The sequence below is a fragment of the Aquabacterium sp. genome (genome assembly GCF_014378415.1).
Lineage (GTDB): Bacteria > Pseudomonadota > Gammaproteobacteria > Burkholderiales > Burkholderiaceae_C > Aquabacterium.
Genome location: NZ_JACMNS010000004.1, coordinates 1 through 41,161 on the forward strand (window position 1 = coordinate 1; position 41,161 = coordinate 41,161).

The 41,161-nt window shown below is 65.0% G+C and carries 27 protein-coding genes and 1 pseudogene; 15 read left to right on the forward strand and 13 right to left on the reverse strand.

Features of this window, described 5'->3' with window-relative positions:
• Positions 1-237, forward strand: a pseudogene (locus tag H7225_RS00580) (hypothetical protein); the annotation flags it as partial.
• A 27-nt stretch (positions 238-264) separates the two neighbouring features.
• Positions 265-1,224 carry a tRNA (adenosine(37)-N6)-dimethylallyltransferase MiaA gene (gene miaA / locus H7225_RS00585; protein WP_290658556.1) on the forward strand — a complete coding sequence of 320 codons (960 nt, stop codon included), beginning with the start codon at positions 265-267 and terminating at the stop codon, positions 1,222-1,224.
• A gap of 4 nt (positions 1,225-1,228) precedes the next feature.
• Here miaA and H7225_RS00590 read toward each other — a convergent pair whose 3' ends face one another.
• Positions 1,229-1,765: a MarR family transcriptional regulator gene (locus tag H7225_RS00590; protein ID WP_290658557.1), complete on the reverse strand. Its 537-nt coding sequence runs from the start codon at positions 1,763-1,765 to the stop codon at positions 1,229-1,231.
• Between the two features lie 76 nt (positions 1,766-1,841).
• On the opposite strand from H7225_RS00590, the gene H7225_RS00595 reads away from it, so the two are divergent.
• Genes H7225_RS00595 through H7225_RS00605 form a run of 3 tightly spaced genes read left to right on the forward strand, consistent with a single transcriptional unit; the run spans position 1,842 to position 4,993 of the window.
• Positions 1,842-3,638 (forward strand): ABC transporter transmembrane domain-containing protein, encoded by a 1,797-nt coding sequence (locus H7225_RS00595; RefSeq protein WP_290658558.1) that lies wholly within the window; start codon positions 1,842-1,844, stop codon positions 3,636-3,638.
• A gap of 15 nt (positions 3,639-3,653) precedes the next feature.
• Positions 3,654-4,505: a thymidylate synthase gene (locus tag H7225_RS00600; RefSeq protein ID WP_290658559.1), complete on the forward strand. Its 852-nt coding sequence runs from the start codon at positions 3,654-3,656 to the stop codon at positions 4,503-4,505.
• Positions 4,502-4,993: a dihydrofolate reductase gene (locus H7225_RS00605; protein ID WP_290658560.1), complete on the forward strand. Its 492-nt coding sequence runs from the start codon at positions 4,502-4,504 to the stop codon at positions 4,991-4,993. The genes H7225_RS00600 and H7225_RS00605 overlap by 4 nt, the downstream gene beginning before the upstream one ends.
• Here the strand turns inward: H7225_RS00605 and H7225_RS00610 are convergent.
• Complete coding sequence (locus H7225_RS00610) at positions 4,987-6,186, reverse strand: hypothetical protein (RefSeq protein WP_290658563.1); 1,200 nt, start codon at positions 6,184-6,186, stop codon at positions 4,987-4,989. The genes H7225_RS00605 and H7225_RS00610 overlap by 7 nt on opposite strands.
• Before the next feature lie 109 nt (positions 6,187-6,295).
• Between H7225_RS00610 and H7225_RS00615 the strand changes: the two genes are divergently transcribed.
• On the forward strand, positions 6,296-6,865 hold the full coding sequence (locus tag H7225_RS00615) for a hypothetical protein (protein WP_290658566.1): 570 nt from the start codon (positions 6,296-6,298) through the stop codon (positions 6,863-6,865).
• On the opposite strand, the gene H7225_RS00620 is transcribed toward H7225_RS00615, so the two are convergent.
• Positions 6,846-7,952: an MBL fold metallo-hydrolase gene (locus H7225_RS00620; protein ID WP_290658568.1), complete on the reverse strand. Its 1,107-nt coding sequence runs from the start codon at positions 7,950-7,952 to the stop codon at positions 6,846-6,848. The two genes, H7225_RS00615 and H7225_RS00620, sit on opposite strands and share 20 nt — an antisense overlap.
• 20 nt (positions 7,953-7,972) lie before the next feature.
• Positions 7,973-8,848: a fumarylacetoacetate hydrolase family protein gene (locus H7225_RS00625; RefSeq protein ID WP_290658570.1), complete on the reverse strand. Its 876-nt coding sequence runs from the start codon at positions 8,846-8,848 to the stop codon at positions 7,973-7,975.
• Positions 8,849-8,950: 102 nt separating this feature from the next.
• Between H7225_RS00625 and H7225_RS00630 the strand changes: the two genes are divergently transcribed.
• Positions 8,951-9,577, forward strand: coding sequence for a TetR family transcriptional regulator (locus tag H7225_RS00630; RefSeq protein ID WP_290658572.1), 627 nt, complete (start codon positions 8,951-8,953; stop codon positions 9,575-9,577).
• Positions 9,578-9,605: 28 nt separating this feature from the next.
• On the opposite strand, the gene H7225_RS00635 is transcribed toward H7225_RS00630, so the two are convergent.
• Positions 9,606-10,226, reverse strand: coding sequence for a TetR/AcrR family transcriptional regulator (locus tag H7225_RS00635; RefSeq protein ID WP_290658575.1), 621 nt, complete (start codon positions 10,224-10,226; stop codon positions 9,606-9,608).
• A 34-nt stretch (positions 10,227-10,260) separates the two neighbouring features.
• Here H7225_RS00635 and H7225_RS00640 point away from each other — a divergent pair, with 34 nt between their 5' ends.
• Positions 10,261-11,904 carry a choline dehydrogenase gene (locus tag H7225_RS00640; RefSeq protein ID WP_290658577.1) on the forward strand — a complete coding sequence of 548 codons (1,644 nt, stop codon included), beginning with the start codon at positions 10,261-10,263 and terminating at the stop codon, positions 11,902-11,904.
• Positions 11,905-12,061: 157 nt separating this feature from the next.
• On the opposite strand, the gene H7225_RS00645 is transcribed toward H7225_RS00640, so the two are convergent.
• The 6 genes from H7225_RS00645 to H7225_RS00670 form a co-directional block, all read right to left on the reverse strand.
• Positions 12,062-13,351, reverse strand: a complete 1,290-nt coding sequence (locus tag H7225_RS00645; protein WP_290658578.1) for a nitrate- and nitrite sensing domain-containing protein — start codon at positions 13,349-13,351, stop codon at positions 12,062-12,064.
• A 75-nt stretch (positions 13,352-13,426) separates the two neighbouring features.
• Positions 13,427-13,765, reverse strand: coding sequence for a nitrite reductase small subunit NirD (gene nirD, locus H7225_RS00650; RefSeq protein ID WP_290658580.1), 339 nt, complete (start codon positions 13,763-13,765; stop codon positions 13,427-13,429).
• Positions 13,766-13,788: 23 nt separating this feature from the next.
• Positions 13,789-16,317, reverse strand: a complete 2,529-nt coding sequence (gene nirB / locus H7225_RS00655) for a nitrite reductase large subunit NirB (RefSeq protein ID WP_290658582.1) — start codon at positions 16,315-16,317, stop codon at positions 13,789-13,791.
• A 375-nt stretch (positions 16,318-16,692) separates the two neighbouring features.
• Positions 16,693-19,791, reverse strand: coding sequence for an efflux RND transporter permease subunit (locus tag H7225_RS00660; protein WP_290658584.1), 3,099 nt, complete (start codon positions 19,789-19,791; stop codon positions 16,693-16,695).
• Positions 19,788-20,915, reverse strand: a complete 1,128-nt coding sequence (locus H7225_RS00665; protein WP_290658586.1) for an efflux RND transporter periplasmic adaptor subunit — start codon at positions 20,913-20,915, stop codon at positions 19,788-19,790. The genes H7225_RS00660 and H7225_RS00665 overlap by 4 nt, the downstream gene beginning before the upstream one ends.
• A 22-nt stretch (positions 20,916-20,937) precedes the next feature.
• Positions 20,938-21,627, reverse strand: a complete 690-nt coding sequence (locus H7225_RS00670) for a CerR family C-terminal domain-containing protein (RefSeq protein WP_290658588.1) — start codon at positions 21,625-21,627, stop codon at positions 20,938-20,940.
• Between the two features lie 46 nt (positions 21,628-21,673).
• On the opposite strand from H7225_RS00670, the gene H7225_RS00675 reads away from it, so the two are divergent.
• The 4 genes from H7225_RS00675 to H7225_RS00690 all read left to right on the forward strand — a co-directional run bounded on the left by H7225_RS00675 (position 21,674) and on the right by H7225_RS00690 (position 36,754).
• Positions 21,674-22,567 (forward strand): alpha/beta hydrolase, encoded by an 894-nt coding sequence (locus H7225_RS00675; protein WP_290658590.1) that lies wholly within the window; start codon positions 21,674-21,676, stop codon positions 22,565-22,567.
• 127 nt (positions 22,568-22,694) lie between these two features.
• Positions 22,695-35,057, forward strand: coding sequence for a non-ribosomal peptide synthetase/type I polyketide synthase (locus H7225_RS00680; protein WP_290658592.1), 12,363 nt, complete (start codon positions 22,695-22,697; stop codon positions 35,055-35,057).
• Positions 35,054-35,875, forward strand: a complete 822-nt coding sequence (locus H7225_RS00685) for an alpha/beta hydrolase (RefSeq protein WP_290658594.1) — start codon at positions 35,054-35,056, stop codon at positions 35,873-35,875. The genes H7225_RS00680 and H7225_RS00685 overlap by 4 nt, the downstream gene beginning before the upstream one ends.
• A gap of 3 nt (positions 35,876-35,878) precedes the next feature.
• On the forward strand, positions 35,879-36,754 hold the full coding sequence (locus H7225_RS00690; protein ID WP_290658595.1) for an alpha/beta hydrolase: 876 nt from the start codon (positions 35,879-35,881) through the stop codon (positions 36,752-36,754).
• Here the strand turns inward: H7225_RS00690 and H7225_RS00695 are convergent.
• Together H7225_RS00695 and H7225_RS00700 are read right to left on the reverse strand one after the other, a co-directional pair.
• Positions 36,751-37,836: an acyltransferase family protein gene (locus H7225_RS00695; RefSeq protein WP_290658596.1), complete on the reverse strand. Its 1,086-nt coding sequence runs from the start codon at positions 37,834-37,836 to the stop codon at positions 36,751-36,753. The genes H7225_RS00690 and H7225_RS00695 overlap by 4 nt on opposite strands.
• Before the next feature lie 10 nt (positions 37,837-37,846).
• Positions 37,847-38,674, reverse strand: a complete 828-nt coding sequence (locus H7225_RS00700; RefSeq protein WP_290658610.1) for a cupin-like domain-containing protein — start codon at positions 38,672-38,674, stop codon at positions 37,847-37,849.
• Between the two features lie 179 nt (positions 38,675-38,853).
• Between H7225_RS00700 and H7225_RS00705 the strand changes: the two genes are divergently transcribed.
• From H7225_RS00705 to H7225_RS00715, 3 genes are all read left to right on the forward strand, one after another.
• The gene (locus tag H7225_RS00705; protein WP_290658611.1) at positions 38,854-39,555 is read left to right on the forward strand and encodes a 4'-phosphopantetheinyl transferase superfamily protein; all 702 of its coding nucleotides are present in this window, start codon (positions 38,854-38,856) and stop codon (positions 39,553-39,555) included.
• A gap of 127 nt (positions 39,556-39,682) precedes the next feature.
• Positions 39,683-40,753 carry a flavodoxin family protein gene (locus tag H7225_RS00710; protein ID WP_290658612.1) on the forward strand — a complete coding sequence of 357 codons (1,071 nt, stop codon included), beginning with the start codon at positions 39,683-39,685 and terminating at the stop codon, positions 40,751-40,753.
• A 43-nt stretch (positions 40,754-40,796) separates the two neighbouring features.
• Positions 40,797-41,161, forward strand: a 365-nt coding sequence (locus H7225_RS00715) for an OsmC family peroxiredoxin (protein ID WP_290658614.1), incomplete at its 3' end; no start/stop codon positions are given.

Below are 41,161 nucleotides of genomic sequence, written 5' to 3' on the forward strand. Positions count from 1 at the left end.
CTGCGCCACGGCCTGATGCTGGACGGGCGCGAGCTCAAGCCCGCCAAGGTGTCGTGGCAGAACGAGCAGCAACTGCGCTTCGTGTTGGGTGAGTGCAGCAAGCGACAGGTCCGCCGCATGTGCGAACAGGTCGGGCTGAAGGTGGTGGGCCTCAAGCGCGTGCGCATCGGCAGCGTCGTGCTGGGCAACCTGCCGCTGGGCCAATGGCGCTTCCTGCAGCCTGATGAGCGATTCTGAGTCGATGGCCCACGTGCCTGCCCATGCATGAGCACCGACACGCCCACCACCCTGATCCTGGCCGGCCCCACCGCCAGCGGCAAGACGGCCATCGCTCTGGGCCTGGCCGCGCACGCCCCCATCGAGATCATCAGCGTGGACTCGGCCCTGGTCTACCGGGGCATGGACATCGGCACCGCCAAGCCCACGCCGGATGAGCTGGCCGCCGTGCCGCACCACCTGATCGACATCATTGATCCGCTGGAAAGCTACAACGCCGCGCGCTTCGTGCGCGACACGCAGTGCCTGATGGCTGAGATCCGCGCGCGGGGCCACCACCCTGTGCTGGTGGGCGGGACCATGCTTTACATCAAGTCCCTGCTGGATGGGCTGGACGACATGCCACCGGCCGACCCAGACGTGCGCACCATGCTGGATGCCCGCGCTCAAGCCGAGGGCTGGCCCGCGCTGCATGCTGAGCTGGCCCAGGTCGATCCAGTGACCGCCGCGCGCTTACCGCCTGGCGACACCCAACGCATCCAGCGCGCGCTCGAGGTCTGGCACAGCACGGGCAAGCCGCTGTCCAGCTTCCACCTGCGCGCGCCATCGCATGGAGCGCAAGGCCCGGCCAACACGGTGCTGGTCTCATTGGAACCTACTGAGCGCCCCTGGCTGCACCAACGCATCGCCCTGCGTTTTGAACAGATGATGCAAGCGGGCTTCGTCGACGAGGTGCAGGCCCTGCGCCAGCGCGGCGACCTGCACCTGGACCTGTCCTCCATGCGCTGTGTGGGCTACCGACAGGTGTGGGAAGCGCTGGACGAAGGCCTGGACCTGGGCGATGCCAAACACTTGGCCGCCGTGACCGAACGTGGCACCGCCGCCACCCGGCAATTGGCCAAGCGCCAGTTGACCTGGTTGCGCGGCATGCCTTGGCGACAAGTGGTCGCGGCCGATGCGCCGGATGCCATCGAACAAGCACAGGCTTTGCTGAAGCCGCACTGCTGACGGCTCAATTTTGAGGATGGTGGATGTCGTTGACGCCGCCACTGGCCTCGCGGACCAGTTCGGCGTTGTGGGCCATGCGGCGCAAAAAATCGAGCAAGGTCTGCCACTCGTCGTGGCTGAAGCCGCCCAGGAAGGCGTTGAGCGTTTCGCACAGCACCTTGGGCACGTGGGCCGAGGCGGCCAGGCCTTCGTCAGTCAGCGCCAGGTGCACCACTCGCCGGTCTTGCGTTGAGCGTTCGCGCGTGCACAGGCCTTTGGCCTCCAGGCGGTCCAGCGTGCGCGTCAGGGCGCCCGCGTCAAGCTGCAGCTCGCGGGACAGTTCTGCCAGGGTGTTGACGCGCCCTTGCCGCAGCAGGAACAAAGGCGCCCACTGTGCGTGCGTCAGGCCAGGGGCCTCCAACTGGCGATCGACATCGGTCACCAAGGCCAGCATGACGCGCTTCATCAGGAAACCCACGCTGTCGTTGCTGGGAAATTGCTCCGGCTTGTAAAAATCCGGGCCCTGGATGGCAGACACCGGCTCGGGTTTCTTATTCGTCATGGGAAGAATTTAGTTGCCTGAGCAAATATTGTCAAGGCACCATAATCACACCCTCCCTGTCCATGCTTCGCACTCCATGCCCGATTCAGCATCACCTCTGGCCGCACCCAGCGCATCGCCCCAGTCCTTGAAAGGGCTGGCGCCGTTCCTGCGTCCGCACCGAGGCCGCATCTTCCTGGCGATGCTGTTCCTGACGCTGGCCGCGGTCACCACGCTGGTGCTGCCCCTCGCTTTGCGCGCGCTGATCGACAACGGCTTCATGCCCGGCGACCCGGATCAGCGCGTGATGGCGCTGCGTGGCCATTTCCTGGCCTTGTTTGGCGTGGGCCTGGCGCTGGGGGTGTTTTCGGCCTTGCGCTATTACTCGGTGACCTGGCTGGGCGAGCGCATCACCACCGACCTCAAACGCGCGGTCTACAGCCACGTGCTGCGCCAAAGCCCTGAATTCTTTGAACGCACGCAAACGGGCGAGGTGCTGTCCCGCCTGACCGGCGACACCACCCTGATCCAGACCGTGGTGGGCTCCAGCCTGTCGATGGGCCTGCGCAACGTGATCATGGGCCTGGGCGCCCTGGTGATGCTGGTCATCACCAATCCTTATGTGATGGCGCAGGTGCTGGGCATCCTGGTGCTGGTGGTGCTGCCGGCCACCGTCTACGGGCGCCGGGTGCGCAAGCTGTCGCGCAACAGCCAGGACCGCCTGGCCGACGCCAGCGCCATCGCCGCTGAAGTGCTCAATGCCATCCCCGTGGTGCAAAGCCACACCGCCGAAGGCCGCGAAGCCACGCGTTTTGGCAACTCGGCCGAAGACGCGTTCAGCACCGGCGTGCGCCGCATCCGCGCCCGCGCCGTGCTGGTCGCCTTCATCATCAGCGCCACGGCGGGCGCCCTGCTGTTTGGCCTGTACCAAGGCACCCAATCGGTCATTGAAGGCCGCATCACCGCCGGTCACATGAGCCAGACCGTCGTCTACGTGATCCTGCTGATCACCTCGGTCGCAGCCTTGTCCGAGGTCTATGGCGAGGTGCTGCGCGCCGCCGGGGCCACCGAACGCCTGATGGAGCTGCTGTCCACCAAATCTGTCATCCAGGCCCCAGCCATTGCCCGCACCCTGCCCGCCCGCCAAGGCGGCGCCAGCGTCAAGCTGGACCACATTGGCTTCAACTACCCATCGCGCCCCAACCAGGCCGCGCTGCGAGATGTGAGCCTCACCGTCAACCCCGGCGAGACCGTGGCCCTGGTCGGCCCCAGCGGCGCTGGCAAAACCACCGTCTTCCAATTGCTGCTGCGCTTTTACGACGTGCAATCAGGCCGCATCGAGCTGGATGGCGTCTCCATCCAGGACCTGAGCCTGGACAGCTTGCGCGACCGCATCGGCATCGTCCCGCAGGACAGCACGGTGTTCTCGTCCAGCGCCATGGACAACATCCGCTACGGCCGCCCCGAGGCCACCGACGACGAGGTGATGGCCGCCGCCAAGGCCGCCCACGCCCACGACTTCATCAGCCAATTGCCCGAGGGCTACCAGACCTTCTTGGGCGAACGCGGCGTGCGCCTGTCTGGCGGCCAACGCCAGCGCATCAGCATTGCCCGTGCCATCCTGAAAGATGCGCCTTTGCTGCTGCTGGACGAGGCCACCAGCGCCCTGGACACCGAGAGCGAACGCGCCGTGCAGGCCGCCCTGCAAGCCGCCATGCAGCACCGCACCACCCTGGTCATCGCCCACAGGCTGAGCACGGTCATCAACGCCGACCGCATCGCCGTCATGGACAAGGGCCATTTGATCGACGTGGGCACGCACGCTCAGTTGATGGCACGCTGTGCTCTTTATGCTCGACTTGCTTCGGCCCAGTTCGACGACCAGGCCGCCTGAAATAAAATCTCTGCCATGAGCACGACGCACACGCCCCACAGCCGCCCCATACGCAGTCAGTACGAAGACTTCATGCGCCACGTCTTTACACAAGGCGTGAGCAAGACCGACCGCACCGGCACCGGCACGCGCAGCGTGTTTGGCCACCAAATGCGCTTTGATTTGAGCGAAGGCTTCCCGCTGGTCACCACCAAGAAGGTGCACCTCAAATCCATCATCGTTGAGCTGCTGTGGTTTCTGCGGGGCGACGACAACGTCAAGTACCTCAAGGACCACGGCGTCACCATCTGGGACGAGTGGGCGCGCGAAGACGGCTCGCTGGGCCCGGTCTATGGCGTGCAATGGCGCAACTGGCCCAAGCCCGATGGCGGCCATGTTGACCAGATCAGTGAAGTGGTCAAGCAGCTCAAGACCAGCCCCGATTCGCGCCGCATCATCGTCAGCGCCTGGAACGTGGGCCTGATCGAGCAGATGGCCTTGCCACCTTGCCATGCCTTCTTCCAGTTCTACGTGGCGCCGCCCACGGTGGCCGGCGCCAAGGGCAAACTCAGCTGCCAGCTGTACCAGCGCAGTGCCGACATCTTTTTGGGCGTGCCCTTCAACATCGCCAGCTACGCGCTGCTGACCCACATGCTGGCCCAGCAATGCGACCTGGACGTGGGTGATTTTGTGTGGACCGGCGGCGATTGCCACATCTACAGCAACCACACCGAACAGGTCGAGCTGCAACTGAGCCGCCTGCCGCATCCCTATCCGCTGCTCAACATCAAGCGCAAGCCGGCGTCGATTTTCGACTACGAGTACGAGGATTTTGAAGTGCTGGAGTACCAGCATCACCCGGCCATCAAAGGCGCCGTGGCTGTATGAAGCTCTCATTGATCGCTGCCGTGGCCCGCAATGGCGCCATCGGCCGGGACAACGCCCTGCTGTGGCACCTGCCCGGCGACCTGCCCCGCTTCAAGCAGCTCACCATGGGCTCGCCGCTCATCATGGGCCGCAAGACCTACGACTCGATCGGACGGCCCTTGCCGGGTCGGCGCAACATCGTCATCACCCGCAACGCGGATTGGTCGGTGCCCGGCGTGGAGGTGGCGCGTTCACTGGACGAGGCCCTGGCCCTGGTGGCCGAAGCACCCCAGGCCTTCGTGATGGGCGGTGGCCAGATCTACGCGCAAGCCCTGCCACACGCCCATGAACTGGTGCTGACCGAAGTGGACCAGGACGTGCCGGACGCCGACACCTTCTTCCCCGACTGGCCCCGCGCGGACTTTGAAGAGACCGCGCGCGAGGCTCGCCAGGTGAGCGAGCCCCAGCCCCTGGCGTTTGCCTACGTCACCTACCAGCGCCGTCACTGATTCAGGTACTCGCGCTTGTAAAGGCGCGGCAAGAAGTACGGCAGCATCTGGAACTCGCGCAGTGCGTGCGAGCCCAGGTCGTCAAAGAAGGTCGCATTGAGCACGCGGGCCAGCACGGTGTTCACAAAGGTGCTGGTCAGGATCACGCCATCGCCGCTGGCATTGGGGCGCCACTGGTGCGTCAGCGAATTGCTGGGCAAGATGCCCGCCAACAAGGTCAGGTCGGTCTTGGCGTAGAAGAAGCCGGGATCGGTCAAAGGCACGGGTGGCGGCAGCACATGGGGGTCGGCACCGGTGATGTTGAGCGTCAAGGCCGTCTTGCCGATGTACTCCTTGGCCTTTTGCACCGCGCCCACGTCGTACTGCAGATCCGGGCTGTTGGGCGGCACCGTCCACTCGAAGGACACGTGATCGATCGGCTGCCACAGGCGGTAGCGCTCGGTCGAACCAATGTGGTCCCACCACCAGGCCAGCATCTCGGGCGTGATGCCTTTGATCTCCTGCACGATGGTCAGCGTCACGTTCCAGTTCTTGTCCACCGGGCCAAAAGCGTAGTGACCACGCGTCTTGAGCACGGCGTTGAAGTAGCGCTCATTGAGCGCGTCCGTCAGGGCGGGCTTGAGCCCGCACAAGGTTTTGCGCAGGTGGTCCACATAAGCCTGGGCCAGGCGTGGATCGGCGGCCAGCGTGGCCTGGATGCGGAACTGGCTGTCGCTGAAAGTGCTGCCCGTGGGCGTGTATTGGATCAGCACCGTGAAAGGCGGCTTGCCATCCACCGACACGCTCTGCGCCACGAAGCTGTAGGGCTTGCTGCCCAGGAAATTGTCGGAGGCCACGAGGCCATGCATGGTGGCCGGGTCCAGGTAGCTGACGTCCACGGTGTGCCTGGCGCCGCCAAAGGTGCTGGTGGCCTGGTAGCGGGCCCCGGCCGAGTAGCCCAGGTGCTGCGGGCTGGTCGGCGCCTGCGTCCAGCGGAAGGCGGTGTTGTCTCGGTTGGCCCCGGTGAACAGGCCTTGGTCCACGTTGTCCCAATACCAGCTGAAGGCTTCGGGGCGCGTATCTGCCACCACGAACTGCGCCGAGGCGCTGACCACCTGGGCCTGGGCGGCACCGGGCAAGCCCTGCCCGAAGTAGGCCGGTTGAATCAGGCTGATGGCGCACGCTAAGATGAATGAACGCAGGGGTTGTGACACGATCGACCTCCAATGGATTATCTACAGATGTAAAGAATACCTCAAACTCTACTGATGTAGAGTTGATACCGACCTGCCGTCATCCCTCAGCCTGTTTGTCATTGCCCCGATGGAAAAAGAAGACCGCAAAACCTTGATCGCCGATGCCGCCATTGAACTGCTGGGCACGGTGGGCGCGCGTGGCTTGACCCACCGCGCGGTGGACACGCAGGCCGAGATGCCCGCCGGGTCCACCTCGTTTTACTGCCGCACCCGGCTTGATCTGCTGACCCTGACCTTGCGGCGGCATGCCGCGCTGGACCTGGCCGACCTGGAGGTCGATGCGCAGCGCATGGGCGCCAAAACCTCGCTGTCGGTGGATGGCCTGGTCGACCTGCTGGTCGCGCGGGTGGCGGATTGGCTGTCGGCGCCCAAGCGCGCTCGCCTGGTGGCCCGCTTCGAGCTGTTCCTGATGGCCTCCCGAGAGCCTGACCTGGCCGAGATCATCACGCAGCAACGCGAGTATTTTCTGGAAGCCACCGAAGCCGCCTTGGCGCACGCCGGGGTGTCTAAGCCCCGCATGCTGGCCCCTGTGCTGGTGGTGCTGGTGGATGGCATGCTGCTGGACCAGGTGCGCGCCAATGGGCCGGTGACCACGGTGGCGCAGCAAAAGGCGGCGTTCAAGAAGCTGTTGGGGTGATCCGGAATCGGTGCATGACCTGGGGTGTGGCCTGCGGTAATTCGAATGCCAGCATGGCTTGCTGGCGCAACTGATCCATCACGCCCAGTTTGCCTGGCAGTCGTCCAGGCCGGGCGCCCCAACCGCGGTACAGGGTGCAAGCGCTGGTCAGCAATCGCTCGGGCGAGTCCCACTGCAAAAAGCCCTGCGCCGCGAAGGCCGGGCTGAACATCAGGTCCCTGGCCGCCTGGAAAGCCGACATGCCTTGGCGAAAACGCAGGTGCACGCCTTCCTGCACCTGCTCCCAATAGTCGATCAGCCGCTGCACATCGTGCGGCGAAGCCAGCGGCCCATGGCCCGGCACGATCACGTCTGCCTTCAACGCCAGCAAACGCCTGAGCGCCGCCACGATGTTGTCCACCGGCCCCGACCAGGCCACCGGCGTCACGCCCACGAACACGATGTCGCCGGCATAGGCCACCCGCTGGTCGGGCACGTGCACGATGCAATCGCCATCGGTGTGTCCAGGGCCCACCTCGGTGATCACGATGTCCAGGCCATTGACCGTCAGCGTGCGCTGCACCGAGAAGCCTTCGGTGGGATCGGTGATCACCACTTGGTCAAAGCCATAAGGCTTGAACATGTGGTGCATGTAGTGCCCGAACTGGTCGATGCCCGCCCAAGGCACGTGGCGCAGCCACTGCCCACCCACCTTCAAAGCCTGCAACTGCCGAGGATGCTGGTGGTGCATCTGGTGCATGCAGGCGTGCGTGGCGATGATGGGTTTGTCTCGGAACAGCTGATTGCCCCAGCAATGATCACCATCGGCATGCGTGTTGATGACGTGCTCGATGGGCGACCGCTTCAAGATGTCGGCGGCAAAATCCAAGGCCTCTTGCGTGAAGCGTACATCCCAGCAGGTGTCCACCAGCACGCTTTGGCCGCCACAGTCGATCAGGCCAAGGTTGGTCTCGCCCCACGAGCCATTGGGCACCATCCAGGCATGGGTGCGCGTGCCCAAGCGGTACAGCCCCTCCTTGAAGCGAGCGGGCTCGCCAAAGCGCGTGAAGGTGCGCTGAGGCCCACCCAGCCAGGTCGCGTTCATCATGGTGATCAATGGCTTTCGAGTCAGCGGATCGGGTGGACGATGTCGCCCACGAGATCAATGCCCACACGCAGCACATCGCCAGGCTTGACCCAATGGCCGTTTTCCATGCCGCAGCCACTGGGCAGGGTGCCGGTGGCGATCAACTCGCCGGGGTGAAGGTGTTCGTCTTTCGACAAGTGCGCGAGCAAATCGCCCAGGCTGAACAGCATGTCTTGCGTGGACGTGCGCGACACCACCTGGCCATTGATTTCAACGAATGCCGACAGGGCATCAATGTGCGGCAAGACCTCGTCGGCGGTGACCAAGGTCTGAGACATCGAGCTGAGGAAGTGTTTGGATTTCTGCGGCCCCATGCCGCTTTGCATCTCGGGCCGCTGCACATCCCTGGCCGTCCAATCGTTGACCACGACGAAACCGCCAATGGCACCCAAGGCCTCGCCGGGTGTGGCGTTGAACAGGGGCTTTGACAACACCAGGCCCAACTCCAGCTCATAGTCCAGCGCCTTGGAGTAGGACGGCGCACTCACCGGTGTGCCGCTGGGCACAAAGGTCAAATGGTTGCCAAAGTAGTAGATGGGCTGGCGGCGTGCCAAGGCATGCGGCCGAAATGCCGGAAACGGGCGGCCCGTCAACACCTCGCACCCACGTGCCAGGCGGTAAGCCATGGGCATGAAGCGGCGGGCATAGCCCCGCGACGATTGGATCCAGTGCCGCTCGAACAGCATGCAATCCCTGAAAGAGCGGGGGCTCACTGGCAAAGGCTCAGCACCTGCATCGGGCCCCAGCGGCAACAGCCAGGCCAGGGAAGCCCGCCCCGGGTCGGGCATCTCGCTCAGTGCCCGCCATTGGCCGCCCTGCTCCACCTCCAGCCCAGCCGCGCAACGACGTACTTTCATGCCAGCCCTTCCAAATAAAAGTATCCAACCGGCTGCAATGTATCCATATGGATACTTTGTGTCAACACCACACGGTCAAAAATCTGGGCCATGATCGAGGCCATGAGCAAGACCGCCCCCTCCGCCCCATCTCAACCGCGCATGGCGCAGGGCAAACGCCTGCTGATGGACACCGCCACCAGGTTGCTTGCGCGGCAATCCTTGCAGAGCACACTGGCCTTGCGTGAACTGGCAAGAGAAGCCGGCCTCAACCACAACACCTTCTACCGGCACTTCAGCAGCCTGGAAGAGATGCAGGCAGCCATCATTGAAGAGTTCGTTTCGAGCCTGCGCTCCGGCCTGACCGAGGCCCGCCAGCAAATTCCACCCGGGCAGTCGGTTTCGCACATGGTGATTGGCTCGGTCTTTGACTTCGCCCGGCAGAACAGCGATCCCTTCATCCTGGCTTACCGCGTCTGGCACGGCCCGCCTTCTGAAAGCCGCGATCTCGTCCAGAAGGCGATGGACCAGTTGTGCGACGACATGTTCCGAGACCTGCAAGCGCTGGGCATCCTTCCCAAGCTGGATGAAGCCCGGCTGCGGCGGCTGCTGGCCATCGACATCCAGCAGGTCTTCAGGCTGTGCATCGCCTTCCTGGAATCGCCACGGTCGCGCGCGCGCTTACTTGATGCCGGGGACGAGTTGCTCAAAACACTCATCGCCGGGGCCGCGGTACTTCAAAGCCCATAGCCACCCGCCAAGGACAGCACACGCCCGCTCAGGAGCCGCGCGATTCCTGCGGCACCGACAGCGCCACGATCATGCGGTTCAGCACCTGCTTGATTCCAACCATCGTCGCCTCAGGCTCGGGCGAGGACGCGATGATTTGCGCCGACTCCACGAACACGGCCAGCAGCATCTTGGACAAGGCATCAATGCCCGTGCTGGCCAGCAAATCAGGCGCCACCTGGCTCTCGATCAGGCGGTTCAGCAAACCCAGCGAATAGCGCGTGTCGATGGCGCGGCATTCGGCCGCGCCCAACACCATCGGCCCATCGGTGAACAAGACCCGCAGGCAAGCTGGTTGGCCCGCGTGAACCAGGAAAGCATGCAAAGCCACCTCGCCAGGTGATCCCGCCAAGCCCGGAGAGGCCGCGATGGCTGCGATTAACTCCTGCGAGACCTCTTCGTAGACCGCGCGGAACAGGGCCTTCTTGTCCTTGAAGTGGTGGTAGACGGCGCCCTTGGTGGTGCCTGCGTCGCCCGCCACGTCGTCCAGGCTGGTGCCCGCGAAACCCATCTGCGAAAAGCGCTGACGCGCCGCGGCCAACAGCGCGGCGCGTGTGGCCTCGGCATGGACATCCCGCAGCCGTTTGACAGCATTCTTTGGAATTGACATACTCACAGTGTATTAAATTTCATTGGTATGTAAAATGGCGCGACAGCCCGAGACAAAGTGGGTTGACTACATCGTGGTGGGCGGGGGATCCGCCGGCTGCGTGCTGGCCAACCGCCTCAGCGAAGACGCCAGGGTGACAGTTTGCCTGCTAGAAGCGGGGCCACCCGACACCAACCCCACCATCCACGTGCCCGCGGGCATGTTGTGGCTGATGCACAGCAAAGTGCTGAACTGGCAGTTCAACACCGAAGCCGAACCGCAATTGGCCGGGCGGCAGCTGTTCTGGCCGCGCGGCCGCATGCTGGGCGGCAGCAGTTCGATGAACGCCATGTGTTACACCCGCGGCCACCCGAACGACTATGACGGCTGGGCTGCCCAAGGCAATGATGGCTGGGGCTTTGACGACGTGCTGCCTTATTTCAAGCGGTCCGAAGACCAAGCCCGCGGCGCCTCGACCTACCACGGTGCAGGCGGCCCGCTGCACGTGTCGGACTTCCGGGCACCCTCGCCTCTGACACGCACCTACGTCGAAGCGGGCGTGCAAGCCGGCTTTCCGCAGAACGATGACTTCAATGATGGCGTGAACCAGGAGGGTGTCGGCTACTTCCAGGTCACGCAAAAGAATGGTCTGCGCTGGAGCACCGCCAAAGGCTACCTCGATCCCGTCCGCCACCGCCCCAACCTGCACATCATCACTGCCGCGATGGCGCACCGCGTTCTGCTCGAACCCCATGGTGATGGGCCCCGCGCCGTCGGCATCGAATACCAACACAAAGGCAAGCTGCACACGGTCAAGGCACGCCTCGAAGTCATCCTGTCGGCTGGGGCGCTGCAAAGCCCGCAGTTGCTGATGCTGTCGGGCATCGGCCCCGGCCAGCACCTGCAATCGCGCGGCATCGCCACGCAGGTCGATCTGCCCGGCGTAGGCCAAAACCTGCAGGACCACCTGGACGTGATGGTGATCCACCAAGGCAAACGCGCGCTGTCGCGGGGCCTCACACCGCGCAACATCGCGGGCGGCCCGTGGGCCTTCTACCAGTTGATGGCTCACGGGCAGGGCATGTTCACCAGCAATGGCGCCGAAGGCTGCGGCTTCATCAAGAGCAGCCCGTCCGAGCCCATCCCCGACCTGCAACTGCACTTCATGCCGGCGCGCATGCGCAACCACGGCCGCGACCTGCGCTTCCTGATGGGCCAGGGTTTCTCAATGCACGTCTGCGACCTGCACCCCAAGAGCCGGGGCCAAATCACCCTGACAGACCAGAACCCCGCCAGCCGCCCGATCATCCAGGCCAACTACCTGTCGCACCCTGATGATCTGGCCAAGATGGTGCTGGGCATCAAGCAAGTGCGCCGAATCTTTGCCGCCCCCGCCTTCAACGACGACCGGGGCGATGAACTGGCGCCTGGCCAGGCCGTGTCGACCGATGAGCAACTGGCCGACTACATCCGCCAGCACGCCGAGACCATCTACCACCCGGTGGGCACCTGCAAAATGGGCAGCTTCGCGAAAGACCGGATGGCCGTGGTGGACGACCAGCTGCGGGTGCGTGGCGTTCAGGGCCTGCGCGTGGTCGATGCGTCCATCATGCCTTCCTTGGTCGGCGGCAACACGAATGCGCCCACCGTCATGATTGCCGAGAAAGCCTCGGACCTGATCAAAGCGGCCAGAACCTGACCGAAGGCTGTGCCCTTCATGCCAGTGCTCAATGTCCAGTGAGCCTCCTGGCGTTTGCCAGCCTGAGGGTGCAATGCACGGCGCAGCACGGCATCAGGCCACGGCGGCAGATCAGCGGGCCGCATTTTTCACGTCCGAAATTTGGGCTGCTTTTCCTTCAGGGCTTGGCGGCAAAGGCCAGGTCGGGCAAGGTCAGCGTGGCTTCGGCCACATCCAGCAGCTTGCGGTTGTGGTCCATGGACGCCTTCTGCAAGGCGCGGAAAGCGGCCTCCTCGGTGATCCCCAGGCGAGACATCAAGGCGCCCTTGGCCCGCTCGATGACCTTGCGCTCGTGCAGGGTCCGGCGCGCCGTGTCCAGCTCGACTTCCATGCTCGCAAGGCGCGCGGACTGGGTCTTCAGCAGCTCGACCAGCTCGGGCGACTTGGCGCCGTGGCTCGGGCCGTCCGACATCGCGGGCAGGATGGGGGCCGCCTCGGGCTGCTCGGCGGCGTTGTTGAAGAAGCGGCCCACCGCGTGGGTGTGCGGCGGCGGGTTGTCGCGCAATTGCTGGAGCAAGCCTTGCGAGTCCTGCAGGTCTTGCTGCATGGCCTGGCGCTGCGCCTCGCAGACCTGGCGCAGGCACTGCACCAGCTCGACCTGCACTTGCCACATCTCGGTGATGCGCTCGCTGGACACATTGAACCAGCGGTCGCTCAGGCCCGTGTCCAGGGCCGCGCCGGGCCGGGCTGTGCACAAGGTGCGGCGCAAGCGCTCCAGGAGGGCCACATTGGGGGTCAACTGGTGCTGCTGCCAGCGCGCGCGCAAAGCGGGCTCGGCAAACTCTTCGAACACGCGCAGGCTGCGCTCCTGGGCATCGATGAGGTGGATGATGCGTTGCTGCTCCGCGTCGTCGCTGGCACCAGAGGCAAAAAGCTGCGCACCCACCGCACGCTCCTGGCCCGCCGCCTCCTTGCCCTGCACCAGGTGAAGCAGGGCCACCAGCAGGCGCGAGATGCCCGGGTGCAAGGCCGCATCGGCCACATGGAAAATCAGCTCGACCAGGCCGGCGATCAGGCGGCTGAATGCGGCCACAGAATCATGCGCGGTCGGGGTGCGCTGCTCGATCTGCACGCGAAAATCAGCCAGGGTGTCCAGGTCGAGCAGCACCCACGCCATCAGCGACAGCATGCGCGCCGTGGCGCCTTGTGCGGGCTCCAACTGCACGGCAAAAAGCGCGCGCAATGCCGCCTCGATGGGACGGGCATCTTCCAGGGCGGACTGGCGCTCGGCCAGAAAACGCTGCCCGCTGGAGGCCAGGTAAATGCTGGTCGCGCCCCGCTCACGCTGCAGGGCGTGGATCAGTTGGCCGATGACGTCCGCGAATTCGACGCGGGCGGCAAGGTGCCGCACGGCGTCGATCTCCAGTTGCTTGGCACGCAGGACGAGCTGAGAGACGGACAGTGGCATGGGATGGCGGAGGGTTCACGGGCAACGACGGCCTCGATTGTCCGCGATCTCACCGCCATTTGCTGCCCTGACTGACTAGGCCGCGGCCACCAGAACCCGCCCGCTGTCGATGCGCACCTCGTGAGCACGCACCGACAGCTCGGGGGATTCAATGCATTCGCCATTTCGCAGGTCGAAATGATTTTTGTACAGCGGTGAAGCCACCACGGTGCGCTCGCCCAAGTTGCCCACCAGTCCGCGCGACAACACGCTGGCGTTCGACTTGGGATCAACGTTGTCGATGGCAAAAAACTGGTCCTGCCCCACGCGGAAGATGGCCACGTGCTGGCCCGCGACGAGGGCGCACACGCCCGTGTTGGGCAGGATGTCATCGGCCGCGCACACAGCGGTCCAGTTCAGGGTATCGGTGGTCATGGTGAATTACTCCTGATGCAGGGTCAGACCAAGGAATCGGACGAGGCGGTGGCGCGTTCTTCAGGTCGGGCGGGGCGGATCTGGCCACGCTCTTCTACGAAGATGATGTGCTCGTCCTTCTTGTCGCTGTTGACGAAAGAGCGGAAGCGCTGACGCACCTCAGGCGTGGTGACGGCGGTCTTCCACTCGCACTGGTAGGTGTCGGCCACATGCTGCATCTGGGCTTCCAGCTCGGCGTTCAGGCCCAGGCTGTCGTTCAGAATCACGTTCTTCAGGTAATCCAGCCCGCCTTCCATGTTGTCACGCCAGGTGCTGGTGCGTTGCAGGCGGTCGGCCGTGCGCACGTAGAACATCAGCACGCGGTCGATCAGGCGGATCAACTCTGCCTTGCTCAGATCAGAGGCGAAGAGTTCGGCATGGCGGGGCTTCATGCCGCCGTTGCCGCACACGTACAGGTTCCAGCCCTTCTCGGTGGCGATGATGCCGATGTCCTTGCCTTGGGCCTCGGCGCATTCACGCGTGCAGCCCGACACACCGAACTTGATCTTGTGCGGCGCGCGCAGGCCCTTGTAGCGGTTCTCCAGCTCAACGGCCAGGCCGACGCTGTCGTCCACACCGTAGCGGCACCAGGTGGAGCCCACGCAGCTCTTGACGGTGCGCAGCGACTTGCCGTAGGCGTGGCCGGACTCGAAGCCGGCGGCAATCAGCTCTTCCCAGATCAAGGGCAACTGCTCAACGCGCGCGCCGAACATGTCGACCCGGGCGCCGCCCGTCACCTTGGTGTACAGGCCATACTTCTTGGCCACGGTGCCCACGGCGATCAGGCCGTCGGGCGTGACCTCGCCACCGGGCATGCGGGGCACGACCGAGTAGCTGCCGTCTTTCTGGATGTTGCCCAGGTAGTAGTCATTGCTGTCTTGCAGGCTGGCCAGCTCCTTCTTGAGGACGAAGTCGTTCCACACCGAAGCGAGGATCGACGCGGCGGTGGGCTTGCAGATGTCGCAGCCCAAGCCCTTGCCGTGCTTGGCCAGCAGTTCGTCAAAAGTCTTGATCTGGCCAACGCGGATCAGGTGGTACATCTCCTGGCGCGAGTAGGCGAAGTGTTCGCAGAGGTGGTTGTTGACCTCCATGCCCTGCTTCTTCATCTCGAACTTCATGACCTGTGTGACCAGGGGCACGCAGCCGCCGCAGGTGGCACCGGCCTTGGTGCAGGCCTTGAGCTTGCCGATGTCGGTGGCGCCATCGCACACGGCAGCGCAAATCTGCCCCTTGGTAACGCTATTGCACGAGCAGATCTGGGCGCTGTCAGGCAGGGCATCGACGCCCAGGCCGGGCTTGGCCTGGCCATCGCTGGAGGGCAGGATCAGGAACTCGGGCGACTCGGGCAGCTCGATGCCATTGAGGGCCATCTGCAGCAGCGTGCCGTATTCATCGGCATTGCCCACCAGCACGGCGCCCAGCAAACGCTTGCGGTCTGCGCTGACCACGATCTTCTTGTAGGTCTGTTTGAGCTCGTCGGTGTACTGGAAGGAGCAGCTGCCCGGCGTGTTGCCATGGGCATCGCCGATGCTGGCCACGTCCACGCCCATCAGCTTGAGCTTGGTGCTCATGTCGGCGCCCACGAAAGCCATGTCATCAACACCGCTCAAGTGGCGCGCGGCCACACGGGCCATGTCGTAGCCCGGGGCCACCAGGCCAAAAGTCTGGTCGTTCCAGGCGGCGCATTCACCGATCGCATAAATGTTGTGATCACTGGTGCGGCATGAACTGTCGATGGCAATGCCACCGCGCGAACCGATGGCCAGGCCATGGTTGCGGGCCAGCTCGTCGCGGGGGCGGATGCCGGCCGAGAACACGATCATGTCGGCTTCAAGGTGGGTGCCGTCGGTGAACACCATGCGGTGGCGGCCGGTAGCCCCATCGGTGATCTCGACAGTGTTGCGCTGAGTGTGCACCTGCACGCCCAAGGCCTCGATCTTGTGACGCAGCACGCGGCCGCCGCCTTCGTCCACCTGGACGGCCATCAACCGAGGCGCGAACTCCACCACGTGAGTCTGCAGGCCCATGTCGAGCAGGGCCTTGCCACACTCCAGGCCCAGCAGGCCACCGCCGACCACCACGCCGCTCTTGGAGCGGGCACCACTGGCCTTCATCGCCTCCAGGTCTTCAATGGTCCGGTAGACAAAGCAGTCGGGACGGTCGCGCCCGGGCACTGGGGGCACAAAGGGGTAAGAGCCGGTGGCCAGCACCAGCTTGTCGTAGGGGATGACCTCGCCACTGGTGGTGGTGACGGTGTGGCCCGAGCGGTCGATCGACCTGGCACGCGAAGCCAGGCGCAGAGTGAAGCCCGTGCGCTCGAAGAAGCCGGGCTCAACCACGGAGAGCTCATCGGCGGACTTGCCGGCGAAGAACTCGGACAGGTGCACGCGGTCATAGGCGGCGCGCGGTTCCTCGCACAGCACGGTCACTTCGGCTTGCTGCAAGCCGGCTTCGGCCAGGCTTTCCAGAAATTTGTGACCCACCATGCCATGGCCAACGACGACGATCTTCATGTTTGCGTACTCCTGCGACGGTCAGAATGGGCAAGCCGCAGCGGACGAGCAAAGGCGCTCGAATCCGGTCGGATTGCCAGAATCAATGGGGAATGAGCAGCGTGCGATGCCAACAGGAAGCGATGGCATGCAGCTGATTTCCGCCGTCGTTAGCGGAGAGCTTTGCATGTGCGCTGAGGCGACGATACCTGCGGGCACGTCGATGGATACGCAATATGCATGCCCGGCCCAAAAGCCGTCAAAACGGGCCTAACCGGTCCATGGTGATGCGGTAAGCGCACCAGATCAGGGGGCGCTCACCTGCAACGCACCAATGTGGCGCATGGCTTGAACTCACCAAGCAGGCAAGCCCAAGCGATGACCGACATCAATCAATCAGGCTTCGGCCTCGGCCGGGTTGGTGGCCTTGGCAGCGCCCCTGCGCCGGTGCAGCCACTCCTTGCTGCGCCGGATCAAGCCATCCACCAGCGTGAACACCACCGGGATCACCAGCAGGCTCAAGAAGGTGGATGTGATCAAGCCACCAATCACCACGATGGCCATCGGCGCCCGAAAGCTCGGGTCCACGCCAATGCCCAAGGCAATCGGCAACATGCCCGCCCCCATCGCGATCGTGGTCATGATGATGGGCTGGGCCCGCTTGCGGCACGCGTCCACCACCGCCTCCCAGCGCGACAAGCCATGCTCGTTGCGCGCGATCAGCACGTAGTCCACCAGCAGGATCGAGTTCTTGGTGGCAATGCCCATCAGCATGATCAAGCCGATCATGGAGGGCATCGACAAGGCCGTCTGCGTGATGTACAGGGCCACAAAAGCACCCGGGATGGACAGCACCAGCGCCATCAGGATGGTGACCGGCTGCACAAAGTCCTTGAACAATAGCACCAGCACCACGTAGATGCACAGCACGCCCGTGAGCATGGCCAGGCCAAAGCTGGCGAACAACTCGGCCATGGCTTCGGCATCGCCCACCGTGGTCTGCGTGATGCCGGGCGGCAGGTTCTGCAGGCTGGGCAAGGCCAGCGCTTTCTTCTCGACATCACCCAGCGGTTGCTGGTTCAGCTCGATCTCGAAGTTGATGTTGCGCTGGCGGTCGTAGCGGTCGATCTGGGCGGGGCCGCTGGCCATGGTCAGCGTGGCCACATTGCCCAAGGGCACGGGGCCACGCGCACCGGGCACGGGCAAGCGTGAGATCAGGTCCAGGTTGGTCTTGGCCTCGTCCGGCAGGCGCACCACCACGGGCACTTGCCGTTGCGACAGGTTCAGTTTGGGCAGGCCCTGCTCATAGTCGCCCAGGGTGGCAATGCGCAAGGTGTCGGCGATGGCGGTGGTGCTCACGCCCAGGTCGGCGGCCTTGGCGGCGTCGGGCCGCACGATCAACTCAGGCCGCACCAGGCTGGAAGTGGATGTGACATTGCCGATGCCGGGGATGGTGCGCAACTGGCGCTCGACCAGCGACGCATGCTCGGACAAGGCGCGGCCATCTTCACCGGCCAGCACCAGCACGTACTTCTCGGCCGAACCACCAAAGCCCACGTTCACACGCGCGCCCGGCAAAGCTTCCAGAGACGCGCGCAGTTGCTGCTCGATGTCCTGCTTGCTGATGCCGGGCCGATCCTGGCGGCGCGTCATGTTGATGGTGAGCGTGGCCTTGCGCACCTCGGCCGCGCCTTGCGGTGCGAAGGGATCACTGCCCGACGCGCCGCCACCAATGGCCGTGTAGACCAGCTTGACGTGCTCGTTCTTGATCACGATTTTGCGCGCCTCTTCGGCCAGCTTGTAGGTCTGCTCGAAGTTGCTGCCCGGCGGCAACGACAGCGACACCTGCGTTTGAGACAGGTCATCGGGCGGGATGAAGCCGGTGGGCAAACGCCCTGCCAGCATGAACGATCCCACCATGAAAACGGCCACCACCAGCAAGGTCAGGACGCGGTGCTTCAGGCACCAGCGCGCCCAGCCCAGGTACATGGTCATCCACTTGGGTTCGTGGTGATCGCCTTTGGGCGCCTTCAAAAAGTAGGCGGCCATCATGGGGGTCAGCATGCGCGCCACCACCAATGAGAAGAACACGGCAATCGCCGCCGTCCAGCCAAACTGCACGAAGAACTTGCCGGGCACGCCGCCCATGAAGGCCGTGGGCAGGAACACCGCGATCAGCGTGAAGGTGGTGGCGATCACGGCCATGCCGATCTCATCGGCGGCTTCGGTGGCCGCCTGCAAAGGCGTCTTGCCCATGCGCAGGTGGCGCATGATGTTCTCGATCTCGACGATGGCGTCGTCCACCAGGATGCCCACCACCAGCGACAGCGACAGCAGCGACACGGTGTTGACGCTGAAGCCCAGCAAGTTCATCACGCCGAAGGCCGGGATCACCGACAGAGGCAAGGCGGTGGCGGCCACCAAGGTGGCACGCCAATCGCGCAAAAACAGGAACACCACGATCACGGCCAGGATGGCGCCTTCGTACAGCAGCAGCATCGAGCCGTGGTAGTTCTCTTCCACCGGATCGACAAAGTTGAAGGCTTCGGTGATGACGATGTCGGGGTGCTTGGCTTTGACTTCTTCCAGCGCCGCACGGATGCCTTGCGCCACCTCCACTTCGCCCGCCTTGAGCGCACGCGTGAGCTCGAAGCCCACCACACGCTCGCCATTGAGCAGGGCCGCCGAGCGTTGCTCGGCCGTGGTATCGCTCACCTTGGCAATCTGGTCCAGGCGCACACGGCGGCCATCGGACAAGCTGATGTCCATGGCGGCCAGCTCGGTCGCCGATTGCACCGTGGCCACGGTGCGCACCGATTGCTCGGCGCCGCCCACGTCCACGCGACCGCCCGAGGCTTCTTGCTGGATGCTGCGCAACTGGCGCGACACATCGGCGGCGGACACGTTCAAAGCCAGCAGGCGAGCCGGGTCCAGCTCAACGCGCACCTCGCGGGTCACGCCGCCCACGCGCGCCACCGCGCCCACGCCCTTGACGGCCAGCATGCGTTTGGTCACGTCGTTGTCCACGAACCAGGACAGGGCCTCGTCGTCCATGCGCTTGGAGGCGACGGTGTAGGTCAGGATCGGCGCGCCCGACAGGTTCATCTTGGAGATGACCGGGTCGCGCAGATCACCGGGCAGGTCGGAGCGCACGCGCGAGACGGCATCGCGCACATCGTCCACGGCTTCCTGCGTGGGTTTTTCAAGGCGGAACTCGACCGTGATGATCACGCTGCCGTCTTGCACCTTGGTGTAGATGTGCTTGATGCCTTGCAAGGTGGCAATCGAATTCTCAAGCTTGCGCGCGACCTCGGTTTCCAACTGCGCAGGCGCCGCGCCCGGCAGGGACGCCGTCACCGTGACGGTGGGCAGGTCGATGTCGGGAAAGCTCTGAATCTTCATCCCCGAAAAGCCCATCAGGCCCACCACGGTGAGCATGATGAACAGCAGGATCGCGGGGATGGGGTTGCGGATCGACCAAGTTGAAACGTTCATGGCTGGCCTTTCACGACGCGCACGGTGTCACCGTCGGTCAGGAAACCCACGCCAGAGGCCACGACTTGCGTGTCGGCCTTCAGGCCTTGCGTGATCTCGATGCGGTCGGCCTGGCGGCGGCCCACGCTGACCTTGACCTGGCTGACCACGCCCTGCGCGTTCACCGTGAAAACGTAGCTGAAGCCATCGCGCAGCAAGACAGCGCTTTGCGGCAGCGACAAGCCGGTGGCCTGGCCGGTTTCAAAGCGCCCATTGGCGAACATGCCGGCGCGCGCGCCAGCGTTGACGGCGCTGGCAGGCAGGTCCACATAGACCAGGCCGTTGCGGGTGTTCGCATCCACGGTGGGCGCGACCATGCGCACCACGCCTTGCACGGTCGAGCCACCAGGTGGCGTGGCCCAGGCCGGCATGCCGGGCTTGATCTGCGACAGATCAGCCGAAGGCAGTTCAGCGCGCCACTCCAGGCGGCCTTGGCGAATCAGGCGGAACAGTTCAGCACCGGGTTGGGCCACCGAACCCACGGAGGCCACACGGGCCGAGATCACGCCGTCGTCGGGCGCCACCACATTGGTCTGGCGCAGGCGCAGCTCATCGGCGGCCAGGCGGGCTTTGAGTGATTCCATGCGGGCTTGCGCGGTGGCTTCGGCGGTGAGGTCGCGCTGCGCTTCTTGCGCACTGATGGCGCCGCTGCCACGCAGTGACCGCGAGCGGTCGGCGTTGCTCTTGGCCTCGGCCAGCAAGGCTTGCGCCTCGGCCAGGTTGGCGCGCGCCGTGTTGGCATCGGCCACCATCGCTTCACTTTGCAAGGTGGCCAGGCTCTGACCACGCTTGACGCGGTCGCCCACATTGACCAATACCGTGGCCACGCGCAGGCCCGACAGCTCGGCGCCGATGATGGCTTCCTGCCAGGCTGCGATCGAGCCATTGGCCGTGAGGGTGGAAGGCCATTGCGCCGATAGAGGCGAGACCACTTGCACGCTCAGGGCCGGCTTGACATGCTTGGACGCGGCCTTGTTGGCCTCGCCAGCAGGTGCATCAGCCTTGAAATGCCACCAAAGCCCGCCCGCCACCACCACGGCCGCAACCGCCACCCACTTGCCGTTATTTGCCAACCAGTTCGACATGCTTTTTCCTCTATTTTTTTAATCAGCTGGCCGCGGCGCGCACACCACGCTCGTGACCAACCAGGGCAACACCATAGCCCACCAGACGGCTCAAGACTTGGCGCACCGCCTCGTCACCATCCAGAAGGGCGGGCGCCAACACATTCATGAATTCACGCGACAAGCTGTAGTCGTGCACCATGGCCAACAATGCAAAGGCCAGGTGATGCAAGGCATCGTCGGGCCCGGTGGCCCCCACGTGCCGTGCCAGCAGCATCACCACCCGCTGGTGGTGCGGCTGGATGTACTGCGCAATGACTTCCTTGTAGGCCGCGCTGGGCTCCACCATCTCGCGCAGGTGCAACTTCATGCCGCGTTCGGCATGTTCATCAGCCACGCCATCCACCTTCATCGGGCACAAAAATGCCGTCATCAGTCGGCGCAAGGCTTCTTCCAAAGGCAAAGCCGGATCGTCGAAATGGGTCAACTCCGACGTCAAGGCCTCAATGGGGCGCAGCAGTACCGCCCGGTACAAACCGGCCTTGCCGCCAAAGTAATAGTGGATGGAGGCCACGTTGGCACCCGCCGCCTGGCAGATCTCACGGGTGGAGGCCTTGGCAAAACCTTTGTCGGCAAAGATGCGCAGGGCCTCCTGCAACAGGCGTTCGCGGGCCGGGGCACCGCGTTCCGGCACCCCCAGTTCACCAGAATCAAGCGCTTGATTGATTTTCATGCGAGCATGCTAACCCATCACGCTCACTCCAATTTCTCAGGTCCACATGCAGTTGATTCCTTGGGTTTACACCGGTCGGGAAGGGTTTGCTTTGCGAGGGTGGCACACGCCCCCCACGGGCAAACCGCTGTTGCACTTCATCCACGGCAACGGTTTTTGCGGCAGGGTGTACGAGCCCCTGCTGACCCTGCTGGCGCCCGAATTCGACCTGTGGCTGAGCGATGCGCAAGGCCACGGCGACAGCGACCCAGGCGGGCGCTTCGTGGGCTGGAACCGCAGTGCGGAGCTGGCCGTCGAGGCCTTCAAAGCACATCTATCCTTGTTCGAAGGCGTGCCCCGCCATGCGGTGGGCCACAGTTTTGGCGGCGTGCTGACCAGCCTGGCGGTGGCACAGCATCCTGGCTTGTTTGACCGCGCGGTGCTGTTGGACCCGGTGATCCTGCATCCCCAAGTGCTGTGGGCCGCGCAGATGGCCCAATGGACCGGGCTGGCCGGCCACAACGAGCTGGCACGCAAGGCCAGGGCCCGGAGAAGCCACTGGCCAGACCGCGACACCGCGCGCGAAGCGCTGGAAGGCCGGGGCGTGTATAAAAACTGGGCGGCGCCCGCCCTGCAGGCCTTCGTCGACCATGCCTTGCGCCCCTCGGCCGATGGCGGCGTTGAACTGAAATGCTCACCCGACCGGGAATCCGAGGTTTTCAGCTCGGTGGCTCATGGCCTGTGGACAGCCCTTAACCGGATCGAAACCCCGGTTCAGGTGATTCATGCCGAGCAAACGTTCCCATTCATCGCGGCGTCCGTGCAACAGTGGAAATCCATCAATCCACATGTCAGCGACATTCAAACGCCGGGCGGGCACTGCTTCATGCAGGAAACACCGGTTCAAACCGCCCAAATGTTGAAAAGATACTTGATCACACAGTTTCAGGGGATGGCCTGAATAATCCCGACTGTCGTATCATTTTCAAGATACGCCCCCCCCCTCGCGCCCATTGGGTCGAATGACGACGGTGCCCATGGCCACACAAGAAATACCCAGCAGCAGGAATGTCACGACCCCACCGGCCTTGAGCCACTGGTTGCGCGCCGCCTCTGACAAAAACCCCGACGGCATCGCCCTGGAGTATTCGGAAACTCGGCTGAGTTACGCGGTCTTGTCAAACAAGGTTCATCAGCAGGCTCAATTACTGCTCGCAGCCGGGCTGGTGCCCGGTGACCGCATCGCCATCGCCGCCACCCGGTCCGCCGACACCGTGATCGCCATCCTGGCCGCCGTTGAGGCGGGCGTGGCCTATGTGCCTTTGGACCTGAGCTACCCGGCCGACCGCTTGCAGGCCATGTTGACGGATGCGCAACCCCGGGTGGTGGTAGGTGAACCTGGCGCCTTGTCAGCCCTGCAAGCATTGGTCGGCCCCATGCCCAGCCTGCATGCAGTCGCGGCCCCACAGGGCATGCCCTACGCCGCCGCCAGTGACCTGGCTTACGTGCTGTTCACCTCGGGTTCCACCGGTCGGCCCAAAGGCGTGGCCATGGGCGACCTGCCCTTGCGCCACTTGATCCAGTGGCATGCGCAGCATCCCCGCCTGGGTCAAACAGCTCGCACCCTGCAGTTCGCGCCCTTGTCCTTCGATGTGCATTTTCAGGAGATCTTCTCGACCCTGGCGTGCGGCGGCACGCTGGTCTTGATACCCGACAGCCACCGGCGTGATCCGGCCTTGTTGCGCCAGGCCCTGCAAACGCAAGGCGTTGAGCGCATCTTTTTGCCCTATGTGGCCTTGCAGATGCTGGCCCAGGCCGATGAAGAGGCCCACGCAGAAGGCAAGCCACCGTTGGTCCTGCGCGAGGTGGTGAGTGCGGGCGAGCAATTGCAAGTCACCCCCACCATCCGAGCCCTGTTCGAGCGCCTGCCACAGGCGGCACTGCACAACCACTATGGCCCGACCGAAAGCCATGTGGTCACCGCCTTCGAGTTGACCGGCCCGCCGGCCTCCTGGCCCGGCATCCCGCCCATCGGCACGGCCTTGCCGCATGTCTTGGTGGCCTTGCGCGATCCCGAGACCGGCCTGCTCAGCGTGGGCGACACCGGCGAACTGCTGCTGGGTGGCGAAACATTGGCCCACGGCTATTTGGGCCAGGCCCAATTGAGTGCCGACCGCTTTCTGGACGGCCCCGCCGATCTGCCCGGCCGCTGGTACGCCACGGGCGACCTGGTCAGCCGCCATGGCGAGGGTGTGCTGACCTACCAAGGCCGCATTGACCAACAGCTCAAGGTGGACGGCTTCCGCATCGAACCCGGCGACATCGAGTTGGCCCTGATGGCCCACGAGTCCGTTCAAGACGCCGCCGTGACCGCACCCAACGTGCCCGGCTCGGGCCGCCAGTTGGTGGCCCACGTGGTGTTGCGCCCTGGCAGCCCGGCGCTGGCGCACATGCTGGGGCCGTGGCGGCAATGGCTGCGCGAGCGCCTGCCGGACTACATGATCCCCGTGCGCTTCATCGCGCTGGACAAGCTGCCCACCACGCCCAGCGGCAAGATCGACCGGCGCAGCCTGCCCTTGCCCGCCATCGAGCCGTCAGCCAGCGCTGACTTGTCCAGCTTGCCCGTGATCGACCGGCTGCGCAGCGTCTGGCAAGAACTGCTGGGCTTGAGCGACCTGGCCGACGACGCCAATGTGTTCGATGCTGGCGCCCGGTCGCTGCTGGTGATGCGCTTCGTGGGCCGCCTCAAGCAACTCGGTTTGAACCTGTCGGTGGCCGAGGTGTACGACCGACCCACCATCGCCGGCATGCGCGACAGCCTCGAAGGCGCGGCCGCACCGGTTCGGCGCCATGGGCCCACCAGCCCGCAAGACCACGACGGCATCGCCATCATCGGCATGTCGGTGCGGGCTGACAACGCCCATGACCTGGACACCTTCTGGGACAACCTGCTGGCCGACCGAGAAGGCATCCGCCGTTTCGCGCCGCACGAGTTGGACCCGTCGGTGCCGCAAGATCTGCGCAATCGCCCCAACTTCGTGGCCGCTCGTGGTGTGCTGGAAGACGCCGACCGCTTTGACGCGGCCTTCTTCGGCATCTCGGCGCGCGAAGCCACCGTGCTCGACCCCCAGCAGCGCCTGTTCCTGGAGCTGTGCTGGTCCGCACTTGAAAACGCCGCCATCGACCCGAGCCGAGGTCAGGACCGCATTGGCGTGTACGCGGGCAGTGCCAACAACACCTACCTGCCCGCCATGCGGCAGGAAGACCCCGAGCTGATCCAGCGCCACGGCGAGTTCGCCACCATGCTGGCCAGCGAGAAGGACTACGTGGCCACCCGCGCGGCCAACCGCCTCAACCTGCGCGGCCCGGCGGTGTCCATCCACACGGCGTGCTCGACATCGCTGGTGGCCATCACACAGGCCTGGCATGCCTTGGCGCAAGGCCAATGCGATGTGGCGCTGGCCGGTGGCGTGACCCTGGTCGTGCCGCAGATCAGCGGCTACCTGCACGTCGAAGGCAGCATGGAATCGGCCGATGGCCGCTGCCGCCCTTTCGATGCCGAAGCTTCGGGCACCGTGTTCGCCAGTGGCGGCGGCGTGGTCGTGCTCAAACGCCTGAAGCAGGCCCTGGCCGATGGCGACACGGTCTATGGCGTGATCAAGGGCGTCGGCCTGAACAACGATGGCGGCGACAAGGCCAGCTTCACCGCGCCCAGCGTCAGCGGTCAGGCCGAGGCCATCGCCATGGCGCTGGACCACGCGGGCGTCAATGCCCGCAGCATCGGCTACGTCGAGGCGCATGGCACCGGCACCTCGCTGGGCGACCCCATCGAGATCGCCGCCCTGAGCCGGGCCTGGTCCCGCGATACCGCTGACAAGCAGTTCTGCCAGCTCGGTTCCATCAAAGGCCACTTGGGCCACACGGTGGCGGCCGCTGGTGTGTTGGGCCTGATCAAGGCCACACTGTCGATGCACCGCGAAATCATCCCGGGCACGCTGCACTACCGCCAGCCCAACCCGCAGCTCGACCTGGCCAACACGCCCTTCAAGGTCCAGGCCGAGGCACGTGCCTGGCCGCGTGGCCCGCAGGTGCGTCGCGCGGCGGTCAGCTCGTTTGGCGTGGGCGGCACCAATGCCCACGTGGTGCTGGAAGAAGCGCCCGTGCAGGCGGTGACCGAAGACGAAGTGGCTGGCCGCTTGCACCTGCTGCCCTTGTCGGCCCGATCACCCCAGGCCGCGCTGCAGCGGGCCCAAGACCTGGCCAGCCACCTGGAGCGCCACCCGACCACACCCCTGTCCAGCCTGGTCGCCACCTTGACTCGTGGTCGCCAGCCCATGGCCCACCGCGTGGCCGTGGTGGCCAGCGATGCCGCCTCGGCCGTGGCCGCCCTGCGCGACCTGAAAGCCGCCAGCGCCGTCCCCAAGGCCAAACCCCGGGTGGTCTTCCTGTTCCCGGGCCAGGGCTCGCAGCATCCGGGCATGGCCCGTCAGTTGATGGATCAGGCCCCGGCCTTCCGCGAAGCCTTTGAACAATGCCTGGCCGTGGCACCAGCCGATCTGGCCGCCCAGCTGCGCACCTGGCTGGTCGAGGCCGAACCCAGTGATGCCGTGGCCGCCGCCAGCCTGGCCGAAACCCGGCACGCCCAGCCTGCGCTGTTCGCGGTGTCGTACTCATTGGCCGTTTGGCTGGACAGCTTGGGGATCAAGCCGCAGGCCATGATTGGCCACAGCATTGGCGAATACGCAGCGGCTTGCCATGCTGGCGTTTTGTCGCTGGCCGATGCCATGCGCGCCGTCATCGCCCGTGGCCAAGCCATGTTCGAGCAGCCGCCGGGCGCGATGCTGGCCGTGCGTGCCAGTGGCGATGTGGTCGGCCGCTTGCTGCCGGCGGGGGTCGAGCTGGCCGCCGCCAATGCCTCAACCTTGACGGTGGTGGCCGGTGGCTTTGATGACATCACCGCCTTCGCCACCCAGCTGGAAGCCCAGGACATCGGCACCACGCGCTTGAAGGTCTCGCACGCCTTCCACAGCGCCAGCATGGACGGCGCCTTGCCGCAGGTGGCGCAAGCGCTGGCCCGTGCCACCCTGAGCGCGCCCAGCATCCCGGTGTATTCGTGCATCAGCGGCGCGCCCGTGCTGGCCAGTGAAGCCACCGACCCGGCCTATTGGGCCCGGCAGGTGCGCGCCACCGTGCAGTTCAGCCGCGCGGTGCAAGCCGAGCTTGCCCAAGGTGACACGGTGTTTGTCGAGGTCGGCCCCAGTCAGGCCTTGACCGCTTTGCTGCGCCAACACCGCACGGCCGACAACACCGTGCCCCGCATCGTGGCCTTGCTGGGCCCCGCGCAAGACCCGGGCGCGCCCGCCACGCGTGCCTTGCAAGGCATCGGTGCCTTGTGGTGCGCGGGCGTCGACGTGGCCTGGCCCGTCTCTCGCCACGCCCGCCGGTGGCCCTTGCCCGCCTACCCCTTCCGGGGCGAGGTGCATTGGTTCAAACGCCGCACCGTGGCGCCTGTGGTGGCCACCGACACCCCCGTTCTTCTTCCTGCTTCGCCCGTTCCAGAGGATGTCCCGCCCATGAGCCGCCTACCCCGCCTTGAACAGGAACTCACCCGCATCCTCATGGAGGTCTCGGGCATCCCCGCCGAGTCCGTGCACCGCGACGCCACCTTTGTCGACCAGGGGCTGGATTCGCTGTCACTGACCCAGGCCACGCTGGAACTGGAGCGCGTGTTCGGCGTCAAGCTGCGCTTTCGCCGCCTGCTGGAAGACCTGGACACCGTGGCCAAGCTGGGCGAGTTTCTCGATGCCCAACTGCCTGCCGACAAATTTGCGTCGGCGCCCGTGGCCGCGCCGGTGGCGGCCGCGCAGCCCATGGTCCAGGCGGTGTTCGCCAACACCTTCGCGCCAGTCCAGGGCGATGCCGTCCATCAACTGATCCAGCAGCAGATGCAGTTGATGGCCCAGCAACTGGCCCTGCTGTCTGGTCAAGGCGTGATGAGCGCGCCTGTGCTGGTTCAGACCAGTGCACCTGCACCGGCGGCCGCTTTGACCGCGCTGGACCAGCCCTCCAAAACATCCCTGCTTGAAAAGCCCTTTGGCGCCTCGGCCCGCATCACGCTGAACGCGCAGACCGACTTCACGCCCGCCCAGCGCCAATGGCTGGACGACTTCATCACACGCTACAACGCCCGCACTGGCCAGTCCAAGGCCTTCAGCCAGAAGCACCGCAAGGTCATGGCCGACCCGCGCGTGGTCACCGGCTTCAACACGCTGTGGAAAGACCTGGTCTACCCCATCGTGGCCGACCGCTCCAAGGGCGCTCGCGTGTGGGACATCGATGGCAACGAGTACATCGACCTGCTGTCTTGCTTTGGCGCCAACCTGCTGGGCTACCAACCCGACAGCGTGATTCAGGCCATGAAAGACCAGTTGGACCTGGGCATCGAAGTCGGGCCGCAACACCCCATGGCGGCCGAGGTGGCCGAGCTGATCTCCGAGTTCACGGGCATGGAGCGGGTGGCCTTTTGCAATACCGGCTCGGAAGCCGTGATGGGCGCCATGCGCATCGCACGCACGGTGACGGGCCGCAAGACGATCGCCATCTTCACCAACTCGTACCACGGCATCTTTGACGAAGTCATCGTGCGCGGCACCAAGCAACTGCGTTCGCTGTCGGCCGCGCCGGGCATCCTGGCCAACGCTGTCGAAAACATCCTGGTGCTGGACTACGACAGTGAAGACTCGCTGAAAGTTTTGCGCGATCGCGGCCATGAACTGGCCGCGATCATGATCGAGCCCATCCAGAACAAGTACCCCACCTTGCAACCGCGCGCCTTCGTGCAATCGCTGCGACAGATCGCCGACAAGGCCGGTTGCGCGCTGATCTTCGACGAGGTCGTCACCGGCTTCAGGCTGGCCCCCGGCGGCGCACAAGAGTTCTACGGCGTGCGCTCCGACATCTCCACCTACGGCAAGATCATCGGCGGCGGCCTGCCCTTTGCCGCCATCGCGGGCGGGTCGGCCTGGCTGGACGCGCTGGACGGTGGCCACTGGCAATACGGCGATGACTCCTACCCCGAAGCGGGCGTCACCTACTTCGCAGGCACCTTTGTGCGCCACCCGCTGGCCCTGGCCGCCGCGCGCGCTTCACTGCTGCACCTCAAGCAGGGCGGACGCCAGCTGTACGCCACGCTCAACGGCCGCACGCAGAGTTTGGTCGATCGATTGAACAGCGCGTTTGCGTCTCGCGGCGCGCCGGTCAAGGCCGTGCACTGCGCCTCGCTGTGGCGCCTGACCTGGGACGACAACCAGAAGTACGTCAGCCTGTTTTACTACCTGCTGCGCTTTCATGGCCTGCACCTGTACGAGCAGTTCGGCCACTTCGTCACCGAGGCCATGGGCGATGCCGAGCTGGACCGCATCTTCACCGTGTTCACCCAATCGCTTGATGAGTTGATGGCCCTGGGCTTCATCGCGCCGCGCGAGGGCAGCACGCCACCGCCCGAGCGCGCAGCCCTGCCCAACCCCGCCCCCTTGACGCCCGGCCAGACCGAGCGTTGGCTGGCCGCCAGCTTCGACGCCAACGCGCGCATCGCGCTCAACGAATCCTTCTGCCTGAGCCTGCAAGGCGATGTCCACGAAACCGCGCTGGAAGCCGCCTTGCAAGACGTGCTGCAACGCCACGAAGCCTTCCGCATCCACTTCGATGCGACCGAGCCGCTGCAGATCCTGGACGAACGCCACCAGCCCAGCATTGCCCGCGTCGACCTGCGCGGCCAAGCCGATGCGGCCCAAGCGCTGGACGCTTTCTGCGAGCAAGCCAGCCGCCAGGATCTCGCCCTGAGCGAAGCGCCTTTGGCCCGCGTGAGCCTGCTGCACTTGAGCGATGGCCGCGTGGTCGTGCACCTCGTGGCCAGCCACCTGGTGTTTGACGGCTGGGCCTCCAGCGTGATGCTGGCCGACCTGGCCACCGCCTACCGCGCCCGCAGCCTGGGCCTGAGCCCCACCTGGCCCGTCGCCGCCGAATCGCCGCGCCGCTTTGCCATCGACGAGCAAGCCCGTTGGGAGGGCCCCCAAGGTCAGGAAGATCTGGCCTTCTGGCGCCAGGCTTTGAGCCACGCCCCCCAGCCCATGAGCCTGGGCGACCGCACACCCCCAACGCCACGCCGCTTTGACGGCGACACCCTCCGGGCTCAAATCGATGGCCCGGTGTTGGCCGCGCTGCAAGCCAAGGCCCGCCATAACAAAGCCACCTTGTTCCAGGTCATGCTGGCCGCCGTGAGCATGCTGATCCAGCGGCGCAGCGGGCAAGATGACTTCGTGGTGTCCATCCCCTATGCCAGCCAAAGCCTGGCACGCCACGCGCCCCTGATCGCCGACGGCGTGCTCGACCTGCCCTTGCGTTTGCAATGCCAGGCGGGCCAAAGCTTCGAGGCCGTTCTCGGCCACGCCCGCAACAGTTTGATGGACGCGCTGGAACACCCCTTGGCCACCCAAGGCAGCGTGGCCCGCGCCATTGGCCGGCCCAGCATTGGCAGCCGCCCACCGCTGACCGGCGTGTTCTTCAACCTGAACCCGCGCGTGGACCTGAGCGGCTTTGCGCCTTTGCAAGCGCAGATGCACGAAGGGCGCAAGCTGGGCCTGCTCAGCGAAGTCATCTTCAACTTCTATGAGACACCGCAGGCCCTGACGCTGGACCTGCACCACAGCACCGAGTTCTTCAGCCCGCAACGGGCCGCCGAACTTGTCGCCGACCTGCAAGCACTGTTGAGCGAGATCACGCAAACAAGTGGCGCACCGGCAACCGCGTCACCCGCCGCCTCGCTCAGCCCCCAAGACCTGGCGCGCCTGCAAGCCTTCAACGCCACCAACACCGCCTATGAGACCGGCCTGCGCCTGGGCGACCTCATCAGCCGCAGCGCCCAACAGCACCCCCACGCCATCGCCGTTCGCTTTGAAGGCCAGGACATCAGCTACGCCCAGCTCAACCAGCAAGCCTGGGCCCTGGCCCACCGCCTGCGCGCTCAAGGCGTGGTGCCCGGCACCCTGGTTGGCGTCTGCCTGGAGCGCAGCATCGAACTGGTCGCCGCCCTGGTCGGCGTGGTCTACAGCGGCGGCGCCTACGTGCCGCTCGATCCGGCCTACCCCAACGAGCGCCTGGCCCACATGTGCGAAGACGCGTCCATGAACGTCATCGTCACGCGCCAGGCCGAATGGGCCAAGGCGGGCTCGGCCTTCCCGGCCTCGGCCTACATCCTGCGCGTGGACGAACCCGCACAAAGCACCACGCACGACATCGCAACAACAGGCCCGCTGGTCGGCACACCACAAGACCCGGCCTACGTCATCTTCACCTCGGGCTCGACAGGCCGGCCCAAGGGCGCCATGAACGCGCACCAGGGCATCGTCAACCGGCTGCAATGGATGCAGCAGGAATACCAACTCACCGAGCAAGACCGCGTCATCCAGAAAACGCCCTACAGCTTCGATGTGTCGGTCTGGGAGTTCTTTTGGCCACTGATGACCGGCGCCACCGTGGTCGTGGCCAAGCCCGATGGGCACCGCGACGCCAGCTACTTGGCCGGCCTGATCCGCCAGGAGCGGGTCACCGTGCTGCACTTCGTGCCCTCCATGCTGCACCTCTTTTTGGAAGAACCCGGCTTGGACCAGTGCACCTCGGTGCGGCAAGTGCTGTGCTCGGGCGAAGCCCTGCCCATCGATGCCGTCGATCGCTTCTTCGAGTGCCTGCCGCACGCCCAGTTGGGCAACCTGTATGGCCCGACCGAGGCCGCCGTTGACGTGACCTGGTGGGCTTGCCGCCCCAACGATCCGCGCCGCATCGTGCCGATTGGCCGCCCCATCGCCAACACGCGCATGCACGTGCTGGACGAGCAACTGCGCCTGCTGCCGGTGGGCGCCGAAGGCGAGCTCTACATCGGCGGCGTCCAGGTCGGCATGGGCTACGTGGCCCGCCCCGACCTCACCGCCGAGCGCTTCCTGCCCGACCCCTTCAACCCCGGTGGCCGCCTGTACAAAACGGGCGACGTGGGCCGCTGGCTGGATGACGGCGCCATCGAGTACCTGGGCCGGGCCGACCACCAGGTCAAGGTCCGCGGCAACCGCATTGAGCTGGGCGAAATCGAAACGCAACTGGCCAGCCACGCCCAAGTCAAGCGCTGCGTGGTCGTGGCCCGCGAGTTCGGGCCCGGCGATGTGCGCCTGGTCGCCTACATCGTGCCCCAAGGCACGCCGCCCGATGCGGCCCAGGTCAAGGCCCACCTGTCGGCCCAATTGCCGGAGTACATGCTGCCGCAGCACACGGTCATCCTGGACACGATCCCGCTGCTGCCCAACGGCAAGATCGACCGCAAGGCCCTGCCCGCACCCGCCGAAACCAAGGCCACGCTCAGCGCGCTGGCCCAAGCCCCGCGCAACGAGCTGGAGCAGGCCATCGCCCAGGCCATGCAGACCATGCTCAAAGTGCCCCAAGTCAGCATTGACGACGACTTCTTCGCGCTGGGTGGCCACTCACTGCTGGCCGCCCGCGTGATCGGGCAACTCAACAAGCAACTGGGCTTGCAGCTGACTTTGCGCAGTTTGTTCGAAGCGCCCACGGTCGCCAAGCTGGCCAGCGCCATCGAGCAACAAAGCGGCGCAGCCAACCCCGCCGCCCAACGCGCGCCCATCGTGCACCGAGCCCAGCAAGGCACGGCACCCTTGACCCTGATGCAAGAGCGCATCCGCTTCATTGAAGAGTTGCAACCCGGCCGCGTGGTCTACAACGCGCCCTCGGCCCACCGCCTCACTGGCCCCATGGACCTGGCCGCCTTCGACCGCGCCTTTCAAGAGATGGTGCGCCGACAACCGGCCTTGCGCACCTCCATCGTGCGCGAAGGCGACCACCACATCCAGAGGACCTTTGATCACATCGATGTCAGCCTGCTGCCGCTGGAAGACTTGAGCCACCTGAGTGGCGCCGCGCAAGAGGCGTTGCTGGCCCAGCGCCTGGACGCGCTCACCGCCGAGACCTTCGACCTCGGCCAGGCGCCCTTGCTCAAGATGCGCCTGTTCAAGCTGAGCGATCAGCAGCACGCCTTGTTCTTCATGACCCACCACGTGCTGTGGGATGGCTGGTCTTTCGACATCCTTTACACCGAGATTTCGGCGCTGTACGAGGCCTTCCTCAAAGGCGAAACCCCCTCGCTGCCCGCGCCCACCATCACCTACGGCGACTATGCCCAATGGCACACCGAGTGGCTGCAAAGCCAGGAGCTCTCAGACCAGGTCGCCTACTGGACCAAGCAGTTCGCCACCGGCCCCTTGCCCAAGGCGCCCGTGGGCGACGTGCCCCGGCAACTGGCCACCAGTGGCCTGGGCTCGACCGAGTGGATGCACATGGACAGCACCCTCGTCGAGCAAGTCCGCGAGGTCGCCAAGCAAACCGGCAGCACGGTCAGCATCGTCATGCTCTCGGTTTACGCGGCCTTGATGTCGCAATGGCTGGGCGACAGCCACCCGGCCATCGGCATGCCCGTGCGCGGGCGCACCGCCGCCGAGCTCGAAGGCCTCATGGGCTTCTTCAACAACATGCTGCCCATCCGCCTGGCGGTCAACACCACCCTGAGCTGCACCGACTGGATCAAGTCCGTGCGCCAGACCATGGTCGACGCCTTTGCCAGCCAGGACGCACCGTTCGAAGTGCTCGCGCGCGACCTAGATGGTCAGCGCGCCGGTGCGGCCACGCGCCTGTACCAGGTCATGTTCTCCTTCCAGGATGCCCGCCAGCGCCAGACCCATTGGGGCCCGCTGGCCCACGAGCGCATCCCGCTGCTGCAAAAGGGCGCCACCGAAGACCTGAACCTGTGGATGGTTGAGATCCCCGGCGGCATCGAAGGCGGCCTGCAGTACAACGCCGAGCTCTTCCAGCCCGCCACCGTGGCCGCACTGCGCGACCGCTTCCTGCGCCTGCTGAGTGAGCTCGCCAGCGATCCACGCCAGCCCGTTCGCCAGTTGCTGGCCACCAGCCCGACCGATCAGGATCAGCTCAAGCGCTTGAGCCAGGCGGCCTTGCCCAGGCAGGACGCCGCGCCTGACATCGTCGAGGCGCTGATCGCCCACATCAAGGCCCAACCAGGCCGACCCGCGTTGCGCCTGGGTGATCAAAGCCTGAGCCTGGGCGAGTTGGGTCTGCGCCTGGATCAACTCGAAGGGCTGCTGCGCCCTCACCTGACTGGCGCACGCGACACCGTGGTGGTCCACACCACCGACCCCTTGATCAGGCTGCTGGCGGGCGTGGCAGCGCTGCGTTGCGAAGCGCAAGTGCTGCTGGGCGCGCCCCTGCCCAGCCATGCCAACCACGCCGTGTTCGTCAGCGACCAGCGACCGCCCCCTGGCACGGCACCCTGGGTGGACACGAACACCTTGCCCGGCGCGCACATCAACGCCAGCCCCACGGAAGTAACCACACCCACCATCGCCGTGAACAAGGCGACCTTGTCCAGCCTGTGCGCCGCCCTGGCCGGCCACACGCAGGTGTTGCCCTCCGACCAAGTCATGGTGCTGGACGACCCGGCCACCGCGCCCTCCATGCTGCTCCAGGCCCTGCAAACCTGGGCGGCCCAAGCCTGCCTGGTCGTCGTGCCTGCGCCCCAGGCCCAGGACGGCCTGCACCTCATCAAGCTCATCAAGACGCAATCCATCGGCCAACTGGAAGCACCCGCCAACACCTGGCGGCGCATCCTGGCCGCCCGCCAAGGCGCCACGCTCTCGCTGACCGCCTGGCTGCAAGCCACCGAATCGACGCCCGACTTGGTCAAGGCCTTGCTCGAGGCGGGCTGCACCGTGCTGTCCTGCCACCGCCCTGCCCCCTTGGGCCTGCCGGTCACCGCCGACCTGCTGACCGGCCGACGCGATTCTGGTGTGATGGGCCGCCCCTTGCTCGACGGCGTCCTGTCCATCGTGGACGAACAACATCAAACCCTGCTGCCGGTTGGCGCCGCCGGCCACCTGCAACTGACGCTGGGCAAGGCGGTGATCCACACCGGCGTTCCGGCACGCTGGCGCAACGACGGCCGACTGCAAAGCCTGGACGAGCAGATCGAACCCACGGGCACCCGCCGCGCGGCCTCGGCCAACCCGGGCACCCCCACCGAGCAACTCATCGCCAAGGTCTGGGAAGACATCCTGGGTTTGAAGAACATCAGCCTTCACGACAACTTCTTTGACCTGGGCGGCACCTCATTGCAAGTCATGCAAGCCGTTCAAAAAATAGAACAAGCCCTGGGCAAACGCATCTCTCCGCAGCGCTATGTGTTTGACACCCTGTCCCAACTGGCCATGGTCTACAACGCTGACGCGGACCAGGCGGCCCACCACACCACCGCCGCGCCGCCTGCCACGGCCACCTCAGGCAGCCTGATGCAACGCATCGTCGGACTGGTCAGGCGCGCATGAACACCCAAGAAGGCATGAACATCTCGGTCAGCTCGTTCGGATCCCCCTCTCGCCTGTGCATGGGCGTGGTTCAGAAAGCCAGTGCCGAGGTCCCAAAACGCGGGGCCTTTGTGCTGTGCCGCCCGCTGGGCCAAGAGGCCACGCGCACCGCGGCCATGTACCGCGTGCTGTCAGAACGGCTGGCGCGCCAGGGCTGCGACGTGCTTCGCTTTGACTACCACGGCACCGCCGACTCGCCCGGCGAAGAGCAAGACCAATCCCTGAGCGACTGGGTCGAAGACACCCTCGCCGCGCACACGCAACTGCAGGCCAACAGCCCCGGCCCCATCCGCTGGTTCGGCATGGGCCTGGGCGCCAACCTGGCCTTGCGAGCCTCGGCCCGCACCGACACCGTGCCCAGCCACCTGGTGCTGTGGGAGCCCATCATCGACGGGCTCGCCTACCTCCAAAGCCTGTGCGACGGGCACCGCGCCGAGCTGTCGCGCGAGTTTGGCCACCCCTGGGATCAATTGCTGAGGCAAGGCCGCGTGACTGAACCCCAAGCGCCTGGCGATGTGCTGGGCTTTGCCATGGGCCCGCGCCTGGTGGCCGAGCTGACCGAGATCCGCGAGCTGCCCCTGGCGCCCGCCCTGCGCCGAGGCATGACCCTGACCTGCGCGCTGCATGCCGAACAGCGCCAGGCCCTGCCGCCCATCAGCAGCGAGCGCCTGCACCTGCACACCGTCGAGACCCGCACCAACTGGCTGTCCAGCCAAGCCCTGGGCACGGCCATCGTGCCACCCGACGCCTTGCGCCTCATGCTGGCCGCACTTGACTGAGCCATGACCGAAGAACACTCCCTGATCCTGGGCGCCGAGCAACACATCGTCGCCACCCTGACCCAAGCTTCACCGGGCAGCCCGACGCAGAACTGGTGCGCCGTGCTGACCAACTCGGGCGTCATCCCCCGCTCCGGCCCGCACCGCATGAACGTGCACCTGGCCAGGCACTTCGCTCGCATGGGCATCCCCAGCATCCGCTTCGACATGAGCGGCCTGGGCGACAGCCGCCGCGCGACCGGCTCGCTGCCCATGGTCGAGCAATGGGTGGCCGACACGCGCGCCGCCATGGACGAGGCCCAAGCCCGCCTGGGCTGCGATCGCTTCTTCATGGTGGGCTTTTGCTCGGGCGCGGAGGTGGCCCACCTCACCGCCCTGGCCGATGCGCGCCTGCGCGGTGCCGTGCTGTGGGATTTCTATGCTTTCCCGACGCGGCTGTCCAAGCTCTACAAACTGGCGTATCGGCTGCGCCGTGCGGGTGTCAAAGGGATTGCGCGGCGGTTCATCGCAAAGGTCCGCCCACCAACCACGGCCGCCAGCCATGGCGAGAGCAGCGCCCGCGCCCCCGTCAATGCCTACGAAAGCCTGACCTCGGCCCCCGTCACCTCGCGCGAGGAATACACACAGCGCTTTCGCACATTGGTGGGCCAAGGCGTGGAGCTGTTCTTTTACTACAGCGGCGGCGAACCCGAGTGGTACGCCTACCGGGGCCAGTTCCACGACATGTTCAAAGGCGAGGCCTTCGTGCAAGGCGTGGCCTTCGAGCAACTGGCCTTGAGCGACCACCTGCTCACCCGCCAGCCTGCCCAGCAAGCCTTCATCCAGGACGTTAACCGCTGGCTGAAAGAGCGCCTGCTCAGTCGAGGGCTGAAGCCCTAAACCTGTTTGCCAATCGCCTTGGCAAACAGGGTGCGGTACCAGCCGCGCCGCTGCTCGCCGATCTGAGCCATGGCCCAGGTCGTGGCCAAAACTCCGGCCAGGATCAGGGCATAGACACCCCAACCCACGCTGCTGAAGCCCAAGGCCCGGGCCAACACCAGCAGCGTGAAGTGGATCAGGTAAAAAGTGAAGGTGTAGCCTGCCAGCTTGCGGATCACCAAGCCAGCCGCCTTGCCAAAGTCAAGCCGGCAACTGGCGCAGCCGATTAAGAAGACCGCGAAAAGCACCGCCACCACATAGTCCGACAACACATGAACGGTCGATCCACGGTTGAACGGCACAGGCAACAGCGTGCTGAACATCGCGTACAGCCGCTGAGAGGCCTCGTCGGTGACGCCACGCCAGCCGCTGGTCAAAAACAGGCCATAGCCCACCAGCGCCAAAGCCATCAAGCCAAACGCGGCCCCTTGCCGAACACGCAGCCGATCCAACTGGCGGCACAACAAAACCCCAAGCCACCAGGTGGGCAACAGCAACCAAATGCGTGGCCCCATGACCATCAACACCAGCGCCGACACCACCCAACGCGTGCGCCCACTCAAAAACGTGACACAGCCAAACAACACGTAGTACCAGACCTCGTAGCCCAATGACCAATACGGCGCCACGGTGAACGGGTAGATGGCACCGAACCAGGTTTCACCCAGAAAGAGCCAATGCAAGGGCAGGTACAGCCACAGTTTGGGATACTGCCAAGTCGGCTCGTACTGGCTGACATCGAAGTGCATGCCGACGTGGTCCACCGCGAGCGCGAATAAAACCGCCGGCAAGGCCACCGAGTAAACCCGAGACAGCCGGGCTATCGCGTATTGCCGCGCTGTGCCATTGCTGGACTGAGTCGTGTAAGCGATCACCAGCCCCGAGATCACGAAGAAGGCCGTGACCGCGTCGTCGGCCGAACGGTGCCACTGGATGATCACGTCAGCGGGCGCAACGCCCAAACCGGCCGAGTGGCCAATGAAAACCGCCAGAGCGGCCAGGATTCGGCTCAACTCCAGCCAAATGGACAAAGTCGGATTCATGGTCAGCCGATCAATCCACCATGCCCAGCGAACGGCGAATGCGCGACCTCGCCCGCCAAATGTTCGACTTGGCCGAATCACGCCAATCCACACCGCCCACGGGTGTGGGCGACAGGCCCAAGGGCCGCATCAAACCGCGCCACTGGTGATTGAACTGCAAGGCATTGAGCTGCCCGTAAGTGCGCGGCGTGTTGAAAATGATCGACATCGAGATCGACACGTCTTCGCTGCCATTGCGCACATAGTGCCCCGCCATGAACGGGATGTGCAAGCCATTGCCCGGCCTGAAGTCAAAGCGCTGGGCATGGACATCCTTGTCGGGCGACCAGGGCAGCTTGGTGTTGACGTAAGCCGCGTAGGCCTCGCGGTCGGCATCGGCCACCACCTTGGGCTCCCACGATGGGAAGATCACCATCTCCTTGCTGCCTCGAAACTGCATCAGCATGGTCGAGTTGCGATCGATGTGAAACGGTGTGTGGCTGTTGGGCGAGGCGATGAACAGGTACAGCCTGGGCGCGATCAACAGGCCCGGCCGGTCGCCCATCTGCTGGCGCAGCAAAAATTCGACGTCTGCGCTCAGCTCGCGGAACAACGAGCCAAACGAATCGTGCACCTGCGGCGAGCGCACCATGATGTATGAATCTGACGTGCGGATCGACTCGATGGTCTCCTCCAGAGACAGGCCATTGCGCTGCTGCACCGAGGCATTCTCAAAGTCGTCCCCGTTTTTGAGCAGCCCCTTGGAGTACTTGACATGGTCAGAAGGCAAGGCGGGGATGGCAACACGCAGGTTCTCCATGCTCAAGGCCGGGTGGCCGACCAGTTTGTGCTGGAACATGAACGGCTGAGTGTCCATCAAGGATGCATCACAGGATTCGTCGAAACATTTCAACACTGAGTTGCTCTTTCTGCCGATGCCACCAAGGGGCCAATCATAGCGTTCGGCCATCAAGTGCAACTCACCAGTTTTCGGGGCCACGCGCCATGCTTAGGCCGGCTCCGATTACCATCCACGCCATGGTAGTCGCCCCCAGCATTGTCTCCCTGCCATCGCCAAACCACGCCGACATCGCCCTTTGGCTCATCGACCTGGATGCCCATCCAGAGTGGTGTGATGCGCCCTGGCTCAGCATCAGCGAGCAGGATCGGGCCAGTCGTTTTCGCTTTGACCTGCATGCCCGGCGCTACCGAGCCAGCCACGCTGCACTGCGCCTGATCCTGGGACAGGCCATGGGCCTTGATCCCAGCACCCTTGAATTCACCGAGGGCACGCACGGCAAACCACGGTTGTTGAACATCAACGCCCCTTGCTTCAACATGAGCCACAGCGCAGGCTGGGCCTTGGTGGGCCTGTGCCCGAATCACCCCATCGGGGTCGATATTGAACTCATCGCACCGATGGCTGATGCGCCCCTGCTGGCTCAGAAGAACTTCAGCGCCAGTGAGTACGCGGTTTTCCTGGCCACCCCACCTGATCAGCAGTTGCAAGCATTTTTCCGATGCTGGACCCGCAAAGAGGCCTGCCTGAAAGCCCTGGGCAGCGGCCTGTCCATTGAGCCCCATGAGTTCGAGGCTGGACTGGGCAGCTTGCTCCAGCGCACTTTCATCGCCATCGACGGCCAGGCCTGCGCCATGACGGTCAGCAGCATCGATCTGCCCATCCCGGCCATGGCGGCTTTCGCCAAATTGGCGGACGCCAACAGCCCTTTGGCAATGTGACAGACCTGCTGCGGGCGGAAAAAAGCCTGTAGGATTTCACGCCGCGCGGATCGCGGTGAATTCCGACGGAACAGGCTGCGCTGACTGCCGATACTGATGGCCTACAGCCATCACCGGGGTTCTCACCATGATCAATATCCGCAAAGGCCAGACCGGCGAACCCCTGACACGCGAAGTCTTCCACGAGCGATTCATGGTGCGCTACATGGACCCGGCCTACGGCACTGAGCTGGAGGCCATCGCCCGGCTTGAGGACATCGCGTGGGAATCCTACACAGAGGGCCGAAAAGAGCCCATCACACGCCCCGCTGGCCCCGGTTTTGCCGACCCAAGTTACGAGGTGTCGGTGCAATGGCTGGACACCCGCCAGAAGCTGAAAGACGCCCAAGCACAATGGGGCGATCCGGCCAACCCATCCCGCGTGCTGGTCATCGCGGGTGGTGCGCGCAACGACGGCACCTGCCCGGGAGAAATGTCCAAAACCTGGCGCATGACCAACTGGGTCCGCGAAATCGTGCAGGCCGCAGGTGCCCATGCCGACGTGCTGGACCTGAGCCTGATCACCAGCGAATACGGCCGAGCCATCCATCCCTGCAAAGGCTGTGTCGGCACCGCCATGCCCTTGTGCCATTGGCCCTGTAGCTGCTACCCCAATCACGCGCTGGACCAGGCCGAAGACTGGATGGCGGAAATCTACGAGCGCTGGGTGTCCGCGCATGGCGTCATCATCCTGACCCCCACCTATTGGTACCAATCGCCCAGCCCGCTCAAATTGATGATCGACCGCCTGGTGTGCGCGGACGGCGGCAACCCCGACCCTTCTAGCACTCACGGCAAGAAGGTCGCCGAGGCCAAGCAGATTGAAAAAGACGGCTGGGATTTCCCCAAGCACTTGTCCGGCCGCGTTTACGGCTTGGTGGTGCATGGGGATGTGGCCGGCATCGAATCGCAGCGCCGCAACCTGGGCGACTGGCTGGATTGGATGGGCCTGATCGACGCCGGCAAGCAGTCCACGCTGGACCGCTACGTGGGCTACTACGAGCCGTACTGGAACAGCCACGACGCCCTGGACAAGGACACAGCGCTGCAAGAGGAAGTTCGCAACGTGGCCCGTGCGGTTTTGAATGCCGTGGGTGAGTTGCGCGCCGGGCGCCTGAGCCAGCCCGACCATGCGCTGAACACGCCCAGGGCGAAATAGATAGACTTGCCCGACCTCATCCACCACTCACAGGAGAGACGCCATGACCGACAAGACCGCCAACGTTCATTGGGAAGGCCGGGGCAAGGAAGGCCTGGGCCAGATCAGCACCCCGCAGACCCAGGCCTTGACCGACTACCCCTACGGCTTTGCCAGCCGGTTTGGTGACGACCGCAGTGGCACCAACCCGGAAGAACTGCTGGGCGCCGCCCACGCTGCCTGCTTCACCATGGCGTTCTCATTCGCCTGCGACAAGGCCGGATTTGCCACGGCCAAGGTCGACACCCAGGCCAACGTTCACCTCAAAGCCCAGGGTGACGGCTTCCTGATCGACCGCATTGCCTTGCAGTTGACCGCGGTGGTGCCAGGGCTGGATGAAGAGGCCTTCCAGAAAATTGCACAAGCGGC

What these genes read in the sequence shown, in the direction of transcription:
- miaA (WP_290658556.1), top strand. Translation starts at nt 265, where the DNA reads ATGAGCACCGACACGCCCACCACCCTGATCCTGGCCGGCCCCACCGCC.
- H7225_RS00590 (WP_290658557.1), bottom strand. Translation starts at nt 1,765, where the DNA reads ATGACGAATAAGAAACCCGAGCCGGTGTCTGCCATCCAGGGCCCGGAT.
- H7225_RS00595 (WP_290658558.1), top strand. Translation starts at nt 1,842, where the DNA reads ATGCCCGATTCAGCATCACCTCTGGCCGCACCCAGCGCATCGCCCCAG.
- H7225_RS00600 (WP_290658559.1), top strand. Translation starts at nt 3,654, where the DNA reads ATGAGCACGACGCACACGCCCCACAGCCGCCCCATACGCAGTCAGTAC.
- H7225_RS00605 (WP_290658560.1), top strand. Translation starts at nt 4,502, where the DNA reads ATGAAGCTCTCATTGATCGCTGCCGTGGCCCGCAATGGCGCCATCGGC.
- H7225_RS00615 (WP_290658566.1), top strand. Translation starts at nt 6,296, where the DNA reads ATGGAAAAAGAAGACCGCAAAACCTTGATCGCCGATGCCGCCATTGAA.
- H7225_RS00620 (WP_290658568.1), bottom strand. Translation starts at nt 7,952, where the DNA reads ATGATGAACGCGACCTGGCTGGGTGGGCCTCAGCGCACCTTCACGCGC.
- H7225_RS00625 (WP_290658570.1), bottom strand. Translation starts at nt 8,848, where the DNA reads ATGAAAGTACGTCGTTGCGCGGCTGGGCTGGAGGTGGAGCAGGGCGGC.
- H7225_RS00630 (WP_290658572.1), top strand. Translation starts at nt 8,951, where the DNA reads ATGAGCAAGACCGCCCCCTCCGCCCCATCTCAACCGCGCATGGCGCAG.
- H7225_RS00635 (WP_290658575.1), bottom strand. Translation starts at nt 10,226, where the DNA reads ATGTCAATTCCAAAGAATGCTGTCAAACGGCTGCGGGATGTCCATGCC.
- H7225_RS00640 (WP_290658577.1), top strand. Translation starts at nt 10,261, where the DNA reads ATGGCGCGACAGCCCGAGACAAAGTGGGTTGACTACATCGTGGTGGGC.
- H7225_RS00645 (WP_290658578.1), bottom strand. Translation starts at nt 13,351, where the DNA reads ATGCCACTGTCCGTCTCTCAGCTCGTCCTGCGTGCCAAGCAACTGGAG.
- nirD (WP_290658580.1), bottom strand. Translation starts at nt 13,765, where the DNA reads ATGACCACCGATACCCTGAACTGGACCGCTGTGTGCGCGGCCGATGAC.
- nirB (WP_290658582.1), bottom strand. Translation starts at nt 16,317, where the DNA reads ATGAAGATCGTCGTCGTTGGCCATGGCATGGTGGGTCACAAATTTCTG.
- H7225_RS00660 (WP_290658584.1), bottom strand. Translation starts at nt 19,791, where the DNA reads ATGAACGTTTCAACTTGGTCGATCCGCAACCCCATCCCCGCGATCCTG.
- H7225_RS00665 (WP_290658586.1), bottom strand. Translation starts at nt 20,915, where the DNA reads ATGTCGAACTGGTTGGCAAATAACGGCAAGTGGGTGGCGGTTGCGGCC.
- H7225_RS00670 (WP_290658588.1), bottom strand. Translation starts at nt 21,627, where the DNA reads ATGAAAATCAATCAAGCGCTTGATTCTGGTGAACTGGGGGTGCCGGAA.
- H7225_RS00675 (WP_290658590.1), top strand. Translation starts at nt 21,674, where the DNA reads ATGCAGTTGATTCCTTGGGTTTACACCGGTCGGGAAGGGTTTGCTTTG.
- H7225_RS00685 (WP_290658594.1), top strand. Translation starts at nt 35,054, where the DNA reads ATGAACACCCAAGAAGGCATGAACATCTCGGTCAGCTCGTTCGGATCC.
- H7225_RS00690 (WP_290658595.1), top strand. Translation starts at nt 35,879, where the DNA reads ATGACCGAAGAACACTCCCTGATCCTGGGCGCCGAGCAACACATCGTC.
- H7225_RS00695 (WP_290658596.1), bottom strand. Translation starts at nt 37,836, where the DNA reads ATGAATCCGACTTTGTCCATTTGGCTGGAGTTGAGCCGAATCCTGGCC.
- H7225_RS00700 (WP_290658610.1), bottom strand. Translation starts at nt 38,674, where the DNA reads ATGTTCCAGCACAAACTGGTCGGCCACCCGGCCTTGAGCATGGAGAAC.
- H7225_RS00705 (WP_290658611.1), top strand. Translation starts at nt 38,854, where the DNA reads ATGGTAGTCGCCCCCAGCATTGTCTCCCTGCCATCGCCAAACCACGCC.
- H7225_RS00710 (WP_290658612.1), top strand. Translation starts at nt 39,683, where the DNA reads ATGATCAATATCCGCAAAGGCCAGACCGGCGAACCCCTGACACGCGAA.